A 53336-nucleotide genomic window follows, 5' to 3' on the forward strand; every position below is an offset into this window, starting at 1 on the left:
ACGGAATGGCCGCATCGTATCAGGCCGGAGAAATTGCCTGCAATATTTGCGGGCGTACCTGTTCGAATACTGAAGAAGCATGAATATATACAAATATAAGGTCAGACTGCCCCAGCCATGCCGCCTGTGCACTGTCATAAGAGGCTGTGGAGAATACATGCATGTTGCAGTCATCTGCCAGCAACTCCTTTACCTGGGCCCCTGTCTGGCTAAAATTGTCAGACAGGACCAGGCTTACTTTTACCTGTGCAGTCACTGTTGTAGCCAACAACACCGCCCATAATAATATTACTAATTTCTTCATAAATTATAAGATACGCCTACATTAAATGAACGGCGGGGTGCATAATAATAACTGGTAGCAGAGCCATAGTAGCCATAGTACAGCTTATCAAACAGGTTCAATACATTCGCATACACATTGAATTTTGCAATTTGCTTTGCAACTCTTACATCGAATACAGTGTTGGCTGCCAACTCTCGCGCCTTGGTATTTTCCAGATCGCCATAGCTCTTATCGGCATATCTTACCCATACACTTGCATCAAAGAGTTTGGCTTTTGAAAAAGCAATACCGCCATCTATACGGTGATGCGGGTTGCCATCCATTTCATTCCCTTCGTAGGCAGTATTGGATTCGTATTTCAGTATTTTGGAGTCATTGTAGAAATAACTCAGGATGGTAGTGAGACACGGCGCTATTTTGTAACGTACAGCAGCCTCTACGCCGGAGAGTCTGACGGCGCCGATGTTGATGTATTGACGCACTGCCCAGTTGCCCGGATCAAAATAAGCCGGTACTTGCGAAGCATCTATCAGTACAGCATCCAGGAAGTCTTTGTAGCGGGAAGTATAAGCAGTAGCAGACACTTCCAGCACCTGGCCTAAGGTATAATCGCCACCGGCTTCTATGGAATACACCATTCTTTCCGGTTTCAGGTCGGGATTGCCTAAGCGGAAAGTAGTACCCAGCAGGGAGGAATTGTACATGTAATACATACTGGGGGCTTTGAAACCCATGGCATATACAGACCGGAGCCTGAACTGGTCGCTGATGCGATATACTACGCCTGCTTTCGGAGACAGCACTGACGAAGATGCATTCGTATAATGAATGGAAACCGGTGTACCACTTTGGTTATCGAAGAACTTACCATTGTTATTGTGCCAGTTATCCCAGCGCAGGCCCAGGTTGAAGTTCAGGGAATTGCCAATAGATACATCATCATTAATAAACAGGGAATAGAAATTCTGATTACCTGAATAATTTTGATTCCCCTTGCCGTAGTAGTATTTTTCTGAAGACAGTTTATTTAATCTTACGTCGCCGCCAATGGTCAGGTCATTCACCCCGATTTTACGGCTGACCTTTCCAATAAACCCTGATACATCAATAGGTACATGGGTCGTATAATAGTCGGTGCTAAAAGTGCCTTTTTCAGCATTGTAGTTCAGGGCATCCGTATTCATTTTTTCATGATTATAATAAGCAGATGCACTATAGTCAAACCAATTATTTTTGCCTGTATACCGCAGCAGGAAGTTGGCCACATTGTTTTTCTCTTTGTATAATATGGAAGTGCCGGAGGCCGGGTTTTCTGTATGCAGGTCTGCGATACCTTCCAGTTTAGATCGTTCACCCAGCTGATAGGATACTTTTACATTGGCATTTAATAGTTCCATGGTGGGTTTCTGGTAATAGCTTTTCCAAAGGCTATCTGCCATGTACTGGTAACCATCTGTTTTTTTATACTCTGCAAAAGCGATGATACCAAAGCCATTATTAAAGAGCTTACCTGCTTTCACGTTGGCTATTACAGTATTCATAGACCCATAGCGTACATCGGCACCAAATGTGGTTTGCTTCCGGGGATTTTCAGTCACCAAATTGATGGTGCCACCCATAGAGCTGGAACCATAAATAGAAGACCCCGGACCACGTACTACTTCAATTCTCGAAATGCTATTGGAAGCGATGCTGTTCCATAAGGAAACACCACCGGTGTAAGTATCATTTAATGGAATGCCATCTTTCAGGATCAGCGTACGCCCTGCGGAGCCCGTGCCCCTCAGTGTAACAGCCGTATGAGTACCTGTAGTCGTTAACCCCCGGTTGCGATCTACGGCCACTCCCGGAATGTATCGCAATGCCTCATCAATAGTTTGTACCTGCTTCATCTCAGCATCACTGCTCTTGATGATGGAAACGCTGGATGAGATCTTTCGTAGTTCTACCGGCATGGCGGATGCTGTGACGGTCACTTCATGTAATGGTGTTTGTGCGTGGGTTTGGAGCACGCAAAATAACGGCAATAATATGCCGGGTAGGTTCAACTTCATTGTAATAATTTGAAAAAATAAGCCCTGCGTGAACGGGTGTTCACGTCATAAAAAAAACAATAGTTATGCTATTGCAGGCGGGCCACGAAGTTGATAATGAAAATAAGTGAGATAATTATAGCCCTGTATATTGTAAGCATATTGCTGTACTACAGGCCGTAAAGGAGGGAAATAAGTGGGCAGTACCGGCACCTCCACATCGCGGGTGAGGTGAAAGTCGCAAATGGCGCAATGATGGCCCGGCTGCTGAAAGGAAATGATCTGCAAATGCCGATGCTCCCCCAGCGGTACAGCATGGTAGTGGAGCATCTTTACACTGTGTACCACCGCCAGTAAGGCTAGCAGGCACCAGGCAAGGCATTTTCTGAAGACGATATTTCTCTTGTCAGACACCTGGCAAAGATATAAGAACATCTTCAGAAAATGCAACAATGTTTTAATTTTTATTTAACCACTGCAAACGGCGCTGGTCAGGTAAATGCTTTACGGTAAAGTTTTCGAACTTAGCTTCAAAGCCCTGTCCATCGGGCGAAGCTGCCATCACACCCACCATTACGGGGTGATTGTCCTGCAAAGGGCAATTGCGGGTCATCACATAATTCACATCGTCAAAGGAGTAAAAGATCTCCACCGCATCCAGTCTTCTCACGGCTTTGATCCAGATAAACGGCGGCACCTTATCCAGTGTGGTCACGCTCCAATCGCTGGTCTTGTGGGTTACTACCGTGCTCACATTGAATTTACCATCTACATACTCCACCCCGGTCTTGATATAGTTCTCCTGGTCTGTTCTGATCATGAGTCCCATCTGGTCGAAACGGGCTTTGTAACTGCCGGTGAGTTTTACCTTTACTTCAAATTCTCCGCCGTAATTGGCGTAGTAAAAGGGGGCATCGTCTACGGTAAAGCCATAATGGGAAATACGCCAGTAATCGGTTTGTGGCGTGACGAACAGGGTCAATGCCTTATCTTTGATATCCCATTTGGCGGGTTCGTTGAACCACTGCATTTTTTCAAGCGTCTGGGCTGATACTGTGTGCATGCCGATGAGTGAAACTACGGTCCAGAGAATCTTTTTCATACTTGCTGAATTATTACTTTTGCAAATGTAAATGCTGGTTATGCAAGGTGCAATGGTTAATAATAACCAAAATATACTGAATGATACGCTGTTGATGCAATCCTTTTCGCAGCAGGACTCTCCGCTGGCGCAGTGCCAGCTGATCGCGAAGGTGTATGCGGGTATCGAAAATGCCGTTGCTGTATTGAGCGACCTGAGGGCCAACAGGAGTTATATTTATTCCGGAGGCGTGGGTGCAGCATTGGGGTTGCAAATGGAAACGGAAATTGATTCCATCTGGGAAGAAGGATTATTCAGCAGGATACGGCCGGATGACCTGCAATCGAAGCATGCCATGGAACTACAATTCTTTCACCTGCTGAAAGACCTGCCAATTCATGAACGATACGATTACTATGTAAACAGTATGCTGCATATGCGGAATGCACAGGAGGAATATGTGCCTGTGCAGCACCGCATGTTCTATATTAAGAATGCAGATAATGGCAGTGTGTGGATGGCGCTGTGCCTATATAATTTTCCACCACAGCAGGTAGAGGGCAATGCTTATTTCGGGCGGATTGTGAATTCCAGGACAGGCAGGCTCTCCCTGCCCGACAGGCAACAGGTGAGTGACATTCTTTCGGACCGTGAAAAAGAGGTGCTACGTATGATCAAGGCCGGTAGTAGCAGTAAAGAGATTGCTGCACGGTTTTCCATCAGTGTGTATACGGTAAACAGGCACCGGCAAAATATTCTGCAAAAACTGCATGTCAATAACTCTATGGCGGCATGCCGGATTGCAGATGCCATTCACCTGCTGGATAATTGATAAGATACCCTACATTTGCCCCATGAAAACTATAATTACCACCCTTATATCCCTTTCTCTATCGACCGGGATATACGCACAAACCTTGAAAGTACCGGCTGCAAGCAGCGGCACCAGCATCACACAAAAAGTAGGTATTCACGACGTACAGTTAAAGTACAACCGTCCGAACATGAATGGTCGTAAGATCTTCGGTGGTTTGGTACCTTACGGTTCCGTATGGAGACTGGGCGCCAACGGTATTCCTGCTATTACCCTGGAAGATGCAGTCACCATCGAAGGGCACAAAATTGAAGCAGGTACCTATGGGCTGTTCGCCATTCCTGAAAAGGATAAATGGACCATTATCATCAGCAAAAAAGCAAACCAATGGGGATCTTACTCCTACAGCAAAGAAGATGATCTTTTACGCTTTGATGTAAAACCTTCTACCCTGCCATATGCCGTAGAGACCTATACGATGGCTTTTGACAACGTGACTCCTACAGCCGCTGTACTGAGCATTTCATGGGATCATACACAGGTAAAGCTGCACCTCACAGTAGATCAGAAAGCTGAAATCATGGCAAGTATTGATTCTGCAATGGCGACTGAGAAAAAGCCTTACATGCAGGCAGCACAATATTATTACGACAACAATATTGATTCCAAAAAAGCGCTGGAATGGATCAATGAAATGGATAAGCAACAGCCGAATGTATTCTATATTAAATACTGGAAAGCGAAGGTACAGCTGAAAGCGGGCGATAAAGCAGGCGCGATTGCCTCATCAAAAGAGAGCCTGGAGCTGGCGAAGAAAGATAATATCCAGGAGTATGTGAACCTCAACAACGAGTTGCTGAAACAGGCTGGAAAATAATCAAAGAGAGCAGGATGTTGCGATTGACGTGCATCCGAAGCTTAGACAGACTTAGCGGCTTGAGTTCGGCATCTAACCGGGCTCAGGCCGTTAATGCATCAATAATGTCTGCAGCTATCTGGTTCAGGTCATGCAAATTCTGTGGCTTCACAATGTATTTGAGCGCCCCGGCGTTTAAACATTGCGTTTTGAAGTGGTGAGAATTGGAGGTACTCCAAACTATTTTTGGTACACTGACGAGCCGGTGAAATTCCCGCATACGCTCCAGCACCTGCAAGCCATTGATGCCCGGCATGTTGTAATCCAATATGATCAGGTATGGCGTATCCTCTTCCTTGTCAGACAGGTATTGTAAAACCTCTGACCCGTTATTGAATAATTTAATACAAACAGCTGGTGCTATTTTATGAATGGCTTCAGTGAGTAGTGCCTGGTCTTCAATGTCATCATCTACCAGCAAAATGGTAATATGGTCTTTGGACATAAGTGTATGGTACCCCGGCTATTAGGGCGCCGCAAAATTAGTACTTTTTATTAATTTTCAGGTAAGGTTTCGACTGTGTAATTACTCAGTTTATATTATAATCACCACTGTCTTCAGGACAGTGGTGATTGTAATGCAACCTGTACCATTAGGCGTTCTCAAGCTTATACACCCTGGAATAAGATCCGTCCCTGTTCTTATTGTGCCAGATGGAAAAGGCAATAAATTCCCCATTCTCCCCAAGGAACCGCCCCCGCATATCGAACCCCGGGAACTCGCAGACAATAGCCCGCTTGTCGGATACCGAAAACGTACCTATGGCATCTTTGTCAAATTCCTTTCCATCATACCTGGACTGGTCAATAATCTTGGTAGTGAGCACTACTTTGTTCTTTTCTTCCGTGAAGCGTAAAGTGGTTTTGTAGATATAGCCGTCAAAATTGCCACCGGCCACCCAGTCAATGTCTGCATCAACAGGGCCTTCGTACACCTTGTCAAATACGATTTTTTCAATACTCATAGGATAGTAAAAATATGGAACTGTAAATTATAAAAATTTATCAAATATCCTACTTTATGGCTTCCTTTCTTTTGGTTCTCTATTCGTATTGATCTGTTTCAGCATCTTTCGGGTCCGCATAAACGACATGCCGGACATATATCCTATATTCAGCTGTAACCTAAACCCGCTGTAGCGTTCCAGTCCCCCGATGGCGGGGCTGTACCTTGGGCTCCATATGTATTTGGCAGAGAAATCGTAGGTGAGCCGCTTGCCCATACGGGTGAACATTCCAAAGCCGCCTTCTACCGCAAATTTCTTCTGGGAGTAGTCAGTACTCCCAATGCCACTGGCTTCACTGCCTTTGATCCGGATCAGGGTGGTATTGATCGCTCCTACCCCAAATAACAGGTAAGGTTTGGGCTCTGCGGCCAGCATGGTCCGGAAATAGTTACGTTTGGCAGTCAGCACCCCCGTTTCTATATCGTCAATCGCCTCAGCGGCAGCAATTTCATCATCCAGCTGGTGGATGGCCGCCCATTGCCGCTGCTTATAGCCCTCGCTGTACCAGCCTTTCAGGCCCCATTTCAGGTAGGTAAAATTCGAGAGGATCATACCCATACTTGCATTGATTGACCCCGTGATAGACATAAACCGCTGCGTCCGGTTCAGGACCATTTCGGTACCAATACGATGCCGGTCGGTAATCCAGTTCTCTGAGGCAAAGCCGAAGTAAAACTTCCGCTCCGTAATGCTGATATGGCTCTTGAGGTCTTCCCCGCTCTTAAACATGTCAGGAATGAGGGTAACGCCCAGGGGTATACTGAAAATAGTATTACCCTGGTAGCTGTCCAGCAGCTTGTCGTTCATTTCTTTTTTGACGTGCTTATACATCTTTTCGTACCGTTCCAGTCTTTCTACTTCCCATTCGTAGTCATTTTCCCCGTTCATTCTGCGCTTCTGAATATAATATACCGTATCTATGGGGATCTCGCTGGTGCCGAGGGTGAACCGGTGCCTGTTCTCCCTGTTTACTTTGTGGAGGGGGAAGAAGACATCACCGACATAGGTAGATACAATCTGCATGGAAGGCTGCATAAACATTATGCCCGGCCATGTGGTAAAGTATTCCGGCATTATAAACGTAGCCGGAACCATGGTTACACCGACCGCTGCTCCTTCCAGGGCCGGGTTCACCAGCCGGATACCCCTGATATCGCGGAGCTTGATGGTATCGAATTCATGCATCGGTATTTTGTTAGGTAAACGAATAGGAAGGGGGATGGGCAATGGAATGGCGGGAATGGGTAAAAAAGGAGAGCGTTTTAAAAAAATAAGCGTGGTATCCGTCACCCCAAGGAGGTTGGATTCTATATAGTAGGTATTTTTATTAAAATCTGTACGGGTAAGGGGTTGCTCCATCTTAATCCGCTTGTCGGACCAGAACCAGAGTCTGATGAAGTCCCCCATCTTAATAGTATCAACATGTCCCGTTTTCTCATTCTGAATCGTCAGCACTTTCTGTGTTCGACCAGTCGGCTCGGGCATAGGCGACTGGGCCCACACATATACAGGTATAAAAATAAGTAGTGTAACAGATATAAAATACTTCATCCGGCAAATCTATAAGCCGTGCCACCTGCCGGAAAATAATAAGGGAAAACCCCACGATAATATTGGAGAACCGTCACTTGTCCATCAGCGCACTCACATAGGTACGATACGTGTCGCCTACGGGCAACTTCTTCTCTGCCAGCGTGATGTACCTGCTACTTACCGCACTTACCCTATGCCGGGGCACGATGTAAGACCGGTGTATACGCATGAACTGGTGCCCGGGTAGCCGCGACATCATCTCCTTTAGCGACATCATAGACAACAACGGATGTGGGGATGAAGCCGTGTATATTTTTACATAATTATTCAGTCCTTCGATATAGAGAATGTCTGCCAGCAGGATATTCTTTGTTTCATAATCCGCACGTACGGTTAGTGACAATGATAGTTCCTGCGCCTGGCGTAATAATCCTGCTTTTACGATGGCCTGTTCAAAACGTTCGGCAGAGAAGGGTTTCAGCAGGTAGTCAATCGCCGCTACATTGAATCCCTCCACGGCATATTCCGGATGCGCGGTGGTAAAAATCACCATGGGTCGCTGCGGCAATGCCTGGTAAAAAGACAACCCATTTACTTCTGCCAGCTCAATATCCAGCAGGATTAAGTCGACAGAATTACACGCCAGGTAGGCCCATGCCTGCTCCGGACAGGTGAACTGCCGCGTTAATTTAATCCCGTTTAAGCGATGACTGTAATGTGACAGGATTTCATGAGCAATAGGCTCATCGTCGATGGTGATGACTACTAAAGGTTTCATAAACTGACACTGAGTTGAACAATAAATTGCTGCGCCTGTTGATGGATGACCAGCGTATGTAGACCCGGATAGATTAATTCCAGTCTGCGTTTTACATTTTTAATGCCTACCCCTTCGTGTTTGGCGCAGGATACAATTGTATTTGCCGAGGTAAATTGCAACACATCAGGTGTGACGTGAATAGAGATATCCATGGTCGTTTCTATACTTGCAGAGATACCATGCTTGAAATTGTTTTCGATAAAAGGGATCAGGATAAAGGGGGCAATTTGCTGTGTGGTAATATTCCCTGTGACACTGAGCTTCACCTTGTTATTAGTACCCAGGCGCAATTGCTGCATCTGGCAGTAGTTGGTGAGATGTTCTATTTCTTTGGCAAGCGATACCTTATCTCCATTACTCTCATACAATACGTACCGCATCATGCTTGCCAGTTTTAGTATATAAGCAGGTGTTTCGGGAGATTCTTTTATTGACAATCCATAAATTCCATTCAGGGTATTGAAGAAAAAATGCGGTTGCATCTGCTGCTTCAAAGCAGCTAATTCAAACGCTGTTTTTTCTTCTGCCAGTGCGTTCCATTCATACCGCCTGCGCGCTATATAAGATAGCATAAAAGTCATTGACAGCTTCATCAATTGGGGAACAGGCAAAAAGATCACTAAAAATCTGAACTCCGCAAACAGGTGATTTAATTCAATGGGGATATACAGCATACCTGCGAAATACGCCAATAGTGTTATAAAATACAGGACACGCGTTCGATTGTATAAAAACGGGATGAACACATAGAAATTCAGGAAGTATCCGCCCGCGGCCATCGCATTTTCCAGCATTACTGAATAGTAGAGCTCATTGACCGTAAAAGTGGTGGCTGGCCTGGTCATATAAGGCACGCAAATAGTTAAACCAATGACGACGATAACCAGTATGAAATGATAGGTATATTTCATGGGCGAAAATTAAAACGAACGAAATGTCTGACCTATAGCCCCGGTCAGAAATGATAAAATCCAGAGATGAAAGGGGGTTTTTTGTAGACAAAAAATTGTTAAAGTTAGACGGGGCTGAGTTGGGGGACGGGATCGGGTGCCATTCGAAAATCGGGCAGAAAAGGGGTGGATTTCCCTCAATATTAAATAATATCTAAAATATTCAGGGTCTCTTTGAAATAATTCCCGAAATATAAAATAGGTATTGACAATAATAAAAATCCTGATAACTTTGTCATCAGATGACACGACATCGAACTTAAAATTTAGACTTTAATTAATACTTTAAGAAGCAATGGCAAATTATTTTAATTCTTTACCCCTCAGGGAGCAATTGAACCAATTAGGTGTATGCGAGTTCATGGACATCGCAGAATTTGCTGACGGCGTAGCTGCCCTCAAGGGTAAGAAGGTAGTTATCGTAGGAGCAGGTGCTCAGGGCTTAAATCAGGGTCTGAACCTCAGAGACAGTGGTCTGGACATTTCCTACGCACTGCGTCAGGAAGCGATCGACAACAAAAGAGATTCCTGGAAAAATGCAACTGACAACAACTTCAAGGTTGGCACATTCGAAGAACTGATTCCCGGTGCTGATGTGGTAGTGAACCTCACTCCCGACAAGCAACACACTGCTGTGGTAACTAAGATAATGCCTTTGATGAAAAAGAACTCTACCCTGCTGTACTCTCACGGGTTCAACATTGTAGAAGAAGGTATGCAGATCCGCAAAGACATCACTGTTATAATGGTAGCACCTAAATGCCCAGGTTCTGAAGTAAGGGCTGAGTACCTGCGTGGCTTTGGTGTACCAACCCTGATCGCAGTTCACCCTGAGAACGATCCTGAAGGTAAAGGTCTGGAGCAGGCGAAAGCATATTGCGTAGGTACTGGTGGTCACAGAGCCGGTGTACTGCGTTCTTCTTTCGTAGCTGAAGTAAAGTCTGACCTGATGGGTGAGCAAACCATCCTGTGTGGCCTGCTGCAAACCGGTTCTATCCTGTCTTTCGACAAAATGCTGGAAAAAGGCATCGATGCCGGTTACGCTTCCAAATTAGTTCAATACGGTGTAGAAGTAATCACTGAAGCCCTGAAACACGGTGGCGTAAGTGGTATGATGGACCGCCTGAGCAACCCTGCGAAAATAGCTGCTTTCAAAATCTCTGAAGAACTGAAGACCATTATGCGTCCACTGTTCCAGAAACACCAGGACGATATCATGAGCGGAGAATTCAGCAGCACCATGATGAAAGACTGGGCAAACGGTGATGCAAACCTGCTGAAATGGCGTGCAGAAACCGGCGAAACTGCTTTCGAAAAAACACCTGCCGGCGATGTGAAGATCGGCGAACAGGAATACTTTGACAACTACACCCTGATGGTAGCATTCATCAGAGCAGGTGTGGAACTGGCTTTCGAAACAATGGTAGAAGCTGGTATCAAAGCTGAATCTGCATACTACGAGTCCCTGCACGAAACTCCACTGATCGCAAACACCATCGCGCGTAAGAAACTGTTCGAAATGAACCGCGTGATCTCTGATACTGCTGAATATGGCTGCTACCTGTTCGATCAGGCTTGTAAACCATTGCTGGCTGGTTTCATGAAGACTGTTGATACTGACCTCGTTGGTAAAAACTTCAACGCAGGCAAAACCGGTTCCGTTGACAATGCTGAACTGGTACACATCAACGCCATCCTCCGCGACCACCCGGTAGAAGTAGTAGGAAGAAAATTGCGCAAAGCTATGACAGCGATGAAGTCAATTAAGACTGCCTAAAATATAATGAAGGAATGAGAGCAGATGGCTCTCATTCCTCTCTTCTTCTCAGAAACTGGAATATGATGTCAGAGTCCGTTGTTAAGGTTTTAAACCTGCATGTCAGGTTTAAAGACAAGATTGTATTAGATAATTTAAGCTGGAATATAGTTCGTGGACAAAACTGGGTGCTGAACGGAATAAGCGGGAGCGGAAAAACCACCCTCGCCCAACTGATAGAAACACCGAAAGGCATAGACGGCAGCATCGAATATAACTTTGATAAAAACAGCCCACTTCCTCCGCAGGTACTCTACGTATCCAACTGGTACCACTTCAAGAATTTAGAAGGCGACGCTAACTTTTACTACCAGCAGCGCTACAATCGTAAACAGGCGAGAGAAACCCTTACCGTATCAGGCGATTTCAAAGTGTTTGGGAAAGAAAAAAATCTCAACCCTGCGGATGCTGATAGCATTATCGATGCACTCGGATACAGGGACCTGCTGGATTCCCAGCTGATAGAACTTTCCAGCGGGGAACACAAAAAGCTGCAATTGATCAAAGCCCTCTGGCTTAAACCACAACTGCTGATCCTGGACCAGCCTTACGCCGGTCTGGATGTAACCTCCAGGAAGAACTTAAATACGCTGCTGGAAGAACTGTCCGGCATCGGGTCTCAATACATCCTGATCACTAACGACGATAATGTACCCAATAATGTGCATCAGTATGCGCAGATCATAGATGGTAAACTGGTTGCCTCCGCGACCAATAATCATAATGGTGAGATCCTGCACGAACTGGAACCACTACCTGAATTCCTCATGGAAAAGCCCGTGTATCATGCGAAACAGGTGGTAAAGATGGTCGGCATGAACATTCACTATGGTGAAAAACAGGTACTGAACAATATCAACTGGGAAGTAAAAGCCGGTGAAAAATGGCTCCTGCAGGGACATAATGGCTCCGGAAAGTCTACCTTACTGAGCCTGGTATGTGCAGATCATCCCCAGTCTTATGTAGATGGCCTCTTCCTTTTTGGCAAACAACGTGGTAGTGGTGAAAGCATCTGGGACATTAAGGAAAAGATCGGTTTAATCAGCCCGGAACTGCACTGGTACTTTGATCCCGGTGCTACAGTATTCACCAGTATTGCATCCGGTTTTTATGATTCTATCGGGTTGTTCAAACAGCTGCCTTACTCGCAGACCGTGAAGGTAAGAGAACTGATTGCATTCCTGAACCTGAAAGATGTGCAGCACGAACTGCTCACGCACCTGCCACTGGGCAAACAACGCCTGGCATTGCTGGCAAGAGCCATCATCAAGAATCCTGAATTGTTAATTCTGGATGAACCTTGCCAGGGACTGGACAATGACCAGACACAGTACTTCAATAAGTTTGTCGACAAACTGTGCGCAAACGGGACAACGTTAATTTATGTAGGCCATTACGAATCGGCCCTGCCTGCCTGCCTGGAAAAAAGAATTTTGCTGGATAAGGGACATGTGGTAAAGATAGAAACGATTCAATAGTTGACATGACTAAAATACATAGGAAAACACTTGCAGAAGAAGTTGCGGATCGCATAAACGACCTGATAGTCAATGGTACTTATCAGGTAGGCGAAAAGCTGCCGAATGAAACGGATATGATGGCTTCTTTTGGGGTGGGTCGGTCGACAATCAGGGAAGCTATAAAATTGCTCGCCAATATAGGCATCCTCGATGTGCGCCATGGTGTAGGATCATTTGTAAATGAAATGGTGAGCTCCCGCGAGCCCATCGATGTACGCCTGAGCAAGGCGGATCCCAGGCATATAGACGAGGTACGCGCCTGGCTGGAGATCAAGATGGCCGAGAAAGCGGCCATGAACCGCACGGAAGCCGACATTCGCGGAATGGCGGAAGCGCTGCAGCGCAGGGATCACTTTGGCAAAACCGGCCAGATAGAGCAGAGCATTGACGAGGACCTGGCTTTCCATAGCTGTATGGCCCATGCCACCTGCAACCCCGTGCTGGAAGACCTGTACAAAGCCACTGCCAAACATGTAAAAAGATACCTGCTGGATACCATGCGTGATACCTCCATCATGACCGTGACACAGGACCTGCATGTAGAATTATTAGACGCTATTACCCGCCAGGATTGCGAACAGGCCATTGCCTGTATCAAAGAAATACTGGAATATTGAATATAACGTACATTTACGGCCAAAAACACCTATGAAAAAGGCCATATGTCTATTGGGGATGGCTATTTTACTGACTATTCCAACCTATGCTCAACCCTTTACACAACTATTCCGGCAGGCCATAGAGTCGGGCATGTTCTCAGGACAGGCGGTGATTATGAAAGATGGGGCTGTTTTTTACAGCAAACAAAACGGCTATTCTGAGAACTCTACAAAAAGGCCATTGACTGCTAATACCCTGTACAATACAAGTTATCTTACCAAACAATTTACTGAGGAAATTATCCGCCAGCTGATAGCAGAGGGGAAACTGGATGAACTCGCCTCCGTAGACCAGTTTGTGAGCATTTTCCCGCCTAAAACGGGGAAGGCGATTACAGTAGCGCAATTGCTCACGATGCGGTCCGGGTTAGGAGATTATGAGCATAGCCCGGATTATGCCAAGATCAGGAAAACTGATTTTAAGCTCAACGACCTGCTCCAGATTATCTCCTGGCAGCCCTTATTATTTGATCCGGGTACGGGGGAGGCGTATTCCAATTCAGCTTATGTAGTACTGGGCGCTGTGATTGAAAAAATAACCGGCCAGTCTTATGGCGATGCGGTACGTACCCGTATAGGCGCACCACTAGGCATGACCAGTATTGCTTACACCAAAGCCGAGAAACTGGCCGCCACCAACCGCGCGTATGGGCAGCTGATTAACCCTGATGGTACTAAAACCAATGTAGACGATATTGAAAACGGGCATCCGGACGAGGGAGTATATACCACCCTGGACGATATGTTGAAATTTGTGGAGGCTAAGCGTAAACAGCTGCTTCCCTCCCATTACAGCTATCCGCTCACCATGCACCTGACGGGTGGTTTGCCCACATGGACATCGGCGATCGGGTACACGGAAGATGGTTACAGTTATGTAATACTGTGCAACATGGGGGAATCTGCAGAACGCCTGGCGCCCCGCGTTATTTCTGTGATGAAGGATGGCACGCACACACCTTTTACGCCGCCCACGCAGCTCACCTTGTACAAATGGATTACCGGGAATGGAATGCCCTATGTAGAACAGCATGTACGCGAACTCTGTGAGCAGGAAGGCCGCAAATTTGATGCTGGGTTCTTAAATGCCAATGGGGATATTTTTATGCAGAGCAAGCAAACGGGATTTGGTATTGCATTGTTTAAACTGAATGTAAAACTGTTTCCGGCTTCAGCTGCCGCATATGAATATTTAGGGAATGCGTATACGCAGATAGGTGATAAAGCCAATGCGGAAATCAATTATAAAAAAGTACTGGAATTAGATCCAAAGAATGGTCGGGTGAAGGATATTCTTAGTGCCAAATAGGATGATTCATCGGTATTTTCGATGGAGTGGATAGAAAAATATCGTTTGGCCGATCCATCAAACTTCAGACCTTTGTAGCGATTTATGGAACAGCTTATCGAAAATTCAAAACCACCCTATATCGTATTGATGCTATCAGGGCTTGCGCAGATACTGCTGTGGGGTGGGTCTTATTTCCTTTTGTCCGTACTGTCAGGGCCGATCATGCAGGAAACGGGTTGGTCATACCAGCAGGTATACGGGTGTTTATCCTTAGCCCTGCTTATTTCAGGTTTGCTGCTGCCGGGTATTGGGAAAATGATTCAGCAGTCTGAAAAAAACGTTATTCTGCATTATACGGGGATTGTGATGGGAATAGGGTTGATCATGATCGGACTGGCAAAGAGTTATCTCCTGTTTGTGCTGGGTTGGGTGGTCATTGGTGTAGGTATGGGTATGGGGCTCTACGACGCCCTCTTTGCCTCGCTGGGTAAACTATATGGCACGAAGGCGAAAAAAGTGATAGTATGGGTAACGTTGATTGCCAGCCTGGCGCCTTCTGTTTCATGGCCATTTACTTCGTTTTTATTGCAGCAATCAGGCTGGCGGCATACCTGTTTTGCACTGGCGGGGATATTAATGATAGTGATTTATCCTGTTCATAAATATATTTTTCAGCCTACTATAAAAACAGCCACCGTCGCCCCGAGTGCCAACGTTGCTTTCCGTTCCAAAATCTTCTACCTGCTCCTTGCCAACTTTACCATCGGTGCCATCATTACCACCGGCGTTGTTGTGCACCTCATCGACATTCTCAGTGCAAAAAAAATCGGGATGTCTACCATATTGTTTATCGTGGCCTTTCTTGGTCCCAGTCAATCTGCTGCGCGTACACTGGAACTCATGATGGCTAACCGAAGTGCGGTCGAAATGGCATTCATCTCTACTTTTGCCATGCTGCTAGGCATCGGCCTGCTCTTCTTCCATCCCAGCCTTGCTACCATAGGAATAATTATCTTTGGAGTTGGAAACGGCATGCGGTCTGTACTGAGAGGTACCTTACCATTAGCAATTTATGGTCCGGAACATTACCCGCTGGTCATAGGCCGGTTGGCCCGTATGCCGCTGATCGCGCAGGCTGCGGCGCCATTCATTGGCGGGTTTATGATTCAGCAATTTGGCACTACTATTTACTTATGTTCACTGTGCGCACTGTTATTAATTAATCTCGTATTGATCTGGAATATTAAATCATATGAACTACAACTTCAGAAAAGCCAGCTTAGATGAACAATCGGCCATCTGGGACATACTGGCGCAGGCGATCCGGCGAAGAAAGGAAGACGGCAGTAAACAATGGCAGGATGGCTACCCAAATCCGGCCGTGGTAAAAGGAGACATCGAAAAAGGACATGGCTATGTGCTCACTGAAGGCGATGAGATACTGGGCTATGTGGCCATCCTCATCAACGACGAGCCCGCATATGCAGCCATAGAAGGTAAATGGCTCACTGATGGAGACTTCGTGGTATACCACCGTGTGGCCATTTCTGAAAAGCACCTGGGCAAAGGGCTTTCCCGGGTCATGCTCAACTACATCGATGAATGGGCTTTACAGCATGGCATTACCAGTGTAAGGGCAGATACCAACTTCGACAACCCAAGGATGATGGGCGCTTTCGAAAAAAGTGGATACGTATATTGCGGCGAAGTATTCTTCAGGGGTGCAGCCCGGAAAGCATATGAGAAGGTATTAACTAATCCTCATGCTTAAGATCGATCAGGATCTTTTTAAACTCTTTTATTGCTTTAGTTTCGTAGGCTTCCTTCAGTGAGATAATATTTGTATTGCGCACCAGTGTTTTTTCATCAATCGGGATCGTCACCAGGTCTTTGTCAATCACACTCGTTTGTACAACGATGCTATACCACTTGCCGGTTTTTACCAGGTCTAATACGGTGGGGATGTCATTGACTTCGATGGAGAATTTCGGGTCCAGTCCATGTCGTGTAAAAGTCTTACTGATAATATGGCTGCTGCTGTATCCCCTTGTCGCTATGACCAGGGGCAGCTCGCAGATCTCGTCCAGTGAGAGCAGTTTCTTTTTAGCAATTTTTGATTGCTTGTTGGCCACTACGACCATAGGGCTGCTAAACAGCTCCTGGTAAGCAAAATGAGGTACGTCTACCCCTTCGTGAAAGGCCAGGCTAAAATCCAGTTCAAACTGGTCCAGTCTGTCGAACAACCCCAGGGAAGAGTCGTACACAACTTTCAGGTTGATTTGCGGAAACTTTGCTGCAAACTGTATCAGCGCCTTTGTAAAAAAGTTCTTCAGGCTATAGGCCACTCCTACCGTCACAGTACCGATATGCAGGTTATTCAGGTCCCTGATCATTTGCAGACCATCTTCGGCTTTCTTCACTGCCTGCTTGGCGTAATCGGTGAACAAAGTACCGGCTTCTGTCAATGTAATCTGCCTGCCAATGCGGTTGAAGAGCGGTGTGTTGAGTTCCGTTTCCAGTTGTTTGATCTGTTGGGACAGGGTACTCTGACTGATGTGCAGCTGTTGGGCCGCTTCTGTAAAACTGAGCAGTTCCTGTGCCTTCAGAAAATATTTAAGTTGCCTATGTTCCATCCTGAAGTAAGTTACAACTAAGTTGCATGCAACCAGCGACAATGATCAGTATCATAATTCCACCTAATTTTGGTAATATGCATTCGCATCTAATATTTAACCCATGAAAAGAAAAGTTATCCTGTACATAGCCACCAGTGTAGATGGTTACATTGCCCAACCCGACGACGACCTGAGCTTTCTGTCCATTGTAGAAAAGGAAGGCGAAGACTATGGCTATGCGGAGTTTATAAATACTATCGACACCGTTATCATTGGGAGAAAAACGTATGACTGGATACTGAACCATGTACCGGAATTTCACCATGCGGATAAGACAACTTATGTGATTACGAGAACACCGCGTGAAAGCATTGGCAGTACACATTTCTACACCGGTTCGCTACAGGAGCTGGTTACCACACTAAAAAAGGAAGCAGGGAAAAACATCTTCTGCGATGGGGGTGCGGAAATAGTGAATGCATTACTGCAGGATCATTTAATTGACGAATTTGTGATTTCAATCATTCCGATCCTGCTGGGTAGTGGAACCAAATTGTTCCAGGATGGACGGGGAGAGGAATTATTAGACCTCATTTCAGTAAAACACTTTGAAAAAGGATTAGTACAACTGCATTATAAAAAAACACAGGTATAGGAATATACCTGTGGTCTGCATAAACTTTTACAAATGTTTCTCTATGTATCGTGCTGCATGCGCAGCTAATTTATCTGGTTTTAGAAAGCGCGATTTACAACGGGTCATTTTGCTTTTGCGAAGCGGTCATTGATTACATCCCAGTTCACAATCTTCCAGAAATTGGCTACATATTCCACACGCTTATTCTGATAGTGTAAATAATAAGCATGCTCCCATACATCCAGTCCCAGCAAGGGTTGTCCTTTCACAATCTCTGGTAATTCCATCAATGGATTATCCTGGTTAGCTGTGGAAGTGATTTTTAATTGCTGTTCTTCTTTTGACCAGATCAGCCATGCCCATCCTGATCCAAAACGGGTCATCGCGGCCTCTGCAAATTTGGTTTTAAAGTCTTCAATTGATCCGAAGGCTTTCCTGATTTCGGCAGCGAGCTCGCCATTCACTTCTCTTTCAGCCGGCGCAGCAAACTGTGGCCAGAAGAAGCTATGATTATAATGCCCGCCCCCATTATTGCGGATCACCGGTGGCAATTCCCCAATCTTGCGGAACAACTCTTCCAGTGGAAGATCTGCGTACGGTTTACCTTCCAGCCCCTTGTTCAGGTTATCGACATAGGCCTGGTGGTGTTTGGAATAATGGATGGTCATTGTCTGCGTGTCAATCACTGGCTCTAAAGCGCCGTAACCGTATGGTAACGGCTCCAATTTGTATGTACTCATATACTGATCGGTTTTAACAGTACAAATGTATGCATTAAACTTAATAAACCAAATGTTTATTTGGTTAAATACTTTAGTAAAGGATTTGTCCTATCTTTGGTTTACCAAATAACTACTTTGTTTATTATGAAAATGAGTTTGCCCGATAATGAAAGAGCGTTAATGCTGCTGAAGACGAAAGGTCCGCAGCCGCTGGTAGCGCTGGCGAAAGACCTGAATGTGAGCACAGAAGGCGCCCGTTTTCAGCTGATTAAGCTGTCTAATGAGGGTTTGGTCGAAACGCATACAGAAGCGAAGGGAAAAGGCAGGCCCCAGCAGGTATGGTCGCTGACCCAGCTGGGTCATGCCAGGTTTCCGGATACCCATGCGGAGCTGACTGTACGTCTTATTAAAAAGATGCAGGATACGCTGGGTGAAGCGGCACTATTGGAAGTGATTGAAGCAAATGGCAGGGATGGTCAGCAGAAATACCTGCAGAAATTAAGCAACATACCCGACCTGGAAGGCAGGGTCAGTGGTCTCGCCAGAATAAGGGATGAGGAAGGCTACATGGCGGACTACTCCAAAGATGCAGAAGGTTATTTATTTGTAGAAAACCACTGCCCTATTTGTTCCGCAGCACAGGCCTGTTTAGGGTTTTGTAAATCGGAGCTGGAAACTTTTCAAACGGTATTAGGAGAAAAGGTATCGGTGGAGAGAGTAGAACATATTGTAAAAGGCGGGCGACGCTGTGCTTACAGAATCAAACCGCAATAAAAAAGGGCCGCATCACTGCGGCCCTTTTCAATTTCATTACCCTTCACAACTCTTACAAGTCACCAGGTTCGTTACCAACTCTTTGGAAACGCTCTGGCTGCGCTGATAATAGAGTGTTTTCACACCCAGTTCCCAGGCTTGTATCAGTAACCTGTTCACTTCTTTTACAGGCAGGTTAGAAGGTATATTCAGGTTCAGACTCTGGGACTGATCCACATATTGCTGCCGGATAGAAGCCTGCTGAATGATTTCCAGCTGACTGATTTCCTTGAAGGTTTTGAATACTTCTTTCTCTTCCACGGTCAGTTGTTCCAGGTGCTGTACGCTACCATGGTTCATCATAATGCTGCGCCAGGTTTCTTCATTATCAATACCTCTTTCGGCCAGCAGTGCTTTCAGGTATTTATTCTTACGCATGAAGTTACCTTTAGACAGACCGGCCTTGAAGTAGTTGCTGCTGAATGGCTCGATACCAGGAGATGTCTGGCCCAGGATGGCACTGGAAGATGTGGTAGGAGCAATGGCCAGCAATGTGGTATTTCGCTTACCATAACCCTTCAGCAATTCAGGTTCACCATAAATCCATGCCAGTTCTTTACTTGCTTTCTCAGCCTTGGTCTGGATATCTTTGAAGATAGAAGATGTGAGTTGTTTAGCACGTAAACCTTCGAACGGAATCATGTTCTTTTGCAGGTAGGAATGCCAGCCCAGTACGCCGAGACCCAGTGCACGGTGTCTTTTTGCAAAGCGGTTAGCAGGCTCCAGGAAGTGATTACCTTCTGTTTTTACGATGAACTCCTGCAGCACCGCGTCGAGGAAGAATACTGCCAGTTTCACAGCATTGGTATCTTTCCATTCGTCGTACAGTTCCAGGTTCATGGAAGAGAGGCAACAGATGAAAGATTCTTCTTCTGTAGAAGGCAACATGATTTCGGAACACAGGTTGCTCGCGTGGATGGTCAGGTTCTGGTCTTTGTATACCTGGGGTTTATTCCTGTTTACATTGTCAGTAAAGAAAATGTATGGCAGGCCTTTCTGCTGACGGCTTTCCAGCACTTTCGCCCAGATCTGCCTTTTCTCCATATCGCCATCGATCATATCTTTCATCCAGTAGTCAGGCACACATACGCCGTAGAACAGGTTCTGGATGGGATGCCCGATATCTTTGATAGAGAGGAATTCTTCGATGTCGCCGTGATCGATGTCCATATAAGCGGCAAAAGCACCACGTCTTACACCACCCTGGCTGATGGTATCCATCGCCGTGTCAAACAGGCGCATAAAGCTGACTGCACCACTGGATTTACCATTGTCAGTTACCGCACTACCGCGCTCACGCAGGGAACCGAAGTAAGCGGAAGTACCGCCACCCAGTTTGGTCTGCATGATCACTTCACCCAGTTTGTGGGTGATGCCTTCAATATTATCAGGAATGTGTACGTTGAAACAGGAAATAGGCAGTCCTCTTTCTGTTCCCATATTAGCCCAGATCGGAGAGCTTAAGCTCATCCAACCTCTTTCGATCATTTCTTTGAATACGTCTTTCAGCTCTGGTTTGTACAGGCGTTGTGCAGCAGCTGAACAAATTCTTTCGATGGCACCTTCTACGGTTTCACCTTTCAGTAAGTAGCCTCTGTTCAGGATCTGCTCACTCTCTTCATTTTTCCACCACAGGCGGTTGCTATCCTGTTCATTGGTTACAGCAGTTTCGGGGGAGGCTGTTTCAAATAAAGTCATCATTATCAATTATATCATCAAAAAGTTAAAACAAATCGTGCGCAGAAATACTCTTATCAAATTTAGTATATTCTACCGGGCGTTTCGCAAAAAAGTCATCCAGGCTGTTTGAATAAATCTCTTCTTCAAACCACAGCATTTTGCCACTTTCTTCGGCAGGTACGTTGAAGATAGGATCAATACCAATCTGCTGTAAACTATCATCCGCTCTCTTCTTCATAAAGTTGATCAGGTCCGCTTTCTTAATCACCTCTATTTCACCTTCATTGAAAATCCAGTCGAGCATACGGCTTTCAGTTTCGATAGACAGTTTTACGATATCCACTACCTGCTTTACGGCTGCTGGTGTGAAGATATCAGGATACTCCGCCTTTACCTTGCCAATCAGGTAAATGCCGGCGTTTGCATGGATCTGCTCATCTACTGAGGTCCAGGCAATAATGTTGCTCACATTCTTCATTAACCCCTTGAAACGGGTAAAAGACAGCACAATCGCAAACTGGGAGAACAGGCTTACATTCTCGATCAGTAAACTGAACAGTATCAGGGAGATGGTATACTCCTTCTTATCGTTTGATTTCGCATTTTCCAGTGCGGCAGACAGATAGCTGATACGCTCCTGGATAACAGGTACTTTCATCAGTTCAGTGAACTCATCGTTGTAGCCCAACACTTCCAGCAAACGGGAGTAAGCTTCTGAGTGGCGGAATTCACATTCTGCAAAGGTAGAACCCAGTCCATTCATTTCCGGTTTTGGAAAATGCTGGTACAGGTTGCCCCAGAATGATTTCACGGCCACTTCCACCTGTGCGATGGAAAGAAGGCTGTTCTTTATAGCGCTTTGTTCTGGTATAGATAAGTGGGCATGAAAATCCTGGATATCAGCTGTAAAATCCACTTCTGAATGCACCCAAAAAGATTTGTTAATTGCATCAGTATACTGGAGAACCTCCGGATACTCAAATGGTTTGTACTGAACCCTCTTGTCAAATAATCCCATGTCTGATTTTCTTTAAGCTATTAAACAAATGATAAAATAAATATATCTATCACGTTAGAGAGCAAATGTCCCGATTAAATTAAAGAGCGGTAAAAAAAGAAATCAACATATGGGGATAATCAGTTTTTGGAATGATCGTTCTCCCTATCACGGCTGATTTAGGACAAATTAGTTGTAATATTATATTTATTTACTATACCTTTGCGCCCTGTAAATTTATAACCCTATGCGTAACCTATTATTATTATTGTTTGTAGCAGGCCTGTTATTCGGGGCTTGTAAAAAGGACAATCAGACTCAGATTCAGACAGACCCAACACTTACGGAGTACAAAGATGGACACCGGTTAAAGCTGGTAGGCAAAACACCGGTGGACCTTACTTTTACCTTTACCGGCAAGGTCGGCACCTTGATTCCGCCGGATGGCTACACCGCCCTCATTTCTTACATCAAAACCGGCGCCAAAGCCTGGACAGCGTGGAAGAAACTCACGATTACAACCGATACCATGCACCTTACAGAAGGGTTGGAACACCTGACCACCTACGATGTAAAGATGGAGGTGACAAATGGTACCGATACATTGTTTATCGACAAAGTGACGGTGCAAACAGGCAGTTTTACGACGAATTATAACAAGTCGTATAATAACGATAACGGCCTGTACCTGATGGACTTAAACCAGGTGTATTCCCTGGAAGGAGCGGTTCATACGGTGTATGGTAAATATTTCAGTGGTGTGGATATCAAGGGGCAGCTGGTCCAGAGAGGCGATACAAATAAAAAAGTGGATGTGGGTGTAGAAGTATTGAATGACTCTACCCTAACGTTCAAAGTTCCGGCGGTGTTCTCAAAAGACAATTATGAAGGCAGTAAGATCTATTACCTGAAGCTGAATAACCGGTATTTCAGGTGGAACGAAGGGAATACCACTCCTGATAAATATGATACGATCTGGTACAATGTAAACAACAACGAGATTCATATTAATTCAGTTGCTGTATACCCGGATTCAACGAACGAGGGTTGTCGTAGCATCATCTTTTCCGGTCATTTTGGGGTAGCGGGCTTCAATTTGTTTGCGCCTTATGTTTATGGCATTCCGATCAAAGTAATGCAGACCCATATGAGCATTAGTAACAGTGCGGGAATGATTGTAGGATCTTATGATGTGGAACTGAACAATGTGACCAATGCTTGTGAAACCGCGTCTACAGCTTTTGGTTGGGCGATGGGCAGCCATGTGCTGCAGTTGCGGTTAAAATCAGGTTTGCCGGCGGGAAGTTATACGCTGATAGTGTATAATGTGCTGGTGGATGAAAGTAAGAGGATTAGTAACCAGTTCCAGTTTACGATAGAATAAAGTTTTTAAAAAGGCAGTCAAAATAATGACTGCCTTTTTTTTAAAACTCAATTGTACAAACTACCGGGAAATGATCTGATGGAAATCGCAGATCCTTTGAGTCAGTCAGCACGGCATAATCAAGCACTGCTATATTATCATTCACAAAAACAAAATCTATCCTTCCCTCTGTGACCACCTTCGTCCAGTTATGATATTTAAAATCCTGGAAAGTACTATCCGGACCATAAGGCGGCGTTTTAGACACCAGCTTCGCATCCCTGAACTGTTTCACAATCGTAGCATAGGCGCTCGTGGCCGGATCGGAATTAAAATCCCCTGTAATGATTACCGGTGTACGATTATCAGATAACGCATGTATCTTTTCGAGGATCATCTTTGCTGAATTTTCCCTTGCCTGCACACCTTCATTATCAAAATGCGTATTAAAGAAATAGAACTCCTTCCCTGTCACTTTTTCTGTGAGCTGCGCCCAGGTGCAGATACGGATATAGGCCGCATCCCAGCCTTTGGACGGTACATCTGGCGTAGGTGATAACCAGAAATTTCCTAACTTCACCAACTCATATTTCTCTTTATTGTAAAAGATCGCGGAAAACTCTCCGCCTTCTTTCCCGTCATTTCGCCCCACTCCTACATGTGCGTAAGTACCCATTGCTTCCAGGTCATGCATCTGATCGATCAAAGCTTCCTGCACACCAAATACGTCGAATTGATGATACCTGATCAGGTCGCATACCATGTCTTTACGGTGCGGCCATGCATTGGCACTATCGTAAGCAATGTTAAGCCGCAGATTGAAAGTAGCCACCTTTGCCGTGCTGATTTGCTGGTCTACAAGATGAGGAGCAATAGCCTGCTGCCAGATGCGGTAACCTGCCGGCTTCATATGCAGCTGATCTTCTTTGAAAATGGCTGCATTGAGCGGCATCATTTTACTATAAACATCTACAAAAGAAGTATTCGCCTGGCCGGCCAGAAAATGCTGAATGGCCTTATTGCGTTTCACCATTTCAGGCAGCAACCGTGCCCGGCTCGGACTTGGCTTGATGGAAATATAGGTAACAGGAATATCCGGCATCTTATTCCGGATCATGGCAAACAGCGCCTGGAAGCGTTTTAGCAAAAGTGGGGCTTTTACTGTATCAGATGCCAGGTCATTCTCCCCGCAATAAATAACAATCTGTTTGGGATGGTAAGCAAAGATCACATCGTCCGCATAGTGCATCACATCCAGCAGGTTCGACCCGCCAAACCCACGGTTAATAATGCGGTGCCCCGGAAAATAATGATTGACATCCTGCCAGTAGGTAAAGGACGAACTGCCAATGAAAAGTATTTCATTGCCCCTCGGAATATCAACGGAGTCTTGTCTTTTGAATGCCTGAATATCCTCGTAATACGGATATCGCTGTTGGGCATAGCCCGTGCTGAATACGCAGATGCAAATAATTGCAGCTAAAAACCTTCTCATGGAATTTACTTTGGTATATAGTGTTAAGATACCCTAAACTTACCCCATGAAAACTAAAAAAAATCTATCTCGCACTACGTGATCGCATGATTATGGTCGTACTATCCCGTTTCACTACTTCTGTATTCAGTACGGTAGAAAGCACAAAAAGTGCATCATCCAGCGAAGAAATAAGGATAGGCCCGTTCACCATCCTGCTGTTGAGTGCCGGATCTTCCATGATTATTTTCTTCCCGAAATTATCTTCCAGGTAAACAAGAATATCGCTCACTGTAGGATCCTGTAAGATCAACCGCTGGTTTTTCCATGCACTGAATTTCTCTGGCGAAGTGCTGGCCGTAACGGGTTTCTCATTGCTATACGACACTATCTGACCGGGTGTCATAATAATATCCTGTTCCTTACCATTGGCAAAGGAGAGCTTTATTTTTCCGCTTTGCAATACGATTTCCGTCTTACTCCGCCTTTGCCTGATGTCAAAAACGGTTCCCAGTACGGTGACGGTCAGATCTTTGGTATGCACCAGGAACTGCTTACTCACCTGCTTAACATTAAATAGCGCCTCCCCTTCCAGCCAAATCTCCCTGTTCCTGTAGGTGATCTTTGAATTAGCATTCAGGTCCACCTGCGATCCATCAGGCAGCCTAACCTGTTTTAATTCTCCAAATCCCGTGCTGGCTACAATCTGCTCACTCCTACCGGAGCGCAGCATCCACCAGGCGCCTGCAATCAATATGGCCCCTGTCAACACTGCCGCTGCCCTGAGCAGGATCCGGCGTACAGAGATGCGTGATACCGGCAGGGACTGGATCTGTTGCAAATGTTTCTCCCAGCTGGCTTCCACTTCCTGCTCCGTAGGCGTGTGGGTTACAAACGACATGTTTTCCAGGGATAAGCGGGCATTTTGTATCGTCTCCTTTTGCTGGGGCAGGGCACTGATCACCTCCTGCCAAAAAGCTTCCAGCTCCGCCGACGGCCGGTATACCCATTCCAGGAAATAGGAGTCCGTAAGAAAATCGCTTTCCTTATAATTAATATACTTATATGATATGGGTTCTTTCTTCATGCTAATATATATAGTACAAGGTAGCGCCGATTTTACCCCAAACAAATAATAAATAAGATCATAAACTTCTCTTTTAATGCTAAAAGACTTCTTGCCATAATCTTATATGTAGCTTTAACTGATATATTAAGGATAGATGCCACCTCTTTATAAGAAAGATCCTCGTAATACATGAGGAAGATCGCTTCCAGCTGGCGGCCCGTCAGTGTTTTGATCGCTTTTCGCAATTTAATTTGCAGCTCCTCATTCAGCTCATTGCTGACAATTACATGCTCGCTGGAGAATTCATAATCCTCTTCTGCAGACTGACTAAATACCATTTTTTCGTGCTGCCTGATTTTTCTGATGAGCGTGTAACGGAATGAAGAATAGAGATAAAAATTGGGGGAATCAACATGCGACAGCTTATCCCGCCTGTTCCACAGATCAAGAAATACCTCCTGGATGCTGTCTTCTATAAGATGCGTGTTGCCGGTAAACTTTCTACCGTAATTATAAAACCGCTTGTAGTATTCTTTGTACAACCCGGAGTAGGCGTCGATATCGCCATTCATAATATGTTGAAAAACCGGATTGTCCATTTTTAGATGAATGATTGGTGGAATGAGGGCACAAAATTATCAAAAAATAAATACCCCCCATTTTAAAGATAGCTTGTTATGTTAACTAATTGTTATCGCAGTTTTGGGGGGAAATAAATTTTATGCTATCAACTACCTGATTGTCATACCTTTGCGGGGGTTTAATTTAAAAGAAAAAAATATACGTGTATTTTGTACGCTCATTCATGCAGCGAAATAATTGCCAAAGCGTGGGGTAATTTTTTCATTCGCCAACACTTCTTCTGCAAAAGGAACAAATTCCACTTTAACAAAAAAATCACCAACTATGACGCTGCGCTATTTTAAGCGGTTGCTTGTCGTACTGTTACTGACCGTCACAAGTCAGGTGTATGCACAAAAAGCTGTCCCTGTAATTGATGCCTTGAAAGCTATTACCCGCGAGTACAAAGCCGATTTTGTTTACGATCCGCAGGTAGTAAAGAAAAAAACAACCACCTACAACATCAGCAACTTTGGGGGAAAGAAGCTGGAAGACGTATTAAAAGGGATATTATATCCTAACGATCTTGTATTTCTGTATGTAAAACCTAACTATTACACGATTGTAGAAAAAGACAGAGTAGGAGAATACCAGGCTCCTGTAAAAAAGCTAAACGACGAGGATAAACAGGCAGCTCCCGTGGTACAGAAAATTACCGTAAACGGTGTTGTCACAGATGGCACTCAACCTGTTCCTAATGTCACCATCCTGGAAAAAGGTACTAACAATGGCACAATGACCAAACCTGATGGTAGCTATGCCATCACCGTTGCCAGCCCCGATGCGATCCTGGTCTTTTCCATGATCGGCTTCTCCACCCGTGAAGAAGTAGTGGGAAACCGTGCCAGCATCGCTATAAAGCTGGAAGCAGCCAACAAACAACTGGGCGAAGTGGTGGTGACTGCACTCGGCGTAAAGCGTGATGAAAAAGCATTGGGCTATGCCGTGCAATCTGTAAAAGGTAACACCCTCCAAACTGTAAAAGGGGTAGACCTCGGCACCTCCCTCACCGGCCATATCTCCGGCCTCAATGTAAAGAACTCCACTGAATTCAACGGCACGCCTGCCCTGGAAATGCGTGGCGAAACACCACTGCTGGTAATAGATGGTGTACCGTATGGCAACATGACCATGCGCGATATTCCAACAGATGACATTGAAAGCATCAACATGCTGAAAGGCCCTACCGCTGCAGCATTATATGGCTCCCGTGGGGCAGCCGGTGCCGTGATGATCACCACCAAACGTAGCAAGGAAGATCGCCTCACCGTTGATGTAAACAGCAACACCATGTTCAACCTGGGTTACCTGGCAATTCCTAAAGTGCAAACCTCTTATGGCCATGGCCTGGATGGTAAGATCGCTACTGACTATGTGTGGGGTCCTAAGCTGGACATTGGCCAGACGGCTACACAATGGAATCCCATCACCAAACAGAATGAGGATATGCCACTGGTATCAAGCGGGAAAGATAACCTGAACAATTTCATGCAAACCGGTGCCATCACCAACAACAGCATCAGCGTGACCAAGGGTGGCAAAAATGGTTTCTTCCGGGCAGGGCTGAACCACATTTACAACAAAGGTCAGTTCCCTAACCAAAAACTCAATATCATTAATTATACCATGAGCGGCGAACTGAAAGCAGGTGATAAATTCTCCCTGGAAAGCCACATGGGATACACCCGTACCACCGCTCCTCAGCTATGGGGTAGTGCATATAATCAACAGGGTTATATTTACCAGATATTAATGTGGACAGGTCCGGACTACGACATCCGCCAGTACAAAGACTACTGGGTGACACCCAATCAAAAACAAAACTGGCTGTACACTTCCTGGTACGACAACCCTTACCTGATCGCTTACGAAAAACTGAGAAGTACTGAGCAGAATAAATTGAATGCAAGTCTGTCCATGACCTACAACTTCACCAAAGACCTGAAGCTCATGTTCAGAAACGGTTATGACTATTACAAAAATGAAGACATTGTTCGGAACCCGGCTGGCATTAACTCTACCCGGGGTATCACCATCGGCAATACTTTCGGATTTGACTGGAGCGGTAAAGGTTTATATGGCCAGAACCAAAGCTGGGGAAACAGTATCAACAGCGACCTGTTGCTAACGTATAACAAACAGGTAAGGAAATGGAACTTCGACGCCCTTGGTGGTGCAAGTATTTTCTACTACAAACAAAGGGAACAAGGCGCCAAAACCAGGAATGGTCTGGCTGTTCCGGGCTGGTATTCCCTGGCAAATGCAGTACCTTCTACCACTGCGGGTGTAGATGGCATTGTAACTAACTACGGTACCTGGGCCAAGCAAACCAACTCACTCTACGCAAAAGCTACGCTCTCCTGGAACAGTGCTGTATTCCTGGATATCACCGGTCGTAACGACTGGAGCTCTACCCAGGCCGAAGATCAGCGCTCTTACTTCTACCCTTCTGTGGCGACCAGTGTGCTGATGTCTGAGTTTATCAAAATGCCTAAATGGCTTGATCTGTGGAAAATAAGAGGTTCATGGACAATGACAAAAACACCGCTGGATGTATATGCCAACAACCTGGCTTATACTATCAATAACAGCTGGGGTACGCTGAGCGCCACTACACCCGATAACCTGTCTGGCAGCAACCTGCTGCCAACTACCACCAGGACCTGGGAATTTGGTACAGCCGCCTACCTGTTCAGCAAACGCCTGCATGTGGATGTGGCCTACTTTACCAAGCTATACTACAACAACCAGATTTCACAAACCCTGGCACCGTCTTCAGGTTATGCCACTACCCTGATCAATACAGACGAAACCTATGCACGACGTGGGGTTGAAATTACCCTGGATGGTACTGTTATGAAGAAAGGTCAGTTTACGTGGAACTCAATGGTAAACTTCTCTACCCAGAACAGGTATTATGTAGATATAGACCCCGTGTATTCTGCCAAAAACCTGTGGACTAAAAAAGGGGGTCGTAAAGACGTATTAGCTTATACACAAAAAGCCCTCAGGGATCCTAACGGCAATGTGATCCATCAGGCCGGGTTGCCTATGTTGAGCAGCTATACACAACAGTATGGTTATACAGATCCAAATTTTGTATTCGGGTTTATCAACAACTTTACTTATGGTCACTGGAACCTTGGTATCAGTATCGATGGCCGTATTGGTGGTATGATGTACGACTATGTCTATGCCAAGATGTTCGATACAGGATCTAACCCTGAAACAGATAACAGTCACCGCTATGATGAAGTCGTAAATGGTCAGAAAAATTATGTGGGCAATGGTGTGAAGGTGGTGAGCGGCACGGTTACCTACGACAACAACGGACAAATTACCAGCGATACCCGTACCTACGCGCCAAATGATGTGGCGGTAAGTTACCAGGCCTATGCACGTAAATGGGGTAACTCTTACGAAGTAGGTGTGATGAGTAAAAGCTTTGTAAAAGTTCGTGAAATTTCTCTTGCCTATATGGTGCCACAAACATGGTTTGGCAAATCAGGCATCAGGAATGCTTCACTGGCACTGACAGGACAGAACCTGTTCCTGTTCACCAAATTTAAGTATTCAGATCCGGATGTAGATACCGAAAATATGAATGCGCCGGCGCAGCGTATGGTAGGTTTTAACGTTAAGGTTGGCTTCTAAAAATATACTAACATGACTAAGCATATATATTTAATAGCAGCTCTCGCTATCAGTATCAGCAGCTGTACCAAAAAGTTCGACGACATTAATACCAACCCTGATAAGGCTACCTCTGCCGCATCAGAATGGTTGGCGACCAATATCCTCACTTCGGTGACATCAAGCGATATTTCGTTTAATAACAACTTCCGTCAACCATATTCTCTCGGAAAATATATTGGCTGGACAGAGAAGGTGACTGATTACCAGTATAACAAGATGGTAAGGGTCGATTTCGGCAGATTGCTGGTACTGCGGGATGTGGCGCCCATGATTAATAATGCTACCAGTACGGACCTAAAAAACACCTATGACGGTTTTGGACATTTCATTCGTGCATGGCAGTTTTTCCAGACGACCATGCAGGTGGGTGATATTCCTTACTCCGAAGCGATCCAGGGTTCTACGGGGGTTATTCAGGCTAAGTACGATACGCAGAAAGAAGTGTTCCAGGGCATACTGAAAGAACTGGATCAGGCAGATGAGTTATTATCCAAAGGGGTCAATTTCTCCGGCGATTTCATTTACAAGGGAGATGTTGATAAATGGAGACGACTGGCTAATAGTTTCCAGTTGTATGTATTGATTAATCTTTACAGGAAAACAGCCGATGCGGACCTGGATGTGATCAATAAATTCAAAACAGTGGCTGCCCGGCCGCTGATGCGGGATTTCCATGACAACTTTGCGGTGACCTATACTGCCTCTGCCGGTTATTGCTACCCATGGAGTAACACGGCTGCGCAGCTGAACTCTTTCCTGGATTATCCGGTGCTTTCCAGCTACCTGTTAGACCCGATGAAAGCATCAGCAGACAAACGCCTGTTCTATATGGCAGAACCTTCTCCGGCACAGTTAACGGCAGGATTAACAGCGGCAGATTACGATGCTTACCTGGGTATTGATCCGGCTGATGAACTGGGGGCGATAGTAACGAGTAAGAACGCGGGTAAAACCTGTGCGGTGAACAAACGTTACGAAGCATTGTACAATGCAGAACCGGTTGGGCTGCTGAACTATTGGGATATTCAGTTTATCCTGGCAGAGGCCACTGTGCGTGGCTGGATCTCAGGTACGGATGCGCAGACTTACTATGCCAACGGGATCAAAAGTCATATGAACTTCTTCGCAACGTATACGCCTACCACTTATACGCATGGTATGGCGATGGATGATGCCTACATCAATGCGTTCCCTGCTACGGTGGCGCTGACGGGGTCTGTAGATAACCAGATCAAACAGATCATCACGCAGAAATATATTGCAGGGTTCTTCCAGAATTCAGATTTTAATGCATGGTATGAAAACAGGCGTACGGGATATCCTACGTTTACGTTGAATACGGCTACCAACCTGAATACGCCGGCGTCTTCATTTCCTTTGAGGTGGATGTATCCGCAGAAGGAACTGGATTATAATGCGGCAAATGTGACGAAGGCACTGGCAGATCAGTATGGTGGGAATGATGATCCGAGTAGTGTGATGTGGTTATTGAAGTAAAAAAGTGAGCCGGCTTTTTTTGAGCCGGCTTTCTTATTTATTATGTGCTATAAACAGCGGCCATTGGTGCTCCCGCACCAATACATCCGCCATACTGGGTCTGAATAGCATAGACAAGGCATTCCGCTGGTAGGCCCCTAAGATTGCGAGGCTTTCCGGTGCCTGTTCCCTCAGGAAGTGAGGAATCTCCAATTCCGGCTGCCCTTTCAAAGATACAAAATGTGCCTGCGGTGCATGCATCTCAATCAATTCTTTTACCATTCCCTCATAAGGCAATTCCTGCTCATGCGCAGCCGCCCGTACTGTCACCACATTCAAAGGCAAAGCATTAAACACCGGCAGGATATAAGAGAACATCTTAAAAGCAAAAATCGAAACCGGGGAGCCATCATACAACCAGCAAATCTTTCGTACATCAGTAAAATGCCTGGGTAATAATAATACCGGGCACTTGGCATTTGCGAGAATATCTTTTACAAAAGGTGTGGGCGATTCTTCCGTGAAAGGATTCATGGTTTCGCTCGCATCTATCAGCAACATATCTGCATACCTGCTCTCCTTCAGCACATGCTGTGTAACAGCATCGTTACCCCTGCGCACATTGTAATGAATACCTGCATGCTGACAGGCATGTTCGAACTGTGCAGAACCATTCAGGCTTCTTCTGCCGCTGCCACCGGCATAGGCAAACTCCATCTTTTCTGAAAAGATACCTGTAACAGTCGCATTGTGTTGCAACCCCATTCTAATTGCATATTGAAGGGTACTGTCGCTGAACCTGGACCCGTCGAAAACAGCCACTATTTTTTTCATAACCGTGAAATTAAAATAACGCTTTATTTATGCGCAATAAATACAGGATACCTGTACTCTGAAATATAACTGGTGCAAAAACTTCTCTTAAACAAGTTAGACAAACCCGATCTTCCAAAGGCGCCGGTGACCAGGATGGGTTTAGACATCCCTTCCAGGAAGCGGCTCATCTCCTGCATTTCTAACTGCAGAAAAGTAAGATCGCTGTAATGCCGGCCGGCCAGCTCTTTCATAAAATCTTCATCCGGCATTTCCGGTTGGTGCTTATGCGTAGCATAGACCAATGTAGTAGTGCATTTACAGAGATCACTAAAGAGGTAAGAAAACATTTTGATGGCGAATACCGATGAGCGGGTGCCATCATACGCAAGTATGACATTCTCCGGATAGTCGAACTTTTCCGGTGCCACGATGACGGGACATTCTGTATCATGCAGCACATCGCGCAGGTACTCATTGGGTACTTCCAGTCGTAGGTTCTCATAAAACTTCTGGCTACCCAGGATCATGAGATCTGCGAACCTGCTTTCTTTCTGTAATTTCGAAATGGCATACGGCGAATGATCTTTGTGTACGCGGAATTCAATGTTATTCCTCACACACTCGTTTTCGAACCGCTGAATATTTTCATCTACTTTGTCTTCATCAATTTCAATCTGCAATGGAACATAAAGACCTCCGCCTCCAAATACATACCCTAATCCCGAAAAATCAAGTTCAGGCAAAAAGGCGCCAACCAATAGGATCTTTTCACTTTCATTCAATCTTTTAGCCAATCCAAGTGCTCCATTAGAATAATGTGTACCATCAAAGGCAACGATTACTTTTCTCATGGCTTTGAATTAAGAAATGAACAAATTGGGGAACACCTTCAATTTCATTAAAAGCAACGGCAATAAATATGACCGTCATCAAGCTAGTAGATGACTTTGCTTAGCTTATCTACATCCAGAATAAAAATAACTCCTTTTCTGATATCTATCAACTCTTCATCCCTGAAGTCTGACAGGGTACGGGCAAAGGATTCTTTGGCCACGCCTGCCAAGGCTGCGAGGTTGCTTCTGCTGATGCGAATGCCTTCGTTGTTATATTTCTTATTGACGGCCAATAGCGTGTCTGCAGTTTTCTTTCTCAATGAATCATAGGCAACTTTTAATAACTGTCCTTCCTTGTCATCTACATTCTGAGCGAGAATTTTTATGAGCTGGCTCTGGGCATAATTGTTTTCCGTAACCATGCGGTCAAAGTCAGCATTGGGTATCACAGCCAGTTCTACATCATCGACAGCTTCTGCGCTTTCGTGGTAACTGGTTTTATTAATAATGGCCACATGGCCCAGGAAACCTTCATTATAGAGCGCAGTGATCAGTTCACGGCCATCTTCGCATACCTTGAATGTTTTGACTTTTCCTTTTAAGATATAGAACAGGCAGGATGGATGATTGCCTTCCTGGTAAATGAGCTGTTTGTTTTTATAATAGCGGATATTCCTGTTCCTGATCAGGTCCTGCAAAGGATCGTCCAACAGGAGATTGCCCCTTTTCACTGCTGATTTTTTAAGCCTGCATTCTATCGAGTTTAACAGTTCCGAAGATTCAAAGGGCTTGGTAATATAGTCATCTGCGCCAAGGTCCATACCTCTGCGAACCTCCGCCCGGTCGGACCTGGAAGTCAGAAAAATAAATGGAATACTACTGGTTTCCTTATTATTGTTTAATACCTGGAGGACGACAAACCCATCTAAGATAGGCAATGTCAGGTCACAAATAATAAGGTCAGGATGTTTCTCTTCTGCAAGCAATATCCCCTCTTTACCGTCAACTGCCTCTAATACCGTGTAATTTGCCAGCCCAAGTATTTCAACAATTTCCTCCCGTACAGCAGTGTTATCTTCGATAACAAGAATAGTAGACATACAGCTGTGGATTTTTTTGAGTTCACTCAAAACTACGCACAATCGCAGACCTATTAATTGATGGCTGTCAACTAACAAGGAAACAACTATCTATGATAAATATCAGTTAATGTAATTAATATGACAGAAAATAGGGATTGACGAGTTCGGGCTTGTTATAAGTGAGTTCTTCTTTGACATTTGTATGATAAACGCCCCGGTTGGATGCATTTAATATAGCATGTGCGGCAGCAGTGTCCCATTCCATGGTAGGAAAGAGTCGTGGATAAAGATCTGCTTTGCCTTCGAGCAGGAGCATAAATTTGAGAGAACTGCCCATAGAGGTGAGGGTGACGTTGGAGAACCGGGAGATGAATGCTTTCGTTTCGTCTGACAAGTGAGAGCGGGAGGCAACGATGGTAATAGATGGTTTCAGCAGCAGCTCCTCTAATGTGCGTCGGGCTGACAGCTTTGGTATTTCCTGGTCATTTTTATATACGCCTGTTTCCGCACTTCCATAATAAAGATCCCCCAGTACAGGCGCATAAACTACACCTGCCAGGGGTTTATTGCGGTGCATGAAAGCGATATTAACGGTAAACTCTCCATTTTTATGGATGAATTCTTTTGTGCCATCGAGCGGGTCAACAAGCCAGTAATATTCCCATTGGGATCTTGTTTGGAAATCCTGGTGACTACCTTCTTCTGATAAAACAGGGAAATTTGTTTGCAACAGGTAATCAGTAATAATAGTGTGAGCAGCCTTGTCAGCAGCAGTAACGGGAGATTTGTCTGCTTTTTTCTGCGTGTCGAAAGAATTCGATTCGTATATATTTAATATAGCCTTGCCTGCTTCAATGGCAGCCTTATTTGCGATTGGTAATAATTGTTGCATCATGTGCAAAGATAAAAAAGAGTGGGTAGAGAAATCCACCCACTTGTAACCTTTGGAACAAAATGCTGTATGAACTTCAATCGAAGCATTTAGCGCTTAAAAGTACCCCGCATTTGGTTCCTGAAACAATAATGACCATCACAACTCCACGGGTAATCAGTCAATCATTACTGTTATTGAAATCATTTTTATACCAGTACGTCCAGGCACTGCATAGTTTTGTAACCGTCAGCGACCTTTCTGCCTTTCTCAGTTTTAGTTAATAAAAAGTTGACAGTGTTTCCAATTATTGTCAGACATGCAATAAAGGAGATTGCTTTGATGTACTTTTTCATAATTGTACGGGTTTACGATATGAAGTTACCATGGGTAAAGATGGCGGGGAATGATGGTACTCAAGGGGGTGATTGATTAGGATCAGTCGCGTATTTTATTGATTTACAAGTAAATAAAAATATTTGCAACATTGTTTAATTTCCATTCCTATATTTGCATCGCTGATGCAATAAAAAGAATGCTTATGAATAAAGGATGGGATGCTATAGGAATCGGAGCATCGTTAGCTTGTGCGGTGCATTGTGTGTTATTACCCCTGGTATTTACCACATTGACTTTATTTGGGGTTGAGTTTATTGAGAATAAATATTTGGAAGTGCTGACGATTGTCGTTTCGATGTGTGCGGGGAGTTGGGCATTGATAAGGGGGTATAGGAGTCACCACCGGTTATCGTTGGTATTGTACTTTGTTATTGGCCTGGGGTTAATGATTGCGGGGAATTTTATGCATGGACATTATGCGGAGATTTTGAGCAAATTAGCGGGCGCGGTATTAATTATTACGGCCCATGTGAGGAATATTAGTGTTTGCAGGCATTGATTCGATTGAAGTGGTGTTGAGGGTTGACATTTTTTGTGTCATGCATATCCTGAAACGAAATAATAGCAGGCAAATATTTTTTTGCCGAATCCTGACAAGTTGAACAGGGAAAGAGTAAATGAACCGGTTTTTTTGGGGATATGGCATTAAAACAGAGCGGCGGATTCAAATCCGCTGCTTTGTTTTAATGCAGTGAAGGGGAATCACACTTTTATAATCCTTTTTGAGGTCTGTTTTTTTCCTAAGGTCTTCAACAACCTTTGACATAGCATTTATTTTCTTAGTAAGGGCATTGAAATCTCGATATTTAACGGGTAGGTTTTCAGAACTTTTCCTTAGTTTCCTGTTCCGGCAGTCAAAAGGGAATTAATTTCTATGGAATAAACAGTCTACTGAATACCGATAGGATGTCTCTTTTACTTAATACGGTAGCACTTATCACAAATCAATTTCACCGGATGCATATATAAATATTGTGACAATTAAATGGTAATAACGGGGGCGGCTATCCTGTTAACAGTTTAATCAACGACCATTTCTGTCGATTTTTTGTCGATTTAAGTAATATCTGGTCTAAGTAAAGGTAAGTCTTTAAGACAGGAGGGAGTGTTGTAAGATTGTGAAAATCAACTCCTTAACTGCAAGGTAGTGTAAAATAAAATGAGATCACATTTCTGTGATCTCAAGTTCCAGAGGTATCGAGCGGATTCGAACCGCTGTAGGAGCTTTTGCAGAGCTCAGCCTAGCCGCTCGGCCACGATACCATTTTTTTTCGTGCCCAGTAATTTTCCGGGATTGCAAAAGTAGTAAATTCCTGATATTTGCCAAATATTTTTCAAATTAAATATATTTTTTCATGGAAAATAATCGAATTGCCGAATCAGAATTGATCCTCAATAACCGCGGGGCCGTGTACCATCTCGATGTAAGACCAGAGGAATTAGCCGATACCATTATCACCGTTGGCGACCCGGACAGGGTAGCCGTAGTGAGCAAACATTTTGATAAGGTAGAGGTGACCCGACAGCACCGGGAGTTTGTCACGCATACCGGTTACATCGGTAAGAAGAGAATTTCTGTGGTATCTACGGGGATTGGAACCGATAATATCGATATCGTGCTCAATGAACTGGATGCCCTCGTTAATATAGATTTTGCTTCCAGGACTGTGAAAGATCAGCTGACTGCCCTGAAAGTAATCCGGTTGGGTACCTCAGGTTCCCTGCAGGCGAGCGTACCAGTGGATAGTTTTGTCGTGTCTTCCCATGGTTTAGGTTTGGATAACCTGCTGCCCTGGTACCAGTTTGAAAATACTGTGGCAGAAAAGGCTCTTTTAGCGGCTTTTGGCAAACAGGTGGTTATACAGCCGGGAAGTGCCAATCCAACGCTTTTTAGCGCCTCTGAGGCCCTTGCTGCTCAATTTAAGGAGGGGTATCATGCGGGTATTACCATTACCTGCCCCGGATTTTATGCGCCACAGGGTCGTGCACTGAGAGGAAAGCTCTCTCATCCGGACCTGCTGGATCAGCTGACCGCTTTTAAAGATGGGGAACATTTCATTTCTAACTTTGAAATGGAGACATCCGGCATTTATGGCATGGGCAGAATTTTAGGTCATGACTGCCTGTCTATAAGTGCAATTGTTGCCAACAGGGTAAAGAAGGAGTTTTCTAAAGATGGGGTTGCAGCGGTAGAAACGCTGATTCAGAAATCCCTGGGTATCATTGAGAAGTTATAAAAGATCGTAGCGTCGAACAAGCGACCATACAAACGTTATAAAAGAAATTGTACCCAGGGTTAAATTACCCTGGGTACAATTCACTCCAAAGTCAATTATTTATTATTAAGGTCCGGTTTAATGAACGACCAGTGTGTTTGTATGATTTTCCATTGCCCGTTTTCTTCAAACCTGTATACTTCAGTACAATTCCATTTATAAATATGATTTCCTTCATAGGAATAAAGATTAAAAGTTAGGGTCACCATATATTTTGTAGCTTGCACTTTCGGCGCGATCATGTCACACCTGTGTACATGAACTTCTCCTATAAAAGGTTCATAATATCTTCTCAATGCCTCCAAACCATCAAGTCTTTCTTCAATAAAAGGATCAAAGTAAACTACATCATCTGCTGAAAGGTTAATATAAGCACTTGGGTCTCCTTTATTCCATTTTTCTAAAGCAGCTTTTTCCAAGGCAATGATTGTTGTAGCTATTTCCGTAGCTTCTGCCAGTGAAAGTGATGTCATTTTTCCCATAAGATAAACTTTGATTATTCACCAAAATTAGACAGCAATGGAATGAATACCGGAACAGAAACCATGGATTAAATGACACTTTTCAGGGATTGATTTGTCTGCGAAACTGATGGGGTGTAAAATTGGTATGCTCTTTAAATATTCTTATGAAATAGGTTGGGTTTTCATAATTTAGAGAATAGGCGATTTCATCAACCCCTAAACTTGTATACTGCAACATCCGTTTAGCCTCCCCAATATTTCTATTTAGAATATATTTTTTGGCACTTATTCCAAAATAATTTTTCACCAGGCTATTTAGATGCCCACTTGTAATGTGAAGTTGTTGGGCATAGTATTCTACCGACCGATGCTTATAATGGTTTGTATCTACAAATTGGATAAAGTCACTAACATATTTACTCACCCGATTTTCCATTGATGATGGATAAGTTGAATGAAATTTCCTATTCAATAGTACCAATACCTGGTATAGCAATGCACGAAGTATATGCTTATCATTCTTTTTAAATTCCAAAATTTCAGATCTTATGTTTTGCAGTAAACCTAATATCCTGGAAAATTCATCGGAGTCTAATAGTAAAGCGTGTGGGAGGCCACTGGTTCCAAAATATGGAAGATTTTTTACAAATCCTGCATCATTAAAGAACGTGCATAAAAATTCTTCTTCAAAAATCAACGCATAACCCTTGGGTATTATGTTGACACCCCACTCTCGTATCTGACCCGGGGACGAAAAAAACGCACTTCCCGGAGAGAGGGGATACAATTGACTATCAACAAAAAATGATCCCTGGCCATCAACAATGAAAGTAATATCATAATAGGCCAAACGTTGGACAGGTGAAACCTTTATATATCTTTCCAGGTCTTGAAGACCGACAAGATCTATAAGCAGTTCTTCGCCATATTTTCTCCTGAAAAAATCGTATTTCGTAATCATATTGTGTTCTGGTAAGTCTGCTGCCATTCCTTACAAATTATTTAAAACAATCTGTTGATCAGAAAGAAAGACTATCCGTTTGATTTCTTATGCATTCTTTTTGCTCTTTACCTTCTGCTTTTCTGATAGATTCTGTTAGAATAATATCATGCCAATCCCCACGGCATTTAAAACTGAAAAACGCGCAAATACCTCCCACTACCGTTCCTCCTACCTGAAAAAATAACTAACATGTGCAATGGCAGCAAACTTACTCCCCGCTGTAAAAGCGATACTATTTACCGCTTCCTGCCCCTTCAACCTTGTTGTTGTTTCAAACTGGGTTTCTTTCCATTGCACATTGAAGAGGTTATTAACAGTAATTCCCACTTCAAATTTCTTTTTCGTATAGTTTATTACCATATCATTGACAAAATACCCCTTTGCTATAAGGGAATAATCTTCATTGGCCGGTCGGTTTCCCAACCAGCGGTAACGAAGACTGCCATTGAACCCATTTTTAAAGGAATAGGCAACACCTCCTGTGCTGCTCCATACAGGTGCCAGCGGGATATAGTTTTCGCCTTTAGGGTCATCTAATGAGCGACCACGGGCATAATTTACATCCACATCAACATATAATGGCGAAATAGGTTGATAACGAACAGAGAGATCCCCTCCTATCCTGCGAGTCCTGCCACTGAATTCTACAGACCCGCCATCTCCTGCATAGACGTATTCTTTTTGCAGGTAACTGTACCATAGCGCTCCACTGATAACCAGGTTACCCGTTGGCTTCAGTACGGTTCCCAGGTCTGCACCATATGCAGCAGGTAAGGTTGGCCCGTTCTTTTCTGTTACCACTACCCTGGTATCGTTTGAGTGAAAACCTTTACCAAGGAATAGATAAACCTGTGCGCTCTTCGTGGGCTGGTAGTAAAAGTTGAGTTTAGGACTGACAGTGTTATTATTAGCTGTGGATACCACTGAATCCAACTTATTATTGTATTTATAAAAGAACTGATCGAATCGTAATCCGGCATTCATGGTGAAATGTTGGCTGAACTGAAGGGTCTCGTTGACATACGCTCCTGCACTGAATTCCGTAATGTCTCCCAGTTGGATCCGGTCCAGCAGTGTATAGCGGTTTGCTACGTGTGACAATTCTGTATTTTGGGTTCCGTCGTAGCGGGCATTGATGCCGGCGTCTGTTATAATTTTAGCATTGCCGAGGTATCCTTCGTGTACATAACTGCCATTGTAGCCAACCAGGTTACGACCTTCTGCCTGGTGAATCTCATCACCGTTTACAGTATCTTCAAGGTAAAAGGTGAAGTTGGAATAAAGGTCAAATGTATAGCGAGTATAGTATAACTGGTTTTTGACCATATCATGATTGCTCAGGGTAGTCAGTAATGCTGCGTTTACATTGGTCCTCGTGGTCTTGCCGCCTTCATCCGGGTCCAGTTCTCCATAAAAGCCGGTGATGCCTTCCGTTACAGCATAATCAGGGATCTGGCCGGATGCATTCCATTTGCTGTATAAAGTAGAGGCGGACAATGTGAACCAGTTGTTGGTATTCAACTGCCCGTGGTATTTTGTAAAGAAGTTGAACCTGTTAAAATGCTGCGGGTTATCGAAATAACTGTCGCTATAACGGTATTCCGATGCTGCATACCAGGATTGGTTATGGGTCTTTGCCTTTTCGCCCAGCAGGTTCACCATACCTAATACACGATATGTATTGTATTGCCCGCCTTCCAGTCTGAATAGGTTATTAGTGATAGCATTAATAGTATGAAAATCAGCGAAACCGGTCACTGCCAGATCTCCCTTTTGTGCATCGTACATACCTTTTTTGTAAGTGGTGCTTTCGATGGTTTCGGGAATGATGAAGTGGCTGTCAGCATATCCCTGGCCATGTGCATGAGAGACCATATTGATTGCCATGCCATCTACAGAAAGGCGGATGTCGGTGCCGTGGTCATTGTCAAGGCCACGGGCAAAGATTTGTTCGGCCTTACCACCACCCTGGTGCTGGCCTATGAATAACCCGGGAATGATGCGGAGCACTTCCTGTGAGTTGGTAATACCACGGGTTTTGATATCGGTTTCTCCAATGGCTTTGTAAGGGTTGGGATTGGCTGCTGAGACTACTACGTCAGACAACAGGGTAGTTTTGGGAACAAGTACGATCGCCTGGTCCTTTTTGATATCGGATGAATGAATGGTTTTCTCTTCATAGCCGATGGCTGAGAACTTTATCTGTCCGGATGGTTGTTTGAATGAGAAACGCCCGCCTTCGTCAGAGATGTCTGTCAGGTTGCCAGGCGTAATTACAACGGTAACACCGCTGACTGGCAAAAGACTGGTCTGATCTATGATTTTCCCGGCAATATATCCTGTCTGACCATAGGAGTATTGCGTGATTAACATTAATAAGAAAAGCGGGATGAATAATTTCATTAGAATTTGTTGTATAAGTATAGCCTATGGAATTATTTTGATAACTCCATTAGAAACTGAAAGTATTTGAAAGTTTAATCAGATAGCCATCCATTTTCACCCGAAACTGATGGATACGTGTTGCTATTGGCAGGTCTTCTGGCTCCCTGAAATTCCGGTGGCCTTCCCGTCCCTGGAGGACAGTGGCAAAGTGGAGAACCGGAATCTGGTTCAGGTAACAGCTACGGGGATAGCTCCGGGATTGCACCGGATTCCCTTTTAATACCCTGATTAATGAGGTAACCATTAGCGAAGCAAATGTATAAAAAATTATTTATCCAACTGGCAGTTTAGTGGGTAAGGAGGGATTTGCAGGGGTGAATAGCGGCTTGATAGGATTGGTAAGGAATCCTTCCTGCCTCAAAGACCAGCCAATAAATTACCACTTTTATGAAGAACCGATTTACCTTCTCATTACTGAATACTGACTATGTACAATTGAATGAGAGTTGGAACTATCTGGCGCGCAGTTTTTAATCCTGACATCTAATTATTCATTTGCGGAGATCGCCGGACAAACAGGGTTTGATAGCCTGAGTTATTTTGCCAGGGGTTTTAAATGCATGACGGGACAAACCCCAGGCATTTACAGGGATGGCCATGCTTACACCCTATAAAAAAATCCTGCCGGCTTTCTGAAAAACCTGGCAGGATATACTTCCACTTAAACGTATTAATTTATTTGCAGCGGCACGGCATAGGATGGGAAACCAGATTGCAGGGGCAATGTTACTTCCAATCCATCCGGACTGCGGCTGAATTTCAAAGCTACACCGGGCAATGAAACTTTGCTGATAGTGCCGGGATAATGAAGGCTGCCTGCAGCAAGGCTCTTAATCAGTAGCTTCCCATCTTCCGGCCATTCCATCACGGTAGCATAAAGCGTATCGCCCTTAGTTACAAACCTAATATCTGCCGCAGTATAGGGTCGCCCCTTCCCCTCATTGAACCCCTGCGCATTTAAAGGCGCCGCACTTTCCAGTGAAGGGCCTTCGCCAAATACTTTCCAGGGCCGGGTACCATAAATACTGTCTCCGTTTACAGACATCCACTGCCCTATTTCCTCCACGATCTTTCGCTCCTCTGCATCAATAGTGCCGTTTCCCCTTATTGGGATATTCAATAGCAGGTTCCCATTTTTACTGACAATGTCTACCAGCATCTGGATAACCATTTTTGCGCTTTTATAACCCTTTCTTTCGAAGATCTCCCTGTCGTAATGCCAATCGCCTATACAGGTATCCGTTTGCCAGGGTAAGGGCTCTATATTGTTACTTTGCCCCCGTTCAATATCCCAAACCATACATTTGCGCTGCTGCTCATCCAGAATTTTACCGTTGATAACCACTTCCAGTGACTTTCGGGTTTTCAGACTCCGGTTATAAAAATGAGCGGCAATACGCAACCCGGCATCACTCACCGGCCATAGCGGCAGTGCTGTGTCATCAAAATAAACCAGGTCAGGATCATAACTGTTAATGAGGTCCACCGTTCGGTTATAAAACTTTTCGCAGTAGGCTGATGAAGGGGGGCAAACCCCATTTCCCCAGTTCCACTGGCGATGGATCATTCCATTGTCATAACTGTTTTCACTCAAAGCATGATCCTGGGCATATAAATCCTGCGGATTCAAACCATCCCACCATGTACCTTTTCCCTCTTTTTTGGTACGCTTCCCATCATACGGAATGCCGGCATATGGTCCCTGCTTATCTGCTCTTTGTGCAGTTTCCATCCAGCTCCAGGCGTGTGCTGCATGTACACTTACGCCAAAATGTAATCCCTGTTTTCTGGCGGCCTTTACCCATCCGCTCATAAGGTCTTTTTTAGGCCCCACCTGCACACTGTTCCAGGCAGGCTGATATTTACTGTCATAAAGGTCCAGATTATCATGATGGTTGGCCAGTGCAATGAAATATCTGGCACCAGCCCGTTTATAGAGCGCTACCAGGGCATCCGGGTCCCAGCTCTCTGCTTTCCATTCATGGATCACATCCTTGAATCCAAATCCGGAGGGATGCCCGTATTTCTTCAAATGAATATTATACTGCCTGTGTCCTTCCATATACATGTGGCGCGCATACCAATCTCCGCTTTCAGGTTGGCATTGCGGCCCCCAATGTGCCCATATACCAAACTTTGCGTCGCGAAACCACCCGGGCGTTCGAAATTGTTCCAGCGAAGACCATGTGGGCTGAAATGGCCCCTTCATCATCCGTTCCCCACCTGCAGAAAAAGCCTGTAATCTTCCGGGCAACAGCATTGCTGCTCCCGCTATGCCCATTTGTTTGATTAATGTTCTTCTATTCACCGGCAAATGTTTTTTAGTTCATAAATTATCCTATCTGAAATAAAATTGGATAATTTTTGAAGATTCCCCATTGTACAGATCAGACTTTCTTTTGCATTTTTCCGGTTAGTAAATGTCAACTCATTTTTGGAAGGTGATTTAAACAAGTTTTATATTTTTCACTGCCCATAATGTAGAATCTACTCCCGCTAAAAACATTCCCACTTCTGCAATATAAAATAGTATTGCATTGTCCGCCAGGACAATCTAACAAATTGATTACCACAACATAACGAGCATTTATTGCAATATACAATTTGTTATGGTATAATATTTAGGACTCCTCTTCATAGAAATTTCACGCATGTATAAGATGCAAAAAATAGTCATATTGGTTGTCATGTGTTATGCCTGGCTACCAGCCTTTTCGCAACATGAACACCACATGCCGGCGAAAAAAGACTCCATGCAGTCTCGCAGGGACACCCCGATGCAACATGAAATGGGGATGGATATGCCTCCCATGAGCCATGCATTTTCGTTACACCTGCCCATGAACAGGAATGGATCAGGCACAGGATGGTTGCCCGATGCTTCACCAATGTATGGCTATATGATCCACACTAATAACTGGATGTACATGTTACATGGAAGCATTTTTATCAGGTACAACAACCAGGACTTTACAAATAAGGGAGTAAGAGGAGATGACCGGTTTGATGCACCCACATGGTTTATGTTCATGGGCCAGCGCAGAATAGGGCAAAATGGTCTTTTTCACTTTAGTTCCATGTTTTCCCTTGATCCACTCATAGAGGGCAGAAGAGGTTATCCTTTATTATTTCAAACCGGAGAAAGCTATAAAGGCCAACCCCTCGTTGACCGGCAGCACCCCCATGATCTTTTCTCCGAATTATCCGTTAGCTACTCCTATGCATTTTCAAAAAAGATGGATGCTTTCATTTATCTCGCTTACCCTGGCGAACCGGCACTAGGACCTGTTACATTTATGCACCGGCCTTCTGCTCTTGACAATCCTAACTCGCCCATTTCACACCATTGGGTCGATGCCACCCATATCACCTTTGGTGTGGTTACGGTAGGGGTTCGATACAACAAATTTAAACTGGAGGGCTCGTCGTTCACCGGCAGGGAACCGAATGAGGATCGGTATAATTTTGATAAACCACGATTTAATTCCTGGAGTGGGAGATTTTCTTTTAATCCATCAGATAATTGGGCCTTACAGTTTTCTCACGGCTATGTAAAAAGCCCTGAGGAGCTCCATCCTGATGAGAATATTCATAAAACTACGGCGTCAGCTATATACAGCATTGACATGGGTAATGGCAACAACATCAATGCAACAGTACTCTGGGGTATGAACAAACAAAAGGAATATAAAGGTGAAAATGCTTTTATGGCAGAAGGGGCCTGGAGAAAAAACCGGCTGGCTGTATATACAAGATACGAATTCACTGAAAAGTCAGGAGAAGAACTGGTGCTTGCACCAATGTTTGAAGACCATGATATATTTAGCATTCATGCATTTACATTGGGCAGCAATTATGACCTCTTTGAACTAAAACACACTAAAGTAGCCGGAGGCATACAATGGAGTATTTATCATACGCAGGCATCCCTCAATACGCTATATGGCAAAAACCCAATGGCCTTGCAGGTATATTTAAGAATATATCCTTCGCTGATGAAGATGTAGTCAAAAAAGTTTGATTTGATAAATGTTCAGGAAAATAAGTACATTAATACGCTGTTTGGTACGATTAAACTTACCAGTGCAGCTAAAAAATGAGCAATTCCCTTACTCCAATCATTCAACAATATAAAGCAGATAAAGAATCTGTATATAATACATGGTTTATCAGCAATGAAGAACGGTTAAAAGCGTTCCGTTCCATCCGCAGAGGGGTACAGCAGGTAGTAGAAGACATAAAGAACAAAAACTTCCCTAATGATTTTAAAGGGTCCTCCCTTGAATTTGTATTGACCTGCATTACAGAACAGAAACAGGTGTTTGAAGGTGCCGCTCATCCCTTTTACTGGAAGCCTAAACTCCGTATACCGGATATTTACGAAAATGAAGCCAATAAACAGGCGTTTGGGCAATTCCTGGAGAATTGTTTGAATGCAAAGACTGAAGAACAGATCCTCCGGGAAATCATTCACCTGGACACCCTGAAAATAAAAGGGCTGGGACCCGCCGTTGCAAGTATTCTATATTTTCTGCACCCTACTATTATCCCACCTTTCAATACAGCTATCATAAACGGTTTTAATTTTCTTTTCAAAGACAATAAAAAATTGGGCAGCTGGAGCGAGTATTTGAAACTGAGGGAGGTCATCGTAGATACGAATAACCAATACCGTACTGAATTGTCATTGGACCTGGGCGCTATTGCAGGAATGCTGTTTGAGATTGGTACTCAAAAACTGATCCTGGGTACAGATGAATATTTGTCTGAGGAAGAGCGGCGCAAGCTGGAAAAAGCTATAGAGAAGCGCCACAAGGAAGTAAAAGAAGAAAAAGAAGAAGACGGTCTGCATACTGAAATGCAGTATCATCTGCTGAAAATCGGTAATGCCCTCGGGTATAATGTAATAGCTGCCGCTAATGACCGTTCCAAAAGCTGTCAGGGGCAGAGCTTTTCTTTCATTAGTATGCCTTCATTTCCTGCCATGAACTGCGAACGGGAGGTATTGAATACTATTCAACTGATAGATGTGATCTGGTTCCAAAAAGGGACCAATAATGTCATAGCTGCTTTTGAAGTTGAGAAAAGTACCAGTATCTATTCCGGTATTTTACGGCTTACTGACTTAGGCTATACCATTGCCGATGGCGATGAGGTGTTTTACCTGGTTGTTCCGGATAAGCGGGAAAAAGAAGTAAAGCTGCAACTGAGCAGACCAGCCATTAGAGCGAATAATATTGCTATTAAATACATCTTATTTTCTGATCTGAAACAATACTGCGATATGCTGTGTAAATTTGGAGACAGCCACCATATTATGGGGAAAATAGCAAAGACTGTTTCAACTTAATGTTCCCGGAAACAAGGACCGTCACATCGTAAACAAATACCCGCACTTACCCCTGGCTCCGGGAACTATAAGATGATCATTATCTCGTCTCCACTACCTTCCCACAAGTAAGCATTCCAGCTCCATAATAAGGATTTTTGATAGCCTGAGTCTCACTGATCCAATACGCCTTTTTCATGGGACAATATTGGTAATAAACAGTCATATCCACCTTATCACCACCTTTAACCACTGCCCACAAACTGGTCGATACTTCATTAAATCCATCCCTTTGTTTTTCAATAGCTGTAGCCTTCGCCATATTATCTGTCGCCTTCACCAATACATCCTTGCCGGAAAAATTACCTTCTTCTTTCAGCGTCTGTTGAAATGAAGCCACGGCTTTTGATACAGCTTTACTATCACCGCTTACCAACGCGTTTTTAATAACGATATAATCATTCACCAGTTTGTTCGTGTGCTGGCCAAATGCTGTATAACTACCCAACATAACCATCATTACAAAAATAATCCTTTTCATGTTTTTTAATTTTTATTGTTGTTGTTCAATCCAGGAGACGATAACTTTCACCTGGTCATCTTTCAGTTTTGCCTGAGTGTGTAACAAGGTATAAGAACGCAAAGGCATTTCACCTTTCTTTACCTGGTTTTTAATATCGGAAAGTAATCGCTGCTGCTTTCGACTGGAATAGGTTCCCCACTCACTAAAATTCAATTCTTTTTTTGCTGCTGCAATATGCCTTTCCACCAGCATTCTCCCCGGCTGTATATAATCATACCAGAGATAATGGGTATTGTTACTGTGACAATCATAACATGATATCTTCAGTATCTCTCCAATTTTGAGAGGCATGTTATACATTTTAACAAAATCATTGTCACCTACCTGCCCATTGTCTTTATTGGGAGCAGGTTGATAAAACTGCATAAGTACCAGTATAACCAGTAAAGCAACGATGATTTTCTTCATGCTAATATTCCTTTTTCACCGAGCCGCAGGTAGACATTTTACCCCCGAAGTAAGGGTTCTTAATTTCACTGGTTTCGCTGAGCCAGATCGCCCCCTTACCATTGTCATACATTGGGCAGCTGTCCAGGTAGAGTTTCTGTGGAGCGTTAAATAACTGTACCAGGTCATTCACTTCATTGCTAAGTACAGCAAAATGCTCACGCTGGTGTTCAATCTTACCTGCATTGGCACTAATATGCTCTGCATTTACTTTTGCATCGTCCACAATATCCATGTAGGCTTTGTGTTTATCTGCCGGTATTGCAGCCATATCGACGCTATTGAAGTTACCGAGTAATTCTTTCCCTGCATTTGCAGCTGCTACATCATTACCAGCAGCCAGCGCATTTTTTAATGCCAGGTAACTTTTCACAATCGGCGCAATGGAAAAACCACTGGCCGGAACCGCTGAAGCGGGTTTACTACCTTCCTCATTCCGGGTAGCCTGATCTGCTTCCCCATTTGCATGTTGAGATCCCTGGTTACAGGCAACGGCCATGATCATTATTATGGCAACTGATAATTTAGAAATCGCGTTCATTTTAAGTTTAACTTTTTTTAATTTTTAATAATGTGGCATTGATGGCTACCACGATTGTACTGACACTCATTAATATTGCCCCGACAGCGGGACTGAGCAAAAACTTCGGGTATAGTATACCTGCTGAAAGCGGTATGGCCACTATATTGTAGCCTACCGCCCAGATAATGTTCTGAATCATTTTTCGATAGGTCCTTTTTCCAAAACCAATAAGCCGGATTATATCCCCCGGATCACTATTCACCAGGATAATATCGGCTGTCTCCGCGGCCACGTCAGTGCCTGAACCAACTGCAATACCAACATCTGCCTGTGCAAGTGCCGGGGCATCATTTACGCCATCACCGGTCATGGCCACCACTTCCCCTTTGTCCTGGAATGCCTTTACCTTTTCCTGCTTATTGTGCGGCAATACATTGGCCAGGTAACCATCCATCCCCAACTGACCGGCAACAGCCGCCGCCACCTGTTCATTGTCGCCAGTGAGCAGGAATGACTGAATGTTCATATCGCGCAGGTCCTGGATGGCCTGTTTGGCCCCATCCCGGAGACTATCTGCCAGCGATATTATACCTACTACTTCCTCACCGATCATTATAAAAATGACCGTCTCTGTACCCTGATCGATGTCAGCAGGGATCTCAGGCTGGGAAAGGTGGTTGTTCTTAAAATAATTAGGACCTGCTGCCGTCACTTTCTTATCGTTTACGATGGCTGTAACCCCCATGCCCTGCATATAGTTGAAATCCCGGGACTTCCATAACTCCAGCTTTTTGTCCTTCAATTTTCGGATGATGCCTTTAGCAATGTGATGCTCTGAATTTTGCTGTACCGCCGCTGCATATTGCAGCAAATCATCTGCTGAATATTGCTTGCCCAGGGGAATGATTTTCTCTACAGCATGTGCTCCTTTTGTAAGTGTACCCGTCTTATCAAATATGACTACAGATAATTTGCGGGTCAACTCAAATGCCGTGCGGTTACGGATCAATAAACCATTGGTAGCGGATATGGTAGTAGAAATAGCAACTACCAGCGGAATAGCCACTCCCAATGCATGGGGACAGGCCGTAACCATCACGGTCACCATCCTTTCAAGTGCAAATGCAATATTGCCACTTATGCTCAGCCAATAGATGAAAGTACCAATACCTACACCGATTGCTATAAAGGTCAGCCATCCGGCAACCTTATCTGCCAGGTTTTGGGTGCCAGACTTGGCTGCCTGGGCTTCCTGTACCAGGTTGATGACTTTACTCAGGTAGCTATCCTGCCCCACGCCTGTAGCCTTTACCTTCAGTGCACCATCCCCATTTATAGCTCCTGCAATTACCCTGGCATTCGTTTCCTTTTTTACCGGTACACTTTCGCCCGTCAGCATACTTTCGTTTACGTAGGAACTTCCTTCTAACACCAACCCATCTGCAGGAATTTTTTCCCCGGGCCGGATGATGACGATATCTTCATTTTTCAGTTCTTCCAATTTTATCTGGATGGCCTGACCATCACGTTCTACTGTCACATTGCCGGGGAGTAAGGCCACCAGGCTTTGAAGGGCCCTGGTAGCAGCCATTTGAGAACGCATTTCAAGCCAATGGCCCAACAACATAATGTCGATTAAGGTAGCCAGCTCCCAGAAAAAATCCATTCCTTTCAGACCAAATATTACGGCTACAGAATAAATAAAGGCTACCGAAATGGCAATGGCAACCAATGTCATCATCCCGATGGCTTTTGCTTTTATTTCGCCAGCCATCCCTTTCAGGAAAGGCATACCACCATAAATAAATATGATGAAGCCCAATACCAGTAAGACATAGCTGCTACCCGGGAAGGTAAAGTGGAAACCCAGCCACTGCTGTATCATATGAGATAACAGTAAAATGGGGATTGTGATGATCAGGCTAACCCAAAAACGCTTCAGAAAATCACTGGTATGGTGGCCGGCATGCTTGTCGTATCCACCTTCTTTATGGTCATGGTGTGGCTGATGATCAACATGCGCATCATGATCAACATGCCTATCATTTGCATCATGCCTACCATGCGCATCATGCTCATCATCCTTATCATGCGCATTGCCTAATGGCACCAGATCCATTCCGCATAACGGACATTTACCAGGGGCGTGCTTTATCACCTGTGGGTGCATGGGACAGGTATACTTTGCCATATTTTATTGTTTTATAGTACAAATCTTATGCACAAAAAAATTGAAACAGGAACTACATCTTGCTCATATCATGCCCTGCCATCGGGTCCGCTCCATTTTTGAAAATATATTCACTATTGAGCAGGTAAGCACCAGACGTGACCACAATATCTCCTTCCGCTATTCCTGCAATAATCTCAATCCGCCCATCCGTTTCCAAACCAGTTTCTACCATCCTGTTCTGAAATCTACCCTGTCCAACCTGCACCCACACAGTCGCCTTCTTCCCATCCCGTAGCACCGCATCAACCGGTAATGAAAATGACGCATGCTTCGGCGCATGAAATATTACATACACCGGCATACCTGGCTTTAACAAATTTTCCTTATTAGGAATTGAGACCCTTACAAGATTTATTTTCGTTGACGGATCGATCTCCGGGTTTACAAATGCAATTTTACCCGCTATTTCAAGATCCCCCACATCAGGAATTCTCACCGTAGCCAGGCTATTTGGAGCAATGTCTGATAGTTGGTAGGTATAAACCTGGGCCTCTGCCCAAAGGGTTGACAGCGCTGCTAATTTAACCACTGATTCCCCGTCCATGGCATATCCACCTTCAATGATGTCCACAGCTGTCACATACCCTGAAACAGGGCTATAAAACGTAGTTACAGGTGAACTTTTCCTATCTGCTGCCAGCTGATTTATTTGCCTCTCTGTCATACCCCATAGTAATAGTTTATTTCTCCCGCTTTGCACTAATTGTTTCACATCGATCGCCGAACCGTTATTAAATGACTGATCCTTTTCCAGCGCCAGCAGGTATTCCTGTTTGGCATTGTTCAGGTCTTCACTATAAATATCAAATAGCGGAGATCCTTTTTTTACATAATCGCCCACATTTTTGTAGTACAATTTTTCAAGCCGGCCTCCTACCCTGGCACTGACAGCCATCTTTTGATCCTGGTCAAAGTTCAATACTCCTGTTCTTACAATCTGGTCGGCCATACTCCCTACCTTTATTGTGTCAGTATGTATGTTGCCTAACTGAATTTGTTGCCCGCTTAACTGGAGCGTATCGTTATTATTTTTTGTAAAAGGCACGAGATCCATGTGACATATCGGGCATTTGCCCGGTTTGTCAGAGACCACCTGGGGATGCATGGAACAGGTGTAAAGTACATGACTGGTATCCATACTATGATCGGCCAACTTATGCCGGTCCTGCTTGCAGGATACAGCAACCAGGAACATGGCCATTATTGAAATATATAATTTCATACTTATCCCATTTAATTTTGAAACAACCTCATTTCTTTAATTTTATAAAGCTCTCACTGTCCATCAGGTACTGCGCATTTTCTGCCACCAAATCATGTGGTGTCAATCCACTCACCACCTGTACCTTATCATCCATTACAATACCTGTATTTATCTTCCGGGCTTCAAATGCGTCGTCCGATTTAACAAATACCACCTTATCCAGCCCCAGGGATACCACTGCCGAGGCAGGCAACCAGTCCGCAGCCCCCGACATTCCACTTAAAGTAGCAGCTACCGAGGTACCTATAGGAATATTATACCTGCTATTATCAAAATAAACCCTGGCCGTAACCGTTTTGTTGCCTGTACGATAAAATGGTTCAATGAAATCAATTTTTGCATTGATCACCTTGTCCCTGTTCACTTCCGGCACCACGGTTACCTCCTGCCCCTTCTGTACCAGGCTCACAGCCTCTGGATAGATATTCAGCAATACCCAGGCTTTTGCAGGATCATACACATTAAATAGGGACTGACCCTTTTCTATATACATGCCTTCTTTTATAGATAGCTCTGCTGTAAGTTGCGACTGTAAACTCATTTTATCCGTAGCCTCATTATCTTTTATATACCCATCATAATTGCTAAAAACAGACATCGTAAATACCGGCTTTCTTTTTCCTGTCACTTCCTGTAATTGCTGAGATGACATGCCCAGCAATAACAATTTTTGCTTTGCAGCTGTAATTAAAATTTCATTAGTGGGGTCATTATTCAGCAACATCACTAAATTCTCCTCTGCTGTCAGTATCTCCGGGCTATACACATCCATTATCCGTTGCCCTTTTTTCACCCGCTGAAAGCGGCTACGGATATATAGCTTTTCAATTCTGCCCGATACACGCGCTGCTATGCTCCCTATCGCCCGGGTATCGTAAG

48 protein-coding genes, 1 tRNA gene and 1 riboswitch are annotated in these 53336 nt (G+C 44.4%); of the genes, 17 read left to right on the top strand and 32 right to left on the bottom strand.

All coding sequences use genetic code 11. From position 1 onward, the window contains the following. Positions 1-19 precede the first annotated feature (19 nt). The 4 genes from ABDW16_RS22220 to ABDW16_RS22235 form a co-directional block, all read right to left on the bottom strand. Positions 20-304 (bottom strand): hypothetical protein, encoded by a 285-nt coding sequence (locus ABDW16_RS22220; protein WP_343672793.1) that lies wholly within the window; start codon positions 302-304, stop codon positions 20-22. Further along, positions 301-2340, bottom strand: coding sequence for a TonB-dependent receptor (locus ABDW16_RS22225; protein WP_343672794.1), 2040 nt, complete (start codon positions 2338-2340; stop codon positions 301-303). Before ABDW16_RS22225 ends, ABDW16_RS22220 begins: the two co-directional genes overlap by 4 nt. A 63-nt stretch (positions 2341-2403) precedes the next feature. Further along, the gene (locus ABDW16_RS22230; protein ID WP_343672795.1) at positions 2404-2754 is read right to left on the bottom strand and encodes a hypothetical protein; all 351 of its coding nucleotides are present in this window, start codon (positions 2752-2754) and stop codon (positions 2404-2406) included. Between the two features lie 22 nt (positions 2755-2776). Next, complete coding sequence (locus ABDW16_RS22235) at positions 2777-3421, bottom strand: DUF1349 domain-containing protein (protein ID WP_343672796.1); 645 nt, start codon at positions 3419-3421, stop codon at positions 2777-2779. Between the two features lie 40 nt (positions 3422-3461). Between ABDW16_RS22235 and ABDW16_RS22240 the strand changes: the two genes are divergently transcribed. Next, entirely contained in the window at positions 3462-4232 is a 771-nt protein-coding gene (locus ABDW16_RS22240; RefSeq protein ID WP_343672797.1) for a helix-turn-helix transcriptional regulator, read from the top strand. Positions 4233-4254: 22 nt separating this feature from the next. Further along, positions 4255-5091 (top strand): DUF2911 domain-containing protein, encoded by an 837-nt coding sequence (locus tag ABDW16_RS22245; RefSeq protein WP_343672798.1) that lies wholly within the window; start codon positions 4255-4257, stop codon positions 5089-5091. A gap of 82 nt (positions 5092-5173) precedes the next feature. On the opposite strand, the gene ABDW16_RS22250 is transcribed toward ABDW16_RS22245, so the two are convergent. The 5 genes from ABDW16_RS22250 to ABDW16_RS22270 form a co-directional block, all read right to left on the bottom strand. Next, positions 5174-5575, bottom strand: a complete 402-nt coding sequence (locus tag ABDW16_RS22250) for a response regulator (RefSeq protein ID WP_343672800.1) — start codon at positions 5573-5575, stop codon at positions 5174-5176. Between the two features lie 148 nt (positions 5576-5723). Beyond that, on the bottom strand, positions 5724-6095 hold the full coding sequence (locus tag ABDW16_RS22255) for a hypothetical protein (RefSeq protein ID WP_343672802.1): 372 nt from the start codon (positions 6093-6095) through the stop codon (positions 5724-5726). Between the two features lie 54 nt (positions 6096-6149). Then, on the bottom strand, positions 6150-7688 hold the full coding sequence (locus ABDW16_RS22260) for a hypothetical protein (protein WP_343672804.1): 1539 nt from the start codon (positions 7686-7688) through the stop codon (positions 6150-6152). 73 nt (positions 7689-7761) lie between these two features. Then, on the bottom strand, positions 7762-8448 hold the full coding sequence (locus tag ABDW16_RS22265) for a LytTR family DNA-binding domain-containing protein (RefSeq protein ID WP_343672806.1): 687 nt from the start codon (positions 8446-8448) through the stop codon (positions 7762-7764). Continuing rightward, positions 8445-9401, bottom strand: a complete 957-nt coding sequence (locus ABDW16_RS22270) for a histidine kinase (RefSeq protein ID WP_343672808.1) — start codon at positions 9399-9401, stop codon at positions 8445-8447. The genes ABDW16_RS22265 and ABDW16_RS22270 overlap by 4 nt, the downstream gene beginning before the upstream one ends. 334 nt (positions 9402-9735) lie before the next feature. Between ABDW16_RS22270 and ilvC the strand changes: the two genes are divergently transcribed. The 6 genes from ilvC (at position 9736) to ABDW16_RS22300 (ending at position 16497) form a co-directional block, all read left to right on the top strand. Then, positions 9736-11217 carry a ketol-acid reductoisomerase gene (gene ilvC / locus ABDW16_RS22275; protein ID WP_343672810.1) on the top strand — a complete coding sequence of 494 codons (1482 nt, stop codon included), beginning with the start codon at positions 9736-9738 and terminating at the stop codon, positions 11215-11217. Positions 11218-11231: 14 nt separating this feature from the next. Continuing rightward, on the top strand, positions 11232-12734 hold the full coding sequence (locus ABDW16_RS22280) for an ATP-binding cassette domain-containing protein (RefSeq protein WP_343672812.1): 1503 nt from the start codon (positions 11232-11234) through the stop codon (positions 12732-12734). A 5-nt stretch (positions 12735-12739) separates the two neighbouring features. After that, complete coding sequence (locus ABDW16_RS22285) at positions 12740-13393, top strand: FadR/GntR family transcriptional regulator (RefSeq protein WP_343672813.1); 654 nt, start codon at positions 12740-12742, stop codon at positions 13391-13393. Positions 13394-13424: 31 nt separating this feature from the next. Further along, positions 13425-14744 carry a serine hydrolase gene (locus ABDW16_RS22290; protein ID WP_343672814.1) on the top strand — a complete coding sequence of 440 codons (1320 nt, stop codon included), beginning with the start codon at positions 13425-13427 and terminating at the stop codon, positions 14742-14744. An 84-nt stretch (positions 14745-14828) separates the two neighbouring features. Then, complete coding sequence (locus tag ABDW16_RS22295; protein ID WP_343672815.1) at positions 14829-16013, top strand: MFS transporter; 1185 nt, start codon at positions 14829-14831, stop codon at positions 16011-16013. Continuing rightward, complete coding sequence (locus tag ABDW16_RS22300; RefSeq protein ID WP_343672817.1) at positions 15979-16497, top strand: GNAT family N-acetyltransferase; 519 nt, start codon at positions 15979-15981, stop codon at positions 16495-16497. Before ABDW16_RS22295 ends, ABDW16_RS22300 begins: the two co-directional genes overlap by 35 nt. Here the strand turns inward: ABDW16_RS22300 and ABDW16_RS22305 are convergent. Beyond that, complete coding sequence (locus ABDW16_RS22305) at positions 16481-17359, bottom strand: LysR family transcriptional regulator (RefSeq protein WP_343672819.1); 879 nt, start codon at positions 17357-17359, stop codon at positions 16481-16483. The genes ABDW16_RS22300 and ABDW16_RS22305 overlap by 17 nt on opposite strands. A 103-nt stretch (positions 17360-17462) precedes the next feature. Here ABDW16_RS22305 and ABDW16_RS22310 point away from each other — a divergent pair, with 103 nt between their 5' ends. Further along, entirely contained in the window at positions 17463-17996 is a 534-nt protein-coding gene (locus ABDW16_RS22310) for a dihydrofolate reductase family protein (RefSeq protein ID WP_343672821.1), read from the top strand. Between the two features lie 104 nt (positions 17997-18100). On the opposite strand, the gene ABDW16_RS22315 is transcribed toward ABDW16_RS22310, so the two are convergent. After that, entirely contained in the window at positions 18101-18718 is a 618-nt protein-coding gene (locus ABDW16_RS22315) for a superoxide dismutase (RefSeq protein ID WP_343672823.1), read from the bottom strand. Positions 18719-18844: 126 nt separating this feature from the next. Here ABDW16_RS22315 and ABDW16_RS22320 point away from each other — a divergent pair, with 126 nt between their 5' ends. Continuing rightward, a complete protein-coding gene (locus ABDW16_RS22320) occupies positions 18845-19474 on the top strand; it encodes a metalloregulator ArsR/SmtB family transcription factor (protein WP_343672825.1) in 630 nt (209 codons plus the stop codon). A 36-nt stretch (positions 19475-19510) separates the two neighbouring features. Here the strand turns inward: ABDW16_RS22320 and ABDW16_RS22325 are convergent, their stop codons facing one another. Together ABDW16_RS22325 and ABDW16_RS22330 are read right to left on the bottom strand one after the other, a co-directional pair. Further along, positions 19511-21214, bottom strand: coding sequence for a ribonucleoside-diphosphate reductase subunit alpha (locus ABDW16_RS22325; RefSeq protein ID WP_343672827.1), 1704 nt, complete (start codon positions 21212-21214; stop codon positions 19511-19513). A 22-nt stretch (positions 21215-21236) separates the two neighbouring features. Beyond that, a complete protein-coding gene (locus ABDW16_RS22330; RefSeq protein WP_343672829.1) occupies positions 21237-22211 on the bottom strand; it encodes a ribonucleotide-diphosphate reductase subunit beta in 975 nt (324 codons plus the stop codon). Between the two features lie 226 nt (positions 22212-22437). Between ABDW16_RS22330 and ABDW16_RS22335 the strand changes: the two genes are divergently transcribed. Further along, on the top strand, positions 22438-23574 hold the full coding sequence (locus tag ABDW16_RS22335) for a hypothetical protein (RefSeq protein ID WP_343672831.1): 1137 nt from the start codon (positions 22438-22440) through the stop codon (positions 23572-23574). A gap of 40 nt (positions 23575-23614) precedes the next feature. On the opposite strand, the gene ABDW16_RS22340 is transcribed toward ABDW16_RS22335, so the two are convergent. The 3 genes from ABDW16_RS22340 to ABDW16_RS22350 all read right to left on the bottom strand — a co-directional run bounded on the left by ABDW16_RS22340 (position 23615) and on the right by ABDW16_RS22350 (position 26695). Further along, positions 23615-25048 (bottom strand): endonuclease/exonuclease/phosphatase family protein, encoded by a 1434-nt coding sequence (locus ABDW16_RS22340; RefSeq protein WP_343672833.1) that lies wholly within the window; start codon positions 25046-25048, stop codon positions 23615-23617. Between the two features lie 64 nt (positions 25049-25112). Beyond that, positions 25113-26114, bottom strand: coding sequence for a FecR domain-containing protein (locus ABDW16_RS22345; protein ID WP_343672835.1), 1002 nt, complete (start codon positions 26112-26114; stop codon positions 25113-25115). A 32-nt stretch (positions 26115-26146) separates the two neighbouring features. Next, a complete protein-coding gene (locus tag ABDW16_RS22350) occupies positions 26147-26695 on the bottom strand; it encodes a sigma-70 family RNA polymerase sigma factor (RefSeq protein WP_343672837.1) in 549 nt (182 codons plus the stop codon). Positions 26696-27002: 307 nt separating this feature from the next. Here ABDW16_RS22350 and ABDW16_RS22355 point away from each other — a divergent pair, with 307 nt between their 5' ends. Both ABDW16_RS22355 and ABDW16_RS22360 read left to right on the top strand, forming a co-directional pair. Then, positions 27003-30371 (top strand): SusC/RagA family TonB-linked outer membrane protein, encoded by a 3369-nt coding sequence (locus ABDW16_RS22355; RefSeq protein WP_343672839.1) that lies wholly within the window; start codon positions 27003-27005, stop codon positions 30369-30371. 12 nt (positions 30372-30383) lie between these two features. Beyond that, positions 30384-31910, top strand: a complete 1527-nt coding sequence (locus ABDW16_RS22360) for a SusD/RagB family nutrient-binding outer membrane lipoprotein (RefSeq protein WP_343672841.1) — start codon at positions 30384-30386, stop codon at positions 31908-31910. Positions 31911-31943: 33 nt separating this feature from the next. On the opposite strand, the gene ABDW16_RS22365 is transcribed toward ABDW16_RS22360, so the two are convergent. The 5 genes from ABDW16_RS22365 to ABDW16_RS22385 form a co-directional block, all read right to left on the bottom strand. Then, positions 31944-32723 (bottom strand): universal stress protein, encoded by a 780-nt coding sequence (locus ABDW16_RS22365; RefSeq protein WP_343672843.1) that lies wholly within the window; start codon positions 32721-32723, stop codon positions 31944-31946. 23 nt (positions 32724-32746) lie between these two features. Then, positions 32747-33556, bottom strand: a complete 810-nt coding sequence (locus ABDW16_RS22370) for a hypothetical protein (RefSeq protein WP_343672844.1) — start codon at positions 33554-33556, stop codon at positions 32747-32749. Between the two features lie 83 nt (positions 33557-33639). Beyond that, complete coding sequence (locus tag ABDW16_RS22375; RefSeq protein ID WP_343672846.1) at positions 33640-34638, bottom strand: response regulator; 999 nt, start codon at positions 34636-34638, stop codon at positions 33640-33642. A gap of 115 nt (positions 34639-34753) precedes the next feature. After that, positions 34754-35515 carry a 3'(2'),5'-bisphosphate nucleotidase CysQ gene (gene cysQ, locus ABDW16_RS22380; RefSeq protein ID WP_343672848.1) on the bottom strand — a complete coding sequence of 254 codons (762 nt, stop codon included), beginning with the start codon at positions 35513-35515 and terminating at the stop codon, positions 34754-34756. A gap of 185 nt (positions 35516-35700) precedes the next feature. After that, entirely contained in the window at positions 35701-35847 is a 147-nt protein-coding gene (locus ABDW16_RS22385) for a hypothetical protein (RefSeq protein WP_343672850.1), read from the bottom strand. Between the two features lie 185 nt (positions 35848-36032). On the opposite strand from ABDW16_RS22385, the gene ABDW16_RS22390 reads away from it, so the two are divergent. Then, positions 36033-36389: a MerC domain-containing protein gene (locus ABDW16_RS22390; RefSeq protein ID WP_343672852.1), complete on the top strand. Its 357-nt coding sequence runs from the start codon at positions 36033-36035 to the stop codon at positions 36387-36389. Between the two features lie 693 nt (positions 36390-37082). Here ABDW16_RS22390 and ABDW16_RS22395 read toward each other — a convergent pair. Then, positions 37083-37153, bottom strand: a tRNA-Cys gene (locus ABDW16_RS22395). A gap of 92 nt (positions 37154-37245) precedes the next feature. Between ABDW16_RS22395 and ABDW16_RS22400 the strand changes: the two genes are divergently transcribed. Further along, positions 37246-38127, top strand: coding sequence for a nucleoside phosphorylase (locus tag ABDW16_RS22400; protein ID WP_343672854.1), 882 nt, complete (start codon positions 37246-37248; stop codon positions 38125-38127). Positions 38128-38222: 95 nt separating this feature from the next. Here ABDW16_RS22400 and ABDW16_RS22405 read toward each other — a convergent pair whose 3' ends face one another. From ABDW16_RS22405 to ABDW16_RS22420, 4 genes are all read right to left on the bottom strand, one after another. Then, positions 38223-38648 carry a nuclear transport factor 2 family protein gene (locus tag ABDW16_RS22405; protein WP_343672856.1) on the bottom strand — a complete coding sequence of 142 codons (426 nt, stop codon included), beginning with the start codon at positions 38646-38648 and terminating at the stop codon, positions 38223-38225. 82 nt (positions 38649-38730) lie between these two features. Continuing rightward, positions 38731-39618: an AraC family transcriptional regulator gene (locus ABDW16_RS22410; protein ID WP_343672858.1), complete on the bottom strand. Its 888-nt coding sequence runs from the start codon at positions 39616-39618 to the stop codon at positions 38731-38733. A 183-nt stretch (positions 39619-39801) separates the two neighbouring features. Further along, positions 39802-42036, bottom strand: coding sequence for a TonB-dependent receptor (locus tag ABDW16_RS22415; protein ID WP_343672860.1), 2235 nt, complete (start codon positions 42034-42036; stop codon positions 39802-39804). 110 nt (positions 42037-42146) lie between these two features. Continuing rightward, positions 42147-42338: riboswitch (cobalamin riboswitch) on the bottom strand. Positions 42339-42748: 410 nt separating this feature from the next. Beyond that, positions 42749-44386, bottom strand: coding sequence for an alpha-L-fucosidase (locus ABDW16_RS22420; protein WP_343672862.1), 1638 nt, complete (start codon positions 44384-44386; stop codon positions 42749-42751). Positions 44387-44729: 343 nt separating this feature from the next. On the opposite strand from ABDW16_RS22420, the gene ABDW16_RS22425 reads away from it, so the two are divergent. Both ABDW16_RS22425 and ABDW16_RS22430 read left to right on the top strand, forming a co-directional pair. Then, entirely contained in the window at positions 44730-46085 is a 1356-nt protein-coding gene (locus ABDW16_RS22425) for a hypothetical protein (protein ID WP_343672864.1), read from the top strand. An 89-nt stretch (positions 46086-46174) separates the two neighbouring features. Then, positions 46175-47428: a hypothetical protein gene (locus tag ABDW16_RS22430; RefSeq protein WP_343672865.1), complete on the top strand. Its 1254-nt coding sequence runs from the start codon at positions 46175-46177 to the stop codon at positions 47426-47428. Between the two features lie 79 nt (positions 47429-47507). Here the strand turns inward: ABDW16_RS22430 and ABDW16_RS22435 are convergent, their stop codons facing one another. The 6 genes from ABDW16_RS22435 to ABDW16_RS22460 form a co-directional block, all read right to left on the bottom strand. After that, entirely contained in the window at positions 47508-47948 is a 441-nt protein-coding gene (locus tag ABDW16_RS22435) for a DUF3347 domain-containing protein (RefSeq protein WP_343672866.1), read from the bottom strand. A 12-nt stretch (positions 47949-47960) separates the two neighbouring features. Beyond that, positions 47961-48398: a heme-binding domain-containing protein gene (locus ABDW16_RS22440; RefSeq protein ID WP_343672868.1), complete on the bottom strand. Its 438-nt coding sequence runs from the start codon at positions 48396-48398 to the stop codon at positions 47961-47963. A gap of 1 nt (position 48399) precedes the next feature. After that, on the bottom strand, positions 48400-48936 hold the full coding sequence (locus ABDW16_RS22445; RefSeq protein ID WP_343672870.1) for a DUF3347 domain-containing protein: 537 nt from the start codon (positions 48934-48936) through the stop codon (positions 48400-48402). A 49-nt stretch (positions 48937-48985) separates the two neighbouring features. Beyond that, entirely contained in the window at positions 48986-51151 is a 2166-nt protein-coding gene (locus tag ABDW16_RS22450) for a heavy metal translocating P-type ATPase (RefSeq protein WP_343672872.1), read from the bottom strand. 52 nt (positions 51152-51203) lie between these two features. Continuing rightward, positions 51204-52415: an efflux RND transporter periplasmic adaptor subunit gene (locus ABDW16_RS22455; protein WP_343672874.1), complete on the bottom strand. Its 1212-nt coding sequence runs from the start codon at positions 52413-52415 to the stop codon at positions 51204-51206. Positions 52416-52443: 28 nt separating this feature from the next. Beyond that, positions 52444-53336: efflux RND transporter periplasmic adaptor subunit (locus ABDW16_RS22460; protein ID WP_343672876.1), on the bottom strand; the 893-nt coding region annotated here is incomplete at its 5' end.

This window comes from Chitinophaga sp. (assembly GCF_039596135.1).
Classification (GTDB): Bacteria; Bacteroidota; Bacteroidia; order Chitinophagales; family Chitinophagaceae; genus Chitinophaga.

Excerpts from the sequence above, each read along its gene's own strand:
- ABDW16_RS22220 (WP_343672793.1), bottom strand. The coding sequence starts at position 304 with ATGAAGAAATTAGTAATATTATTATGGGCGGTGTTGTTGGCTACAACA.
- ABDW16_RS22225 (WP_343672794.1), bottom strand. The coding sequence starts at position 2,340 with ATGAAGTTGAACCTACCCGGCATATTATTGCCGTTATTTTGCGTGCTC.
- ABDW16_RS22230 (WP_343672795.1), bottom strand. The coding sequence starts at position 2,754 with ATGTTCTTATATCTTTGCCAGGTGTCTGACAAGAGAAATATCGTCTTC.
- ABDW16_RS22235 (WP_343672796.1), bottom strand. The coding sequence starts at position 3,421 with ATGAAAAAGATTCTCTGGACCGTAGTTTCACTCATCGGCATGCACACA.
- ABDW16_RS22240 (WP_343672797.1), top strand. The coding sequence starts at position 3,462 with ATGCAAGGTGCAATGGTTAATAATAACCAAAATATACTGAATGATACG.
- ABDW16_RS22245 (WP_343672798.1), top strand. The coding sequence starts at position 4,255 with ATGAAAACTATAATTACCACCCTTATATCCCTTTCTCTATCGACCGGG.
- ABDW16_RS22250 (WP_343672800.1), bottom strand. The coding sequence starts at position 5,575 with ATGTCCAAAGACCATATTACCATTTTGCTGGTAGATGATGACATTGAA.
- ABDW16_RS22255 (WP_343672802.1), bottom strand. The coding sequence starts at position 6,095 with ATGAGTATTGAAAAAATCGTATTTGACAAGGTGTACGAAGGCCCTGTT.
- ABDW16_RS22260 (WP_343672804.1), bottom strand. The coding sequence starts at position 7,688 with ATGAAGTATTTTATATCTGTTACACTACTTATTTTTATACCTGTATAT.
- ABDW16_RS22265 (WP_343672806.1), bottom strand. The coding sequence starts at position 8,448 with ATGAAACCTTTAGTAGTCATCACCATCGACGATGAGCCTATTGCTCAT.
- ABDW16_RS22270 (WP_343672808.1), bottom strand. The coding sequence starts at position 9,401 with ATGAAATATACCTATCATTTCATACTGGTTATCGTCGTCATTGGTTTA.
- ilvC (WP_343672810.1), top strand. The coding sequence starts at position 9,736 with ATGGCAAATTATTTTAATTCTTTACCCCTCAGGGAGCAATTGAACCAA.
- ABDW16_RS22280 (WP_343672812.1), top strand. The coding sequence starts at position 11,232 with ATGAGAGCAGATGGCTCTCATTCCTCTCTTCTTCTCAGAAACTGGAAT.
- ABDW16_RS22285 (WP_343672813.1), top strand. The coding sequence starts at position 12,740 with ATGACTAAAATACATAGGAAAACACTTGCAGAAGAAGTTGCGGATCGC.
- ABDW16_RS22290 (WP_343672814.1), top strand. The coding sequence starts at position 13,425 with ATGAAAAAGGCCATATGTCTATTGGGGATGGCTATTTTACTGACTATT.
- ABDW16_RS22295 (WP_343672815.1), top strand. The coding sequence starts at position 14,829 with ATGGAACAGCTTATCGAAAATTCAAAACCACCCTATATCGTATTGATG.
- ABDW16_RS22300 (WP_343672817.1), top strand. The coding sequence starts at position 15,979 with ATGAACTACAACTTCAGAAAAGCCAGCTTAGATGAACAATCGGCCATC.
- ABDW16_RS22305 (WP_343672819.1), bottom strand. The coding sequence starts at position 17,359 with ATGGAACATAGGCAACTTAAATATTTTCTGAAGGCACAGGAACTGCTC.
- ABDW16_RS22310 (WP_343672821.1), top strand. The coding sequence starts at position 17,463 with ATGAAAAGAAAAGTTATCCTGTACATAGCCACCAGTGTAGATGGTTAC.
- ABDW16_RS22315 (WP_343672823.1), bottom strand. The coding sequence starts at position 18,718 with ATGAGTACATACAAATTGGAGCCGTTACCATACGGTTACGGCGCTTTA.
- ABDW16_RS22320 (WP_343672825.1), top strand. The coding sequence starts at position 18,845 with ATGAAAATGAGTTTGCCCGATAATGAAAGAGCGTTAATGCTGCTGAAG.
- ABDW16_RS22325 (WP_343672827.1), bottom strand. The coding sequence starts at position 21,214 with ATGATGACTTTATTTGAAACAGCCTCCCCCGAAACTGCTGTAACCAAT.
- ABDW16_RS22330 (WP_343672829.1), bottom strand. The coding sequence starts at position 22,211 with ATGGGATTATTTGACAAGAGGGTTCAGTACAAACCATTTGAGTATCCG.
- ABDW16_RS22335 (WP_343672831.1), top strand. The coding sequence starts at position 22,438 with ATGCGTAACCTATTATTATTATTGTTTGTAGCAGGCCTGTTATTCGGG.
- ABDW16_RS22340 (WP_343672833.1), bottom strand. The coding sequence starts at position 25,048 with ATGAGAAGGTTTTTAGCTGCAATTATTTGCATCTGCGTATTCAGCACG.
- ABDW16_RS22345 (WP_343672835.1), bottom strand. The coding sequence starts at position 26,114 with ATGAAGAAAGAACCCATATCATATAAGTATATTAATTATAAGGAAAGC.
- ABDW16_RS22350 (WP_343672837.1), bottom strand. The coding sequence starts at position 26,695 with ATGGACAATCCGGTTTTTCAACATATTATGAATGGCGATATCGACGCC.
- ABDW16_RS22355 (WP_343672839.1), top strand. The coding sequence starts at position 27,003 with ATGACGCTGCGCTATTTTAAGCGGTTGCTTGTCGTACTGTTACTGACC.
- ABDW16_RS22360 (WP_343672841.1), top strand. The coding sequence starts at position 30,384 with ATGACTAAGCATATATATTTAATAGCAGCTCTCGCTATCAGTATCAGC.
- ABDW16_RS22365 (WP_343672843.1), bottom strand. The coding sequence starts at position 32,723 with ATGAAAAAAATAGTGGCTGTTTTCGACGGGTCCAGGTTCAGCGACAGT.
- ABDW16_RS22370 (WP_343672844.1), bottom strand. The coding sequence starts at position 33,556 with ATGAGAAAAGTAATCGTTGCCTTTGATGGTACACATTATTCTAATGGA.
- ABDW16_RS22375 (WP_343672846.1), bottom strand. The coding sequence starts at position 34,638 with ATGTCTACTATTCTTGTTATCGAAGATAACACTGCTGTACGGGAGGAA.
- cysQ (WP_343672848.1), bottom strand. The coding sequence starts at position 35,515 with ATGATGCAACAATTATTACCAATCGCAAATAAGGCTGCCATTGAAGCA.
- ABDW16_RS22385 (WP_343672850.1), bottom strand. The coding sequence starts at position 35,847 with ATGAAAAAGTACATCAAAGCAATCTCCTTTATTGCATGTCTGACAATA.
- ABDW16_RS22390 (WP_343672852.1), top strand. The coding sequence starts at position 36,033 with ATGAATAAAGGATGGGATGCTATAGGAATCGGAGCATCGTTAGCTTGT.
- ABDW16_RS22400 (WP_343672854.1), top strand. The coding sequence starts at position 37,246 with ATGGAAAATAATCGAATTGCCGAATCAGAATTGATCCTCAATAACCGC.
- ABDW16_RS22405 (WP_343672856.1), bottom strand. The coding sequence starts at position 38,648 with ATGGGAAAAATGACATCACTTTCACTGGCAGAAGCTACGGAAATAGCT.
- ABDW16_RS22410 (WP_343672858.1), bottom strand. The coding sequence starts at position 39,618 with ATGGCAGCAGACTTACCAGAACACAATATGATTACGAAATACGATTTT.
- ABDW16_RS22415 (WP_343672860.1), bottom strand. The coding sequence starts at position 42,036 with ATGAAATTATTCATCCCGCTTTTCTTATTAATGTTAATCACGCAATAC.
- ABDW16_RS22425 (WP_343672864.1), top strand. The coding sequence starts at position 44,730 with ATGTATAAGATGCAAAAAATAGTCATATTGGTTGTCATGTGTTATGCC.
- ABDW16_RS22430 (WP_343672865.1), top strand. The coding sequence starts at position 46,175 with ATGAGCAATTCCCTTACTCCAATCATTCAACAATATAAAGCAGATAAA.
- ABDW16_RS22435 (WP_343672866.1), bottom strand. The coding sequence starts at position 47,948 with ATGAAAAGGATTATTTTTGTAATGATGGTTATGTTGGGTAGTTATACA.
- ABDW16_RS22440 (WP_343672868.1), bottom strand. The coding sequence starts at position 48,398 with ATGAAGAAAATCATCGTTGCTTTACTGGTTATACTGGTACTTATGCAG.
- ABDW16_RS22445 (WP_343672870.1), bottom strand. The coding sequence starts at position 48,936 with ATGGCCGTTGCCTGTAACCAGGGATCTCAACATGCAAATGGGGAAGCA.
- ABDW16_RS22450 (WP_343672872.1), bottom strand. The coding sequence starts at position 51,151 with ATGGCAAAGTATACCTGTCCCATGCACCCACAGGTGATAAAGCACGCC.
- ABDW16_RS22455 (WP_343672874.1), bottom strand. The coding sequence starts at position 52,415 with ATGAAATTATATATTTCAATAATGGCCATGTTCCTGGTTGCTGTATCC.